The 53,292-nt window shown below is 68.7% G+C and carries 47 protein-coding genes and 1 pseudogene (1 of these 48 only partly in view); 24 read left to right on the forward strand and 24 right to left on the reverse strand.

The features are described from left to right. A protein-coding gene (locus SALPAC4_RS0118095) for a hypothetical protein (protein ID WP_019871521.1) crosses the window boundary here: on the reverse strand, nucleotides 1–500 show its start. The gene continues 1,108 nt to the left of window position 1, outside the view; 500 of the gene's 1,608 nt are visible here — the first part of the coding sequence; the start codon lies at nucleotides 498–500; the stop codon falls past the left edge of the window. 218 nt (nucleotides 501–718) lie between these two features. Here SALPAC4_RS0118095 and SALPAC4_RS0118100 point away from each other — a divergent pair, with 218 nt between their 5' ends. Together SALPAC4_RS0118100 and pgm are read left to right on the forward strand one after the other, a co-directional pair. Beyond that, entirely contained in the window at nucleotides 719–1,705 is a 987-nt protein-coding gene (locus tag SALPAC4_RS0118100; RefSeq protein WP_019871522.1) for an App1 family protein, read from the forward strand. A 69-nt stretch (nucleotides 1,706–1,774) separates the two neighbouring features. Then, nucleotides 1,775–3,427, forward strand: coding sequence for a phosphoglucomutase (alpha-D-glucose-1,6-bisphosphate-dependent) (gene pgm, locus SALPAC4_RS0118105; RefSeq protein ID WP_019871523.1), 1,653 nt, complete (start codon nucleotides 1,775–1,777; stop codon nucleotides 3,425–3,427). A 1-nt stretch (nucleotide 3,428) separates the two neighbouring features. On the opposite strand, the gene SALPAC4_RS0118110 is transcribed toward pgm, so the two are convergent. The 3 genes from SALPAC4_RS0118110 to SALPAC4_RS0118120 all read right to left on the reverse strand — a co-directional run bounded on the left by SALPAC4_RS0118110 (nucleotide 3,429) and on the right by SALPAC4_RS0118120 (nucleotide 8,170). Continuing rightward, the gene (locus tag SALPAC4_RS0118110) at nucleotides 3,429–4,358 is read right to left on the reverse strand and encodes an NAD(+)/NADH kinase (protein ID WP_019871524.1); all 930 of its coding nucleotides are present in this window, start codon (nucleotides 4,356–4,358) and stop codon (nucleotides 3,429–3,431) included. Between the two features lie 129 nt (nucleotides 4,359–4,487). Continuing rightward, a complete protein-coding gene (locus SALPAC4_RS0118115) occupies nucleotides 4,488–7,592 on the reverse strand; it encodes a M14 family metallopeptidase (protein WP_027644274.1) in 3,105 nt (1,034 codons plus the stop codon). A gap of 152 nt (nucleotides 7,593–7,744) precedes the next feature. Further along, nucleotides 7,745–8,170, reverse strand: coding sequence for a hypothetical protein (locus SALPAC4_RS0118120; RefSeq protein ID WP_019871526.1), 426 nt, complete (start codon nucleotides 8,168–8,170; stop codon nucleotides 7,745–7,747). An 81-nt stretch (nucleotides 8,171–8,251) separates the two neighbouring features. Here SALPAC4_RS0118120 and SALPAC4_RS0118125 point away from each other — a divergent pair, with 81 nt between their 5' ends. Then, complete coding sequence (locus tag SALPAC4_RS0118125; RefSeq protein ID WP_019871527.1) at nucleotides 8,252–8,809, forward strand: dihydrofolate reductase family protein; 558 nt, start codon at nucleotides 8,252–8,254, stop codon at nucleotides 8,807–8,809. 253 nt (nucleotides 8,810–9,062) lie between these two features. On the opposite strand, the gene SALPAC4_RS0118130 is transcribed toward SALPAC4_RS0118125, so the two are convergent. The 5 genes from SALPAC4_RS0118130 to SALPAC4_RS0118150 form a co-directional block, all read right to left on the reverse strand. Continuing rightward, complete coding sequence (locus SALPAC4_RS0118130) at nucleotides 9,063–11,513, reverse strand: Tex family protein (protein ID WP_019871528.1); 2,451 nt, start codon at nucleotides 11,511–11,513, stop codon at nucleotides 9,063–9,065. 105 nt (nucleotides 11,514–11,618) lie between these two features. Then, the gene (locus SALPAC4_RS0118135) at nucleotides 11,619–12,794 is read right to left on the reverse strand and encodes an MBL fold metallo-hydrolase (RefSeq protein WP_033664730.1); all 1,176 of its coding nucleotides are present in this window, start codon (nucleotides 12,792–12,794) and stop codon (nucleotides 11,619–11,621) included. A gap of 129 nt (nucleotides 12,795–12,923) precedes the next feature. Then, nucleotides 12,924–13,679, reverse strand: a complete 756-nt coding sequence (locus SALPAC4_RS0118140; RefSeq protein ID WP_018730144.1) for a succinate dehydrogenase/fumarate reductase iron-sulfur subunit — start codon at nucleotides 13,677–13,679, stop codon at nucleotides 12,924–12,926. After that, entirely contained in the window at nucleotides 13,676–15,607 is a 1,932-nt protein-coding gene (locus tag SALPAC4_RS0118145) for a fumarate reductase/succinate dehydrogenase flavoprotein subunit (protein ID WP_019871530.1), read from the reverse strand. Before SALPAC4_RS0118145 ends, SALPAC4_RS0118140 begins: the two co-directional genes overlap by 4 nt. Nucleotides 15,608–15,609: 2 nt before the next feature. Next, nucleotides 15,610–16,293, reverse strand: a complete 684-nt coding sequence (locus tag SALPAC4_RS0118150) for a succinate dehydrogenase cytochrome b subunit (protein WP_080640922.1) — start codon at nucleotides 16,291–16,293, stop codon at nucleotides 15,610–15,612. An 80-nt stretch (nucleotides 16,294–16,373) separates the two neighbouring features. Here SALPAC4_RS0118150 and SALPAC4_RS0118155 point away from each other — a divergent pair, with 80 nt between their 5' ends. Further along, entirely contained in the window at nucleotides 16,374–17,309 is a 936-nt protein-coding gene (locus SALPAC4_RS0118155; RefSeq protein WP_019871532.1) for a LysR family transcriptional regulator, read from the forward strand. Here SALPAC4_RS0118155 and hrpA read toward each other — a convergent pair. Beyond that, nucleotides 17,306–21,325 carry an ATP-dependent RNA helicase HrpA gene (gene hrpA, locus SALPAC4_RS0118160; protein WP_019871533.1) on the reverse strand — a complete coding sequence of 1,340 codons (4,020 nt, stop codon included), beginning with the start codon at nucleotides 21,323–21,325 and terminating at the stop codon, nucleotides 17,306–17,308. The genes SALPAC4_RS0118155 and hrpA overlap by 4 nt on opposite strands. A gap of 181 nt (nucleotides 21,326–21,506) precedes the next feature. Between hrpA and SALPAC4_RS0118165 the strand changes: the two genes are divergently transcribed. Both SALPAC4_RS0118165 and SALPAC4_RS0118170 read left to right on the forward strand, forming a co-directional pair. After that, nucleotides 21,507–22,202 (forward strand): type 1 glutamine amidotransferase domain-containing protein, encoded by a 696-nt coding sequence (locus SALPAC4_RS0118165; RefSeq protein ID WP_019871534.1) that lies wholly within the window; start codon nucleotides 21,507–21,509, stop codon nucleotides 22,200–22,202. Between the two features lies 1 nt (nucleotide 22,203). After that, nucleotides 22,204–22,776, forward strand: a complete 573-nt coding sequence (locus tag SALPAC4_RS0118170; RefSeq protein WP_027644277.1) for a TetR/AcrR family transcriptional regulator — start codon at nucleotides 22,204–22,206, stop codon at nucleotides 22,774–22,776. A 38-nt stretch (nucleotides 22,777–22,814) separates the two neighbouring features. Here the strand turns inward: SALPAC4_RS0118170 and SALPAC4_RS0118175 are convergent, their stop codons facing one another. Then, entirely contained in the window at nucleotides 22,815–23,462 is a 648-nt protein-coding gene (locus tag SALPAC4_RS0118175; protein ID WP_027644278.1) for a hypothetical protein, read from the reverse strand. Nucleotides 23,463–23,670: 208 nt separating this feature from the next. On the opposite strand from SALPAC4_RS0118175, the gene SALPAC4_RS0118180 reads away from it, so the two are divergent. From SALPAC4_RS0118180 to SALPAC4_RS0118225, 10 genes are all read left to right on the forward strand, one after another. Then, nucleotides 23,671–24,087, forward strand: coding sequence for a hypothetical protein (locus tag SALPAC4_RS0118180; protein WP_223874781.1), 417 nt, complete (start codon nucleotides 23,671–23,673; stop codon nucleotides 24,085–24,087). A gap of 38 nt (nucleotides 24,088–24,125) precedes the next feature. Beyond that, a complete protein-coding gene (locus SALPAC4_RS0118185; protein ID WP_223874782.1) occupies nucleotides 24,126–24,635 on the forward strand; it encodes a relaxase/mobilization nuclease domain-containing protein in 510 nt (169 codons plus the stop codon). Then, the gene (locus tag SALPAC4_RS25745) at nucleotides 24,628–25,392 is read left to right on the forward strand and encodes a TnsA-like heteromeric transposase endonuclease subunit (protein WP_019871538.1); all 765 of its coding nucleotides are present in this window, start codon (nucleotides 24,628–24,630) and stop codon (nucleotides 25,390–25,392) included. The genes SALPAC4_RS0118185 and SALPAC4_RS25745 overlap by 8 nt, the downstream gene beginning before the upstream one ends. Then, a complete protein-coding gene (locus SALPAC4_RS0118195; RefSeq protein WP_019871539.1) occupies nucleotides 25,389–27,392 on the forward strand; it encodes a Mu transposase C-terminal domain-containing protein in 2,004 nt (667 codons plus the stop codon). The genes SALPAC4_RS25745 and SALPAC4_RS0118195 overlap by 4 nt, the downstream gene beginning before the upstream one ends. Further along, nucleotides 27,389–28,459: a TniB family NTP-binding protein gene (locus SALPAC4_RS0118200; protein WP_019871540.1), complete on the forward strand. Its 1,071-nt coding sequence runs from the start codon at nucleotides 27,389–27,391 to the stop codon at nucleotides 28,457–28,459. Before SALPAC4_RS0118195 ends, SALPAC4_RS0118200 begins: the two co-directional genes overlap by 4 nt. Next, on the forward strand, nucleotides 28,459–30,450 hold the full coding sequence (locus SALPAC4_RS25750) for an HAD-IA family hydrolase (RefSeq protein WP_019871541.1): 1,992 nt from the start codon (nucleotides 28,459–28,461) through the stop codon (nucleotides 30,448–30,450). Before SALPAC4_RS0118200 ends, SALPAC4_RS25750 begins: the two co-directional genes overlap by 1 nt. A 68-nt stretch (nucleotides 30,451–30,518) precedes the next feature. Next, nucleotides 30,519–31,061 carry a GNAT family N-acetyltransferase gene (locus tag SALPAC4_RS25450; RefSeq protein WP_050564991.1) on the forward strand — a complete coding sequence of 181 codons (543 nt, stop codon included), beginning with the start codon at nucleotides 30,519–30,521 and terminating at the stop codon, nucleotides 31,059–31,061. 241 nt (nucleotides 31,062–31,302) lie between these two features. Next, on the forward strand, nucleotides 31,303–31,704 hold the full coding sequence (locus SALPAC4_RS0118215) for a hypothetical protein (protein ID WP_223874783.1): 402 nt from the start codon (nucleotides 31,303–31,305) through the stop codon (nucleotides 31,702–31,704). Nucleotides 31,705–31,824: 120 nt separating this feature from the next. Next, nucleotides 31,825–32,199 carry a hypothetical protein gene (locus tag SALPAC4_RS0118220; protein ID WP_019871544.1) on the forward strand — a complete coding sequence of 125 codons (375 nt, stop codon included), beginning with the start codon at nucleotides 31,825–31,827 and terminating at the stop codon, nucleotides 32,197–32,199. 51 nt (nucleotides 32,200–32,250) lie between these two features. Then, a complete protein-coding gene (locus SALPAC4_RS0118225; protein ID WP_019871545.1) occupies nucleotides 32,251–32,763 on the forward strand; it encodes a hypothetical protein in 513 nt (170 codons plus the stop codon). Nucleotides 32,764–33,075: 312 nt separating this feature from the next. Here the strand turns inward: SALPAC4_RS0118225 and SALPAC4_RS0118230 are convergent, their stop codons facing one another. Then, the gene (locus tag SALPAC4_RS0118230; protein WP_019871546.1) at nucleotides 33,076–33,318 is read right to left on the reverse strand and encodes a hypothetical protein; all 243 of its coding nucleotides are present in this window, start codon (nucleotides 33,316–33,318) and stop codon (nucleotides 33,076–33,078) included. 138 nt (nucleotides 33,319–33,456) lie between these two features. On the opposite strand from SALPAC4_RS0118230, the gene SALPAC4_RS0118235 reads away from it, so the two are divergent. Next, nucleotides 33,457–33,870 (forward strand): hypothetical protein, encoded by a 414-nt coding sequence (locus SALPAC4_RS0118235; RefSeq protein WP_018253270.1) that lies wholly within the window; start codon nucleotides 33,457–33,459, stop codon nucleotides 33,868–33,870. On the opposite strand, the gene SALPAC4_RS0118240 is transcribed toward SALPAC4_RS0118235, so the two are convergent. Further along, entirely contained in the window at nucleotides 33,847–34,332 is a 486-nt protein-coding gene (locus SALPAC4_RS0118240; RefSeq protein ID WP_019871547.1) for a hypothetical protein, read from the reverse strand. The two genes, SALPAC4_RS0118235 and SALPAC4_RS0118240, sit on opposite strands and share 24 nt — an antisense overlap. A gap of 352 nt (nucleotides 34,333–34,684) precedes the next feature. On the opposite strand from SALPAC4_RS0118240, the gene SALPAC4_RS0118245 reads away from it, so the two are divergent. Then, nucleotides 34,685–35,077, forward strand: coding sequence for a hypothetical protein (locus SALPAC4_RS0118245; RefSeq protein ID WP_019871548.1), 393 nt, complete (start codon nucleotides 34,685–34,687; stop codon nucleotides 35,075–35,077). On the opposite strand, the gene SALPAC4_RS0118250 is transcribed toward SALPAC4_RS0118245, so the two are convergent. After that, nucleotides 35,058–36,086, reverse strand: a complete 1,029-nt coding sequence (locus SALPAC4_RS0118250; protein ID WP_223874784.1) for a CehA/McbA family metallohydrolase — start codon at nucleotides 36,084–36,086, stop codon at nucleotides 35,058–35,060. The genes SALPAC4_RS0118245 and SALPAC4_RS0118250 overlap by 20 nt on opposite strands. A gap of 642 nt (nucleotides 36,087–36,728) precedes the next feature. Between SALPAC4_RS0118250 and SALPAC4_RS0118255 the strand changes: the two genes are divergently transcribed. Together SALPAC4_RS0118255 and SALPAC4_RS0118260 are read left to right on the forward strand one after the other, a co-directional pair. Next, complete coding sequence (locus SALPAC4_RS0118255) at nucleotides 36,729–37,718, forward strand: phosphotransferase (RefSeq protein WP_019871550.1); 990 nt, start codon at nucleotides 36,729–36,731, stop codon at nucleotides 37,716–37,718. Between the two features lie 356 nt (nucleotides 37,719–38,074). Further along, nucleotides 38,075–38,308, forward strand: coding sequence for a hypothetical protein (locus SALPAC4_RS0118260; RefSeq protein ID WP_019871551.1), 234 nt, complete (start codon nucleotides 38,075–38,077; stop codon nucleotides 38,306–38,308). A gap of 63 nt (nucleotides 38,309–38,371) precedes the next feature. On the opposite strand, the gene SALPAC4_RS25455 is transcribed toward SALPAC4_RS0118260, so the two are convergent. From SALPAC4_RS25455 to SALPAC4_RS0118280, 5 genes and pseudogenes are all read right to left on the reverse strand, one after another. Continuing rightward, nucleotides 38,372–39,988: a discoidin domain-containing protein gene (locus tag SALPAC4_RS25455; protein ID WP_050565034.1), complete on the reverse strand. Its 1,617-nt coding sequence runs from the start codon at nucleotides 39,986–39,988 to the stop codon at nucleotides 38,372–38,374. Between the two features lie 517 nt (nucleotides 39,989–40,505). Beyond that, nucleotides 40,506–40,804: pseudogene (locus SALPAC4_RS29000) on the reverse strand (hypothetical protein); the annotation flags it as partial. Next, nucleotides 40,804–41,022: a hypothetical protein gene (locus SALPAC4_RS0118270; RefSeq protein WP_019871553.1), complete on the reverse strand. Its 219-nt coding sequence runs from the start codon at nucleotides 41,020–41,022 to the stop codon at nucleotides 40,804–40,806. The gene SALPAC4_RS0118270 and the pseudogene SALPAC4_RS29000, both read right to left, overlap by 1 nt. Further along, complete coding sequence (locus tag SALPAC4_RS0118275) at nucleotides 41,019–41,588, reverse strand: NADAR family protein (RefSeq protein WP_019871554.1); 570 nt, start codon at nucleotides 41,586–41,588, stop codon at nucleotides 41,019–41,021. The genes SALPAC4_RS0118270 and SALPAC4_RS0118275 overlap by 4 nt, the downstream gene beginning before the upstream one ends. Before the next feature lie 396 nt (nucleotides 41,589–41,984). Continuing rightward, the gene (locus SALPAC4_RS0118280; protein ID WP_018739685.1) at nucleotides 41,985–42,875 is read right to left on the reverse strand and encodes a polysaccharide deacetylase family protein; all 891 of its coding nucleotides are present in this window, start codon (nucleotides 42,873–42,875) and stop codon (nucleotides 41,985–41,987) included. Between the two features lie 254 nt (nucleotides 42,876–43,129). On the opposite strand from SALPAC4_RS0118280, the gene SALPAC4_RS0118285 reads away from it, so the two are divergent. Continuing rightward, a complete protein-coding gene (locus SALPAC4_RS0118285; protein WP_019871556.1) occupies nucleotides 43,130–43,705 on the forward strand; it encodes a hypothetical protein in 576 nt (191 codons plus the stop codon). A 63-nt stretch (nucleotides 43,706–43,768) separates the two neighbouring features. Here SALPAC4_RS0118285 and SALPAC4_RS28620 read toward each other — a convergent pair whose 3' ends face one another. The 3 genes from SALPAC4_RS28620 to SALPAC4_RS28625 all read right to left on the reverse strand — a co-directional run bounded on the left by SALPAC4_RS28620 (nucleotide 43,769) and on the right by SALPAC4_RS28625 (nucleotide 46,166). Continuing rightward, on the reverse strand, nucleotides 43,769–44,104 hold the full coding sequence (locus SALPAC4_RS28620; protein ID WP_027644280.1) for a tyrosine-type recombinase/integrase: 336 nt from the start codon (nucleotides 44,102–44,104) through the stop codon (nucleotides 43,769–43,771). Continuing rightward, a complete protein-coding gene (locus tag SALPAC4_RS0118300) occupies nucleotides 44,101–45,318 on the reverse strand; it encodes a hypothetical protein (protein WP_223874787.1) in 1,218 nt (405 codons plus the stop codon). Before SALPAC4_RS0118300 ends, SALPAC4_RS28620 begins: the two co-directional genes overlap by 4 nt. Before the next feature lie 248 nt (nucleotides 45,319–45,566). After that, on the reverse strand, nucleotides 45,567–46,166 hold the full coding sequence (locus SALPAC4_RS28625; RefSeq protein WP_223874788.1) for a hypothetical protein: 600 nt from the start codon (nucleotides 46,164–46,166) through the stop codon (nucleotides 45,567–45,569). A 474-nt stretch (nucleotides 46,167–46,640) separates the two neighbouring features. Between SALPAC4_RS28625 and SALPAC4_RS0118310 the strand changes: the two genes are divergently transcribed. Further along, entirely contained in the window at nucleotides 46,641–47,546 is a 906-nt protein-coding gene (locus tag SALPAC4_RS0118310) for an aminoglycoside phosphotransferase family protein (RefSeq protein ID WP_019871559.1), read from the forward strand. 68 nt (nucleotides 47,547–47,614) lie between these two features. Then, a complete protein-coding gene (locus tag SALPAC4_RS0118315; RefSeq protein WP_027644282.1) occupies nucleotides 47,615–48,592 on the forward strand; it encodes a phosphotransferase in 978 nt (325 codons plus the stop codon). 69 nt (nucleotides 48,593–48,661) lie between these two features. Here SALPAC4_RS0118315 and SALPAC4_RS0118320 read toward each other — a convergent pair whose 3' ends face one another. Together SALPAC4_RS0118320 and SALPAC4_RS0118325 are read right to left on the reverse strand one after the other, a co-directional pair. Continuing rightward, nucleotides 48,662–50,206: an aminotransferase class I/II-fold pyridoxal phosphate-dependent enzyme gene (locus tag SALPAC4_RS0118320; RefSeq protein WP_019871561.1), complete on the reverse strand. Its 1,545-nt coding sequence runs from the start codon at nucleotides 50,204–50,206 to the stop codon at nucleotides 48,662–48,664. Nucleotides 50,207–50,231: 25 nt separating this feature from the next. Continuing rightward, nucleotides 50,232–51,560: an NAD(P)/FAD-dependent oxidoreductase gene (locus SALPAC4_RS0118325; protein ID WP_019871562.1), complete on the reverse strand. Its 1,329-nt coding sequence runs from the start codon at nucleotides 51,558–51,560 to the stop codon at nucleotides 50,232–50,234. 332 nt (nucleotides 51,561–51,892) lie between these two features. Between SALPAC4_RS0118325 and SALPAC4_RS25465 the strand changes: the two genes are divergently transcribed. Then, a partial coding sequence (locus SALPAC4_RS25465) for an RCC1 domain-containing protein (protein WP_188116854.1) occupies nucleotides 51,893–53,292 on the forward strand: 1,400 nt, incomplete at its 3' end.

Raw genomic sequence — 53,292 nt, forward strand, 5'->3', positions numbered from 1 at the left:
GCCAGCCCCACCACGACCAGCAGCATCAGCAGCACCGCCACCTTCCCCTCCGGGCGCCCGCCCACCGCGGTCAGCTGGTCCCGGATCACCCGCTCTGAACCGAGCGCGAGTAGGCCGACGATCAGGGTGGCGAACCAGGGGGAGCCGATCCGGCGGGTCAGCCGATGGATCAGCCAGAGGAAGAGCGCGTAGAGGGCCAGCAGCGGCAGCCGGAGCGCCGGCCAGCTCGGCCCGAAGAGCGCGAGCAGGGGCGCGGCGAGGTACGACTCCAGCACCCCCATGTAGTGCTGCCCGTACAGGAACACAGGCCGCTCCTGGCCCGCGGCGATGTGTAGGGCGGCGAGTCCGAACGTCGCCTCGTCGCTGTTTGACGGTGGGACCGTGGAGAGCGTGAGGAGGAGCCGGTACCCGATACCAGCCACCCCGAGCACCAGCGCGACGAGCGCCGGCGGGTCCAGCCGGCGGTGCCACCGCCCACGGCGCGGTAGAGGTTGCGACACGACCAAGCCCCCGTCATCCCCTCACCGGAGTCTGTCACAGGCGCCCGGCGGGGCGGAGCGGTTTCGCTGCCGGCCCGTTCGCCCGACGGGGTCGCGGTAGGGCGGTGCCGGCCCGTTCGCCTGGCGTGGTCGGGGCAGGTCGGTTGTGGCAGGGTGGCCGTGTGTCACGGACTTCCGCCGGCCAACTGGCCGTACCTCAACTACACCGGGCCGCGCGGATGGAGGACGCCGTACACCGTCTGGTCGAGCGGCGGCTCCGGCGCACCGGCTGGCGGATCCACACCGTGGCCTACCCGGGCTACGGAGCCCCGGGCTGGGTTCGGGTGATGTGTCGGGTGCTGTTGCGGCGGCCGGACAACCGACAGCGAGGCCGGCCGGAGAAGGTTCGGGGCTGGCGTAGCTTCGCCACCCTACCGGCGAAGCACGTCCAGGTGGACATCGAGTCGGGGGGCGAGCGGCATGAGACGCGAACCGACCGCAGTGGCTTCGTGGACACGATTGTGCCGGTGGACCTGCCCCCGGGCTGGGGATCGGTGCGGATCCGAGTCCCGGAGGCGGAGCCGGTCCAGGCGCCGGTGCGGATACTTGACCCCCGGGTGCGCTTCGGGGTGATCTCCGATATTGATGACACAGTCATGGTCACCACGCTGCCCCGGCCCCTGCTGGCGGCCTGGAACACGTTCGTCCTTGACGAGCATGCCCGGGCCGCGGTGCCCGGGATGGCCGTGCTGTACGAGCGGCTGGTTACCGCCCACCCCGGTGCTCCGGTGTTCTACCTGTCCACCGGCGCCTGGAACGTGGCGCCGACTCTCACCCGGTTCCTGTCTCGGCACCTCTACCCGGCCGGGCCGCTGCTGCTCACCGACTGGGGCCCGACGGCGGACCGCTGGTTCCGCAGCGGCCGGGAGCATAAGCGGGCCACCCTGACCCGGCTCGCTCGGGAGTTCCCGGACGTGCGGTGGTTGCTGGTCGGCGACGATGGTCAGCACGACCAGGAGATCTACCGGGAGTTCGCGGTGTCCCATCCGGACAACGTCGCCGGGATCGCGATTCGCCGTCTCTCCCCGACCCAGGCGATGCTCGCCGGGGCGCTGCCCCACTCGACCAGCGACAGCGCGTCGGCTCCCCCGGTGGGGCAGGAATGGCTCTCCGCGCCGGACGGAGCCGGGTTGTGGCAACTGCTGCGGGACGCGGGCCTGGTCTGAGTTCCGGGCCGGCCGGATCTTGATAGCGTCGGGACTGGCGGACAGGGGCCGGGACGAGGAGGTCAGCTGATGAGCACGCACCCCCGCGCGGGTCAGCCCGCCGAGCCAGCCGACCTGGTGGACGTGGCGATGCTGGTCACCGCGTACTACGCCGAGCATCCCGACCCGGCGGACCCGGGGCAGCAGGTTTCCTTCGGCACCTCCGGGCACCGCGGGTCCCCGCTGCGGAACGCGTTCAACTCCGATCACATCGTCGCGATCACCCAGGCGCTCTGTGACTACCGGCGGAAGTGCGGTCTGGACGGCCCGCTCTTCCTCGGTCGGGACACCCACGCGCTCTCCGCCCCGGCGGCGGTGGACGCGCTGGAGGTGCTCGCCGCCAACGAGGTTCCGGTCCTGCTGGACAGCCGGGATGGGTACGTTCCGACGCCAGCCGTCTCCCATGCCATCCTGGCCCATAATCGGGGGCGGAGCAGTGGGCTCGCCGACGGCATCGTGATCACCCCATCGCACAATCCGCCGGAGGACGGTGGGTTCAAGTACAACCCGACTCACGGCGGCCCGGCGGACAGCAATGTCACGACGTGGATTCAGGAGCGTGCGAACGCGATCCTCGCCGCCGGGCTCAAGGAGGTGCGCCGCATCCCGTACGCGCGGGCGCGTACCGCCGACACCACCAGCCGGTACGACTTCCTCGGCCGCTACGTGGCCGACCTGCCGTCCGCGCTCGACCTTGACGTGGTCCGGGCAGCCGGCGTCCGGATCGGAGCCGATCCGCTCGGTGGGGCCAGTGTCGCCTACTGGGGCGAGATCGCCGACCGTCATCGGCTGGACCTCACCGTGATCAACCCGACTGTCGATCCGACGTGGCGGTTCATGACCCTGGACGGGGACGGACGGATCCGAATGGACTGCTCGTCTCCGAACGCGATGGCGTCGCTGATCGCCGCGCGGGATCGGTTCGCGGTCTCCACCGGTAACGACGCCGACGCCGACCGGCACGGCATCGTCACCCCGGACGGCGGTCTGCTGAACCCGAACCACTACCTGACGGTGGCCATCGCCCACCTGTTCCGTACCCGGACGCGGTGGGCCTCCGACGCCGCCGTCGGCAAGACCCTGGTCTCCTCGTCGATGATCGACCGGGTGGCCGCCGACCTGGGGCGCCCGCTGTTGGAGGTGCCGGTCGGCTTCAAGTGGTTCGTGCCGGGCCTGCTCGACGGCGCGGTCGGCTTCGGTGGCGAGGAGAGCGCCGGCGCCTCCTTCCTGCGTCGCGACGGCAGCACCTGGACCACCGACAAGGACGGCATCCTGCTCTGCCTGCTGGCGTCCGAGATCATCGCCACCACCGGCCGTACCCCGAGCGAGCACTGGGCGGAGCTGGCTGGGCGGTTCGGCGCACCCGCGTACGCCCGGATCGACGCTCCCGCCAGCCGGGCGGAGAAGGCGGTGCTCGGTCGACTCTCGCCGGAACAGGTGCCGGCCACCGAGTTGGCCGGTGAACCGATCACGGCCACGCTCACCTGCGCACCCGGTAACGGGGCTCCGATCGGTGGCCTGAAGGTAACCACCGAGAGCGGCTGGTTCGCCGCCCGCCCTTCCGGCACAGAGGACGTCTACAAGATCTACGCCGAGTCGTTTCAGGGCCCCGAGCAGCTGGCGCGAATTCAGGCGGAGGCGAAGGAACTGGTCTCGTCAGTGCTGGCAGCCGCGGGCGGGTGAGTCAACGGTGCGGAGGGAGCCGCCGTCGGCTCAGTTCCTGGCGGAGGCCTTCGGGGAGGAGCTCGCGGAGCTGCTCGGGCAGGAGCGGCAGGTCCAGCAGGCTCAACTTGAGTTGGTTGCGCTCTCGATGGCGGCGGGGGTCGAGGCGGACCACCAGGCCGGCGTCCCGGTGGTATCTCACCTCCACCGCGCCCTCGGTCACCGCGTCCTGGATCACCTGCCCGTCCATCTCCACCGCGATCGGTGCGGAGCCGGGGGCAAGCTCCAGCCGGATCCGTTCGTCGGGGGAGAGGACCACCGAGCGGGCGATCCCCGCCATCGACGCGGAGGGGGTCACCACCACCACATCGCTCGCCGGAGAGACGAGCGGTCCGCCGGCAGCATAGCCGTACGCCGTTGACCCGGTCGGCGTGCTCACCACCAGCGCGTCGCACCGGTAGTAGCCGTACCGCTGCCCGTCCACGGCGAGGGTGGCGGTGACGAAGCCCGCGCCGGGCTGCCGAACCAACGCGACATCGTTGAACGCGACCGCGTCATCCCCGCAGACCGTACAGGCCAGGCAGCTGTGCCGCTCCACGGTGAAGTCCTGGCTGGCCAGTCGGGACAACGCGGTCGGCAGCTCCGGCGGCTCGACCTCAACCAGGAAGCCGAGCTGGCCCAGGTGCACCCCGAGCACCGGTTTCGGGTCGCCGACCGCCGAGCGTAACGCGCCGAGCATGGTGCCGTCCCCGCCGATGCTGATCAGTGCGTCGCTGGTCGGGGCCACCCGCGCGGTGGGAAGCGGCTCGACCGTCGCCGGTACCCGGTGCCGGTCCGGTTCCCGAACCGCCAGCGTTATCCGGTGCCTCGTCGCCCAGTCGACGATGAGGTCGACCACCTCGGATACGTCCCGGGTTGGGTGCAGCACCAGTCCGAGCCGGATCTGATCCATCTGCCCAGCTCACCACATTCGGGCTGGCCCGGCGGGACTTCGCTGGGGCCGACGGTGCGGATCCGCCCGCGCCCCACCGGCGTCACGCGGGCGCCGGCGGCCTTCGTAGACCGCCGGCGCCGCGAGCCGTTAGCGGCGATCCGCCGCGAACAGATGGTCAATCGACCGCTGGACCAGGTCAGCCCGGACGTCCGGGGCCAACCCCTCCAGGCCGAAGCCAAGGTAGACGGTGTCCGCGGTGACCACCGCCGACCCCTCCGCGAAGGCCTGCTGGCTGCGCCCCCAGTTCTCCGTGGTCTCGGCCGAGCCGGGCGGCGGGCCGGCCAGCGCCCAGTCACCCAGGTCCGTCTCGAACGAGGTGTCGCTGACCGTGGCGCCGTCCACGATCACCCGGGCGTCGTCAAGGAAGACCCCCAGACCTTGGGTGCTCCAGTCCGAGATGTATGAGATCGACAGCTCGACCTCCTTACCGGCGTACCCGGAGAGGTCGACCACGAGCTCCTGCCAGCCGCTGGAGGCGCCGGTGACGGCGTTCCAACTGCCGGTGGTACCCGTCGGCGAGCAGTCCTCGCTCTGGTACCGGGCGAGCCATGGGTGCAGCGCCTCGACCCAGCCCGACTCGCAGCTAGCCCCGGTGTCGGTGCTGGTCCGGCCATTGGCGTCCGGCAGGGTCGTCCAGCTGTCGCTGCCCACCTCGTGCGCCTCGACGATCAGGTAGTCCCAGTTCGTCTCAATGTCGTAAGAGGTGAAGAAGCGCAGCTCAGCGGCGGTGGCGCCGGTGAGGTCAACGGTCTGGGTGAGCCGCTTGTACGAATCGTTGGTCTGGCCGCTCCACAGGTACCAGTCACCGGTACGCGGGTCGAACGGCGCACCCCCCGGCCGCTCCCAGCCGAGCGGCGCCGCGCTTTCGAACTGCGGGAACTGCTCCGGTGGCAGGAAGCCGGACGTGGTCAGGAACGATGCCGTGTGCTCCTGGTTCTCCGCCGACCCCGGTGCGTTGAGCGCACCGGCGAAGCCGGTGAACCGGTCGTCGGTGCCGGTCACCGGGAACGGCCCGGTCTCGCCGGTGCCACCGTCACTGACGTAGGTGAAGGCCCCCAGCCAGTACTGCTGGAAGTCGTTGAGTACCGGCAGACACGTCTCGTCGTTGGCGTCGGTGCACTCCGCCGGCCCGTTCGGCTGGTAGCCGTACAGGCCGTTGGCGGCTTGGGCGTAGAGCGCGTACTCACCGCTGAGCAGCAGCTTGCCGCCCTCGTTCAGGTAGTCCCGGACAGCCAACTCGGTCTCCACCGCTGCTCGGGCGATGGTGCCCGGTACCTGCCCCGGAGAACGCGGGATGATGTCGTCACCGGTCTCCCAGAGCACCATCTGGTAGTGCGACAAGACACCCAGATGGTGTGGGGCCTGGCGGCCCATGGTGTCAAAGTCGTAGACGTCGCTGGTGCGCCCGGCCGCGGTCAGCGCGTCGGCCATCTCATCGGCATACTTCGCGCTGGTGCCGTCCTGATCCGGACTCGGCCCGGTGACGTCCTCCATCGCCAGCACCAGGACGTCGCCGCCGACGTCGTCGTGCACCTGGTAGGTGAAGCGCTCGCTGGTCACCTTCCCCACTTTGGGCTTCTTGCCGCTGAACCAGACCTCGACCTGGTCGCCGGGTCTGGCGCCCTGCACCGTGCCCCGCAGCTCAGCGTAGTAGTCGTCGTGGGTGTCGCCGTAGCGCTCACCGCCCTGCCACTCCCGGACGCTGACCGTCTTGGTTCGGCCGTCGTTGATCGTGTAGTGCATCCGGACGCTGCGCAGCGCCCGTCGGGTGAGCGAGGCGACCTGCTGGTCGCGACCGTACGACGTGTCGAAGGCGTCTACCACGAAGTCCGGGGTGCTGCGGCCGACGACCGACACCGGCTCGTCCGGGTCGTGTGCCGACTGCGCCACAGCCAGGGCGAACGGCAGGTTCTTCGCCACCTCCGCGGAGATCAGTTTCTCGTCGTCGGGGAAGATGAACCCGCTGACACAGTCCTCCGGTAGCCATTCGTCGTCCGGGTCGGAGGCCGCCGCGGCCTGACAGGTCGACATCTCCGGGGTGAAGCCGAGGGTCCCATAGCGGACCGTGGCGTGGGTGTCGGTGTCGCCGTTGGTGGTGTACAGCTCGGCGGAGATGTCCGGGTCGTAACCGGGCACGGCCGGGTTCTCGTCGTCACCGACCATCGCCTCGTAGATGATGTCGTCCGGGGTGGGGGTGGCGACCTGCCAGCCCACGCCGTAGAGCAGCAGTTGGGCGGCGGAGTGGTAGTTCACGAAGAACTCGAAGCCGACCCGTCGGAATAGTTGGTCCAGCGCCCGGGTCTCGGGCTCCGAGTGCGGGCTGGGCCCCCGGTAGGTGTTGCTGTTCGGGTCGGGGGAGGAGCCCTCGTTGTCGTACCCCCACTTGTAGCCCCAGTTGCGGTTCAGGTCGACGCCGTCGGCGGTGGTGACCTGCCCGTCGCCGTCGTTGTCCCGTAGGTTCTTGCGCCAGAGCCGGTTTCCGGGCGTGAAGGTGTGGTCGTAGCCGTCCGGGTTGGCGACGGGCAGGAACCACAGCTCGGTGGTGTCCACCAGCCGGGTGATCTCCTGGTCCGTGCCGTAGCTGTCCAGGACGTGGTGCATCAGCCGCCGGGTCATCTCCGGCGTGATCCACTCTCGGGCGTGCTGCGCGCTGGCGTACAGCACCGCCGGCCGTTTGCCGTCCCGGGTCCGGTCCGCGTTCTTGGTTACCTTGACGGCGAGGATCGGTTGGCCCTGGTGGCTGTGGCCGATCGTCATCACCTTCGTCAGGTCCGGGTAGCGGGCGGCGGTGGCGGTGATCTCGTCTCGGATGCCACCCGGCTCGCTGTAGGACCGGAATGCGGACCAACCGCTGGCGGCCTGCTCCCGCAGCGCCTCGCTGGCCGGCTTGCCCCGTACCTTCTTGACCTCCAGCTGCACGCCCTGGCTGGCCAACCGGGCGGCCTGGCGCTTGCTGAGAACCGTCTCGACGCGGATGTCGCCGGACCGGTCGGTCTCGGTGTGCTCGTGGCCGAGGTCGGCCCCGGCCTGCCGCAGCTTCTCCAGCTGCTCCGGGTCAACCGTGCCGACGTACACCTCCAGACTGTCCCGGCTGCCCGGTTCGGACGCCGGTTGTGCGGTTGCCGGTGCGGTCAGCGCCAATGCGCCGACCAGGGTAAACACGCCGGCAATCGCCAGCCGTGTGCGCCTCATCGCGCCTCCTGGGATGGAAGGGCCTGTGCCGCGAGCTTTCGCCATCCGTCAACGACTGTCAATCAAACGTCCGGGTGGCTCTCCGCGATGGAGGGGGGACACTGAGGAATGTCGTCGCCGCTACGGCGCCTTGCCGCTCGGCTCGTCCGAGGTCAGTCGGCGTCCTCCAGCCGCCGGCGCAGCAGCGTCCGCAGTGGCACCGACTCGCCGTCGCGCCCACCCGCGCCGACGACCAGCGGCGCTGGACTGGGTTGGGGATTCGCGCCGAAGAGCCGGGCGCGAAGACCGCCGGGTACGACCAGGAGGTGGAAGCGGCCGGTCACGTCCACCGCCCGGCTGCGGGCCCGGTCCACGTACCAGCCCCGCAGCCGGGTCCGGTAACGGCCCCGGCCCCCGTATCCGGTCGCCGTGAGCCGCTCGGGTGGCAGGCCGCGACGGCGGGCCTCGGCCACGAACTCGGCAACCAACTCGGCGGCCTCCGCCTGCTCGGCGAGTCGTCGGTGCTCCTCGGCCGCGGCGTGCGCCGCTACCGCCCGTCGTCGCTGCTCCCGCCAGTCCTGGCTCTCTTCCACGCCCACAACTGTGACGCTACGCGAGCTCGCCACACGCGACGCTCGCCTGGGGCGGCGCGGCGGTGGTGGCGGTTAGGGTGGCTGGCTATGGGAGTGCTCACCTTCACCCTCAACCTCACCCTGGATGGTTGCGTCGACCACCAGGAGGGGATCGCGGACGACGAGACGCACGCCTTCTTCACCCGTCTCATGGACGCAGCCGGGGCGATGCTGTGGGGTCGCGTCACCTACGAGATGTTGGAGAGCTACTGGCCGGCCGTGGCCCGCGGCGAGCGGGAGGCGCCGTCGGCCATGCGCGAGTGGGCGGTCAAGCTGGAGGCCAAACCCAAGTACGTGGTGTCGTCAACGCGCACGGACTTCCCGTGGACCAACAGTCACCATGTCGCCGGCGATCTGCGCGAGGGCGTGCAGCAGCTCAAGGACGCGACCGCTGCCGGGGTTCTCCTCGGAAGCGGCAAGCTCGCGACCGAGCTCGACCGGCTGGACCTGATCGACGAGCACCAGTTGCTTGTCCATCCCCGGATCGCCGGCCACGGCCCGACGCTTTACCAGGGCGGGCTGCCCGACACGCGCCAGCTCGAGCTGCTCTCGGCGGAGCCGCTCCGCAACGGCGTGCTGGCCCTGCACTACCGCCGCGCGCACTAACCCTCGGAGTCTCGGCGCGGTCCGAAGGCGTAAGCCGTCCTGAGCATCGCCGGGTCGCGCAACGCCGCCAGGCCGCCGCTGCGTCGATGTCTGCGGGTCCGCTCGACCCGGCCATCGACCCGGTGATGGGCCGCGGACCAGCCGGCCGTGGGTGAGCGAAGAACGCTCGACCCCGGCCGGCTCCCACGCTCACCGAACCGTTGTATCAGATGCGAATCGGCCTATTTTCGGGCCCGGCGTCGCGCAGGTGCGCTCAGGCGAGACCGGCGCGGCGTAGGGCGTCCGCCATTGCATCGTTGGCCGGGGCCCCGCCCCCACGTCCCGATCGTGGCTGCCCGCCGCGACCGCCCTGCCCACCTTGGGCGCGACCGCCCGCCCCGCCGCGACCGCCCTGCCCGCCTTGGGAACGGCCGCCCTGCCCGCCTTGGGAACGGCCGCCCGGCCCGCCGCGGCCCTGGGAACGGCCGCCGGCTTCCCGGTCGCCGCCGCGGCCCCCCTGCTGTTCCCGCCCGCCGCGGCCAGCCTCGGTGTCGTCCAGGCGCAGGGTCAGCGAGATGCGCTTGCGCGGTACGTCCACGTCGAGGACCTTGACCTTCACCACGTCACCGGACTTCACCACCTCGTGCGGGTCCCGGACGAAGGCGCGGGACATCGCCGAGACGTGCACCAGGCCGTCCTGGTGCACGCCGATGTCCACAAACGCGCCGAAGGCGGCCACGTTGGTGACCACTCCCTCCAGGATCAGGCCGGGCACCAGATCGGCGATCGTCTCCACACCCTCGGCGAAGGTGGCGGTGCGGAACTCCGGCCGCGGGTCCCGGCCGGGCTTCTCCAATTCGGTGAGGATGTCGGTGACCGTTGGCAGCCCGAAGGTGTCATCGACGAAATCGGGGGCCCGCAGCCCACGCAGGATCGCACTCCGGCCGATCACCTCCGGTAGCTCCTGCTTGACGGCGGCGAGGATCCGCCGCACCACCGGGTACGCCTCCGGATGCACGCTGGAGGAGTCCAGCGGGTCGTCACCGCCGGGGATGCGCAGGAAGCCGGCGCACTGCTCGAACGCCTTCGGGCCGAGCCGGGGGACCTGTCGCAGGTCGCCGCGGTTCCGGAACGGCCCGTTGGCGTCTCGGTGCAGCACGATGTTCTCCGCCAGCCCGGCACCGATTCCGGAGACTCGGGTCAGTAGCGGTGCGGAGGCGGTGTTGACATCGACCCCGACCGCGTTGACGCAGTCCTCAACCACCGCGTCGAGGGACCGGGACAGGGCCACCTCGGACAGGTCGTGCTGGTACTGCCCAACTCCGATCGAGCGTGGGTCGATCTTGACCAGCTCGGCGAGCGGGTCCTGGAGGCGGCGGGCGATCGAGACTGCTCCCCGCAGTGACACGTCCAGCCCCGGCAGCTCCTGCGCCGCGTAGGCGGACGCCGAGTAGACCGAGGCCCCGGCCTCGGAGACGACGAGCTTGGTGAGGTTCAGCTGGGGGTGGCGCCGGATCAGCTCTCCGGCGAGCCGGTCGGTCTCCCGACTCGCGGTGCCGTTACCGATCGCCACCAACTCCACCTGGTGCGCGGCGGCCAGCCGGGCGAGGGTCTCGATCGAGGCATCCCACTGCCGGCGCGGTTCGTGCGGGTAGATGGTGTCGGTGGCGACCACCTTGCCGGTGGCGTCAACGACGGCGACCTTCACCCCGGTGCGCAGGCCGGGATCCAGCCCCATCGTCGCCCGGGTGCCGGCCGGGGCGGCCAGCAGCAGGTCCCGCAGGTTCGTGGCGAAGACTCGTACCGCCTCCGCCTCGGCCGCCTGCCACAACCGCAGGCGCAGGTCCGCGCCGAGGTGGATGAGGATTCGGGTACGCCAGGCCCAGCGCACCGTGTCGCAGAGCCAGCGGTCGGCCGGCCGTCCCTGGTCGGTGACCCCGAATCGGGCGGCGATGGCTGTCTCATAGCGGGTCGGGCCCGTGGTCGTCGAGTCCGGGGCCTCCTCCGGCTCCAGCGTCAGGTCGAGCACGCCCTCCTTCTCCCCGCGGAACATGGCGAGTACCCGGTGTGCGGGCAGCTTCGGGTACGGCTCAGCGAAGTCGAAGTAGTCGGCGAACTTGGCGCCGGCCGTCGCCTCGCCGTCACGGACCCGGGACACCAGCCGGCCCCGTGACCACATCTGCTCGCGCAGCGTACCGATCAGGTCGGCGTCCTCGGCGAACCGTTCGACGAGGATGGCTCGGGCGCCGTCGAGCGCGGCGGCGGCGTCGGCGATGCCCCGGTCCGGGTCAACGAACCCGACGGCCGTCGCCCGTGGCTCCTGCGTCGGCGCGTCGAGCAGGGCGTCGGCGAGGGGTTCCAGGCCGGCCTCGCGGGCGATCTGCGCGCGGGTTCGTCGCTTGGGTTTGTACGGCAGGTAGATGTCCTCCAGCCGAGACTTCGAGTCGGCGGCCATGATCTGTGCCGTCAGGGCTTCGTCGAGCTTGCCCTGGCTGCGGATCGACTCCAGGATGGCGTCCCGCCGCTGGGCCAACTCGCGCAGGTAGCGCAGTCGCTCCTCAAGGGTGCGCAGTTGGGTGTCGTCGAGCAGGCCGGTGGCCTCCTTGCGGTACCGGGCGATGAACGGCACGGTCGCGCCGCCGTCGAGTAGTTCCACGGCTGCGTGTACCTGGCGCTCGGCGACGCCGAGCTCCTCGGCGATCCGCTGAGAAACAGAGAGGGTCACGATCTCGATCCGCCTTCGGGAGTGGTTTCCCGTGTATTCTGCCGGGCCACCGAAGCGGTGGTGGAGTCACCGTCCTGGTGCGGCGGTTCGGCTTGTCCTCTTCGATCAGGTGACCGCCTGCCACCAGCCGTCCACCGGCGGTGGGTTGTCAACCATCACCCGCTGGCCTGGCCGGGGCACCGCCAGCCGCACGTCCCGGGCCTTCGTCTCGGCCCAGAGCCGGTCCACCGGCTCCGACCAGTCGTGCACGGCGAGGTTGAAGGTCGCCCAGTGCACCGGGACAAGCAGTCCGCCGCGGAGGTCGAGGTGGGCGGTGACCGCCTCCTCGGGGAACATGTGAATATCCCGCCAGGCCTGGTCATAAGCGCCGATCTGCATCAACGTCACATCAAAGGGCCCATATCCGGCGCCAATGGCAGCATATCCCGCGAAGTACCCGGAATCGCCGGTGTAAAAGACGCTGCGGTGCGCCCCGGCGATCACCCAGGAGCTCCAGAGGGTGGCGTCCCGGCGCAGGCCGCGTCCGGAGAAGTGCTGGGCTGGGGTGGCGGTGAGCCGTAATCCGGCGATGTCGTAACTCTCCGACCAGTCCAGCTCCACGATCCGGTGCTCCGGAACCCCCCACCGCTGGAGGTGGGCACCGATCCCGAGCGGCACCACGAACGGTGCGTCCTGTCCTGCTGTCAGCCCCTGTACGGTCGCGAGGTCGAGGTGGTCGTAGTGGTCGTGGGAGATCAGGATCGCGTCGACCGCGGGCAACTCGTCGAGGCCGACCGGTGGCGGGTGGAGCCGCTTGGGCCCGACCCGGGTCGACGGGGAACAACGCCGACTCCACACCGGATCGATCAGCACCCGGCGCGCCTCGATCTCGACCAGCGTGGAGGCATGGCCGTACCAGACCACGTTCAGCTCGGGCGAGTGCGGGGATGACTCCGGCGTAGCCGCTGGGCGCACCAACGGTACTGGCAGCCGCGGGTGGCGCTGCTGCTTGCCGAAGAGGAGCTCGCGGAGCAGGTTCCGATCCGTGGAACCCGTCGTGGGGCTGGCCGCGGGACGGCTGCTTGCCGGGTTCCGGAAGGCGCCGGCCCGAAACTGCGGCGAGCGGCGGGCACGCTCGGCCCGCGCACCGGCCAGCCGGCCACCGAGGGCCAGCGGGACATCCCGTACCGCCCAGGCGAGGCCGGCCAGCGCGGCCATCCCGACCACCCCGCCCAGTCGCCGCCCACCTCTCCGGTGCGGACGGCCCCGCAGCTGACGGCCCCGCTCCGTTGGTGCCCCCATCGCCGCCCCTCCGACTGGATTCCGCCGTACCCGCCGGCCCTACCGCATCAGCGCCGTCGGCTCCGCCCCCCTCTCGCTTCCGAGAAGGGGGCTACCCGCAACGGAGGGGTTGAACCGACGGTGTCGCGGTCAGGAGCGCCCGGTGTGCTTGGCGGTGGCCGCCAGGTAGTCGCGGTTGAGCCGACCGATGGTGTGCAGCGGGATGCCCTTGGGGCAGACCACGGTGCACTCCCCGGCGTTGGTGCAGCCGCCGAAGCCGGCGTCGTCGTGCGAATCCACCATGCCGATCACCCGGGTGTACCGCTCCGGCTGGCCCTGCGGCAGCAGCGAGAGCTGGGTGACCTTGGCGGCGGTGAAGAGCATGCCAGAGCCGTTCGGGCAGGCCGCGACGCAGGCGCCGCAGCCGATGCAGGCGGCCGACTCGAAGGCGGCGTCCGCGTCGGCCTTCGCCACCGGCGCCGCGTGCGCCTCGGGCGCACTGCCGGTCGGAGCGGTGACGAAGCCACCCCCCGCGATGATCTCGTCGAAGGCGTTGCGGTTGACCACCAGGTCCTTGACGACCGGGAACGCCCGGGCCCGCCACGGCTCGATGTCGATCGTCTCGCCGTCGGTGAACTGCCGCATGTGCAGCTGGCAGGCGGTGGTGCCGCGCTGCGGTCCGTGCGCGTTGCCGTTGATCATCATGCCGCACATGCCGCAGATGCCCTCACGGCAGTCGTGGTCGAACGCCACCGGCTCCTCACCGGCGAGGGTCAGGCGCTCGTTGAGCACGTCGAGCATCTCCAGGAACGACATGTCCGGGGAAATGTCCTCGACCGGGTAGGTCACCATCCGACCCTTGTCCTCGGGGCCCGTTTGGCGCCAGATGCGTAGGGTCAGGTTCACTTGTAACTCCGCTGCGTGGGGTGGACGTACTCGAACTTGAGGTCTTCCTTGTGTAGCACCGGCTGCTCGGTGCCGTACTCCCAGGCCGCCACGTACGCGAACCGCTCGTCGTCGCGCTGGGCCTCGCCGTCCGGGCTCTGGTGCTCGGCCCGGAAGTGGCCGCCGCAGGACTCCTCGCGGTGCAGGGCGTCGATGCACATCAGCTCGGCCAGCTCGAAGAAGTCGGCCACCCGGCCGGCCTTCTCCAGCGACTGGTTGAGCCCGTCGGCGTCGCCGACGATCCGGACCCGCTGCCAGAACTCCTCCCGCAGCGCGCGGATCTCGTCGACCGCCTTGCGCAGACCGGCGGCGGAACGCTCCATGCCGCAGTGTTCCCACATGATCTGGCCCAGCTCCCGGTGGAACGAGTCCACCGTCCGGTCGCCGTCCACGGAGAGGAGCCGGTGGATCCGGTCCTCAACGGTGCGCCGGGCCTCGACCGCCGCCGGGTGACTCGGTTCGACCGTTTCGAACGGGCCGGCCGCGAGGTAGTTGGCGATGGTGTTCGGCAGCACGAAGTAGCCGTCGGCGAGTCCCTGCATGAGCGCGGAGGCGCCCAGCCGGTTCGCGCCGTGGTCGGAGAAGTTCGCCTCGCCGATCACGAAGAGGCCGGGGATGGTCGCCTGCAGGTCGTAGTCGACCCAGAGCCCACCCATCGTGTAGTGCACGGCCGGGTAGATCCGCATCGGAACCTCGTACGGGTCCTCGCCGGTGATCCGCTCGTACATCTCGAAGAGGTTGCCGTACTTGGCCTCGATGGACTTGCGGCCCAGCCGCTGGATCGCGTCGGCGAAGTCCAGGTAGACGCCGAGCCGGGTCGGGCCCACGCCGCGCCCCTCGTCGCAGACGTTCTTCGCGGCGCGGGAGGCGATGTCCCGGGGCACCAGGTTGCCGAACGAGGGGTAGATCCGCTCCAGGTAGTAGTCCCGCTCGTCCTCGGGGATCTCACGGGGATCGCGGTCGTCGCCCTCGGCCTTGGGCACCCACACCCGGCCGTCGTTGCGCAGCGACTCGCTCATCAGCGTCAGCTTCGACTGGTGATCGCCGGAGACCGGAATGCAGGTCGGGTGGATCTGCGTGTAGCAGGGGTTGGCGAAGTACGCGCCCTGGCGGTGCGCCCGCCAGGTGGCGGTGACGTTGCAGCCCTTGGCGTTGGTGGAGAGGTAGAAGACGTTGCCGTAACCGCCGGAGGCGAGCACGACCGCGTCGGCGAACTCGGTGGTGATCTCGCCGGTTACCAGGTCCCGGACGACGATCCCCCGGGCCCGGCCGTCAATGACGATCAGCTCCAGCATCTCGTGCCGGGTGTTCATCTCCACGTTGCCGAGGCCGACCTGACGTTCCAGCGCCTGGTACGCCCCGAGTAGCAGCTGCTGACCCGTCTGGCCCCGGGCGTAGAAGGTGCGCTGTACCTGCGCGCCGCCGAAGGAGCGGGTGTCGAGTAGGCCGCCGTACTCGCGGGCGAACGGAACGCCCTGGGCGACGCACTGGTCAATGATGTTGACCGACACCTCGGCCAGCCGGTGCACGTTCGACTCACGGGAGCGGAAGTCGCCGCCCTTGACGGTGTCGTAGAAGAGGCGGTGCACCGAGTCGCCGTCGTTGCGGTAGTTCTTCGCCGCGTTGATGCCGCCCTGTGCGGCGATCGAGTGGGCCCGGCGCGGGCTGTCCTGGTAGCAGTAGGACCGGACCCGGTAACCCTGCTCGGCGAGGGTGGCGGCGGCTGAACCACCGGCCAGGCCGGTGCCGACGACGATCACCGTCAGCTTGCGACGGTTGGCCGGGTTGACCAGCTTGGCGTTGAACCGGCGACTGTCCCAGCGGCCCTCGATCGGTCCGTCCGGGGCCCGGGTGTCGGTGACCGGGTTGCCTTCGGTGTAGAGATCCATGATCAACTCACCAATCCGAGGAGTACGGCGAACGGGACCACCAGGTAGCCGACGCTGAGCGCGACGGCGAAGAGCAGGGCGAGGCCCCGGGCGCGGCGTTCGCCCTGCGACGTCTGCTGACCGAGGCTGCGGAGCGCGCTGTAGGCGCCGTGCCGCAGGTGGAAGCCGAGAGCGACGACCGCGAGCGTGTAGAACAGCGTCACGTACCAGCGTTCCGGGGCGAAGTCGGCGACCACGTTGGCCTGCGGCCGGCTCGGGTCGCCGACCGGGTTCAGGTGCCCGGTGGTCAGGTCCAGGATGTGGTAGATCACGAAGAGGGCGATGATCACGCCACCCCAGCGCATGGTGCGGGCGGCGTAGCTGCCCTGGACCTTCTTGCGGTGGGCGTACCTGACCGGGCGGGCCGAGCGGGCGCGCAGCGCCAGCATGGTCGCGGCCCAGATGTGGCCGGCCAGCGCGATCAGGAGCGCGCCCCGCTGCAACCACAGGTACCAGCCGTAGGGGAGCAGCGGCGTACCAAGATCGCGCAGCCAGTGCGCGTAGTGGTCGAAATCCTCGGCACCGGTGAAGATCTTCAGGTTGCCGAGCATGTGTGCGACGAGGAACAGCACCAAGACAAGGCCCGTCACCGCCATGACGGCTTTGAGGCCGACAGTGGAGCGGATGGGCGACCGAGTTCGTGACATGACTACCACATGGCTGACGCTAAAAGCAGTCAGATCAGTCGTCCAATGCATCGACTCCGCAGTCTTCATAGCCATAGGCTATGAAGATGCAACTCCATCAGCTTCGCTACTTCGCAGCGGTCGCAGAAGTACGACATTTCACCCAAGCTGCCGATCATGTCGGCATAACGCAGCCCTCGTTGAGTAAGCAAATTCACGCTCTGGAGACGGAACTCGGCACCCCGCTCTTCGAACGGGTAAGGGGAAAGATCGCGCTCACCGCCGCGGGTGAGGTGCTGCTGCCGTTCGCCAAACGGATCCTCACCGACGTGGAGATCGCCACCCGGGAGGTGCAGGAGCTGGTCGGCCTGCGGCGGGGTCGGGTCCGCCTCGGCGCGACCCCCAGCCTGGCCACCGCACTGGCCCCGCCCGTGCTGCGCCGCTTCCGCGACGCTCACCCGACCGTCGACCTGTGGGTGGAGGAGGGCGGCTCCCAGGATCTGGTCCGGCACCTGCTCCGCGGCGACCTGGACCTGGCATTGATCATCGCGCCGGCCCAGGGCACCGACCCCGGGCTGCGCACCGACCCGATCCTCACCGAGAGCCTGGTGGTCGCCAGCGTCGGGCCCCTGCCGGACTCCCCGCCGACGTACCCGATGCGCGTCGCCGACCTGCGCGGCCACCCGCTGGTGATGTTTCGGGAGGGGTACGACCTGCGGGACGCCACCCTGCAGGCGTGCCGCGAGGCCGGCTTCGAGCCCTGGATCTCGGTGGACGGCGGGGAGATGGACTCCGTGCTCAGCTTCGTCGCTGCCGGGCTGGGGGTCGCCCTGGTGCCCGGCAGCGTCGTCGCCAGCCGGCCCGGAATCCACGTCACCCGACTCGCCGCGCCCGGCGTCCGCCGAACCATCGCGGTCGCCCGCCGCCGCGATGTCGTCCCCACCCATGCGGGCCGGGAGCTGCGTCGCATCCTGCTCGAGTACGTTGACGACGCGATCGCCGCCGCCGCCCTGCCATCCGGCCTCGAGCCCCGCTAGGCCACCTCGGCGGCGTCCATGGCCTTGTAGATGCGCTGTTCGCTGACCGGGTACGGGGTCCCCAGCGCCTGGGCGAAGACGTTCACCCGCAGCTCCTCGATCATCCACCGAATCTGCCGGGCGGCCGCCGTCCGCCGCTTCGCGGGCGGCAGCGCGGCGAGCAGGTCCGCGTACTCCCGCTGCACGACGGCGATCCGGTCCTGCTGCTGCTTGTCCCGGGCCGGGTTGCCGGGGAGGCGGTCCAACCGGCGTTCGATCGCGGTCAGGTAGCGCCGCAGGTCCGGTAGCCGTGCGTAGCCGGCCTCGGTGATGAAGCCCGGGTGGATCAGGCCGGTGAGCTGGCTGCGGACGTCGGCGAGCGCGGCCACCACCGCCAGGTTTCGGGTCGCGCCGAGGCGTTGCTCGATCGCGTAGCCGGCGGCGAGTACCCCGCGGACCCGCTCCATCACCTCAACGACGGTCTCCACCAGACCGGCGCGGACCGTACCGCGTAGCGCGGCGAAACCGTCGGCGTCCCAGGCCGGGCCGCCCGCGTCGGCGATCAGCTTGTCGAGCGCCGCGCCGGCCGCATCCTCGATCAGCGCCGGTACGCCCCCGTGTGGATTGCGGCTGAGCGCCAATTTCGCCTCGTTGGAGAGCCGCCCCTGGAGAAACTTCGCCGGGGACGGCGCGGCCAGCCGGAGCAGGCGTCGGGTTCCCGCCCAGTGCGCGGCCTCCTGCTCGGCGGGGGAGTCGAAGACCCGTACCCCGACCGTGGCGCCCTCGTCCACCAGCGCCGGGTAGGCGGTGACGGCGTACCCGGCCCGGACCTGCTCGACGGTGCGGGGCAGGGTGCCGATCTCCCAGTCGGTCAGCCCGGTGCGGGCCACGTCCGGCGCGGCGGCGGCCACCACCTGACGTACCTCCGCGGTGAGCTGGCGTTGCAGCGCCGGCAGGTCCTTGCTCTCGGCGACCGGGCGGTCGTCCTCGCCGAGTACCCGGAAGGTGACCCGCAGGTGCGGCGGAAGCTTCGCCGGATCCCAGGCGTCCCGGGGGACGGTGACCCCGGTCATCCGGCGCAACTGTCGGGTGAGGGCGTCCAGCAGGTCCTCCTCGCCGGCCGGAAGCTCGGCGAGCACGGCCCGGGCGTAGTCGGGCACCGGGACGAAGTTGCGCCGGACCGCCTTGGGCAGCGAGCGGATCAGCGCGACGACCAGCTCCTCGCGGAGCCCCGGCACCTGCCACTGGAAGCTCTCCGCCGGCACCTGGTTGAGCAGCGGCAGCGGGATGTCCACCGTGACCCCGTCGGTGGAGGTGCCGGGGTCGAAACGGTAGGTCAGTGGCAGGAGCACCCCGTCGGTTCGCCACTCGTCGGGGAAACCGTCCTCGTCCACGCCACCGCGGCCGGCATTGACCAGCAGCTCCCGGGTGAAGGTCAGCAGCTCCGGTCGTTGCCGGCGCTCCCGCTTCCACCAGGAGTCGAAGTGCCGACCGGAGACCACCTCGGCCGGGATCCGCTCGTCGTAGAACTGGAAGATCGTCTCGTCGTCGACCAGGATGTCCCGCCGTCGGACCCGGTTCTCCAGCTCGGTCACCTCGTCGAGCAGGCGCTGGTTGTCCCGCCAGAACTGGTGGTGGGTCTGCCAGTCCCCCTCGACCAGCGCATGCCGGATGAACAGCTCGCGGCTGGTCACCGGGTCGATCCGGCCAAAGTTGACCTTGCGGGAGGTGACGATCGGAACGCCGTAGAGCGTCACCTTCTCGACGGCCATGACCGCCGCCTGCCGCTTCTCCCAGTGCGGTTCGCTGTAGCTGCGTTTCACCAGGTGCTGGGCGAGCGGCTCGACCCACTCCGGTTCGATCCGACCGTTCACCCGGCCCCAGAGCCGGCTGGTCTCCACCAGCTCGGCGACCATCACCCAGCGCGGCGGCTTCTTCGCCAGGGCGGAGCCGGGGAAGAGGGCGAACTTCGCCCCCCGCGCACCCAGGTACTCGTACCGCTGGGTGTCCTTCAGGCCGACGTGGGAGAGGAGGCCGGCGAGCAGCGACTGGTGCACCTTCGGGGTGTCGATCTCCTCCGGCAGGTCCGCCCCGCCGCCGCGTCGCCCGCCGCCGCCGTCGGCCGGCCCACCGCGTCGCCGGCTCTGCTCCGGAGTCCGCAGCGCCTGCCGGAGCTGGCTGACGATGTCCTGCCACTCCCGCACCCGCAGGTAGTTCAGGTACTCCGACCGGCACATCCGCCGGAATCCACTGGACGACCGGGCCCGCTGTTGCTCGCGCAGGTAGCGCCACAGGTTGAGGTACGCCACGAAGTCCGACTCCTGGTCGGCGAAGCGGGCGTGCGCCTGGTCGGCCTGGGCCTGCTTGTCCACCGGCCGTTCGCGGGGGTCCTGGATCGACAGCGCCGCCGCGATCACGACCACCTCGGTGGCGGTGCCGTTGCGCTCCCCCTCGAGCACCATCCGGGCGAGCCGGGGGTCGACCGGCAGCTGAGCGAGCCGTCGGCCGAGCGGGGTGAGCCGTTTCGCCGGGTTGGTCTCGGCCGGGTTCAACGCGCCCAGCTCGTGCAGCAGGTTGACGCCGTCGGTGACGGTGCGCCGGTCCGGTGGGTCGATGAAGGGGAACGCGGCGATGTCGCCGAGCCCGATCGCGGTCATCTGGAGGATGACCGAGGCGAGGTTGGTCCGCAGGATCTCCGGGTCGGTGAACTCGGGCCGGGACTGGAAGTCCGGCTCGTCGTAGAGGCGGATGCAGATGCCGTCCGAGGTACGCCCGCACCGGCCCTTGCGCTGGTTGGCCGAGGCCTGCGAGACCGGCTCGATGGGCAGCCGCTGCACCTTGAGCCGGTTCGAGTAGCGGGAGATACGCGCTGTGCCGGGGTCCACCACGTACCGGATGCCGGGCACGGTGAGCGACGTCTCCGCGACGTTGGTGGCCAGCACCACCCGCCGGCCGGTTTGCGGGGCGAAGACGCGGTGCTGCTCGGCGGTGCTCAGCCGCGCGTACAGCGGCAGGATCTCGGTGTTGCGTAACGCTGGCCGGTGCGTGACGAGCTTGCCGAGCGCGTCGGCGGTGTCCCGGATCTCCCGCTCGCCGGAGAGGAAGACCAGGATGTCGCCGGGGCCTTCGGCGGCGAGTTCCTGCACCGCGTCCCCGATCGCCTGGACCTGGTCGCGAACCTGTTCCTCGTCGGTGTCGTCCTCGTCCTCGCTCACCTCGACCAGCGGTCGGTACCGCACCTCGACCGGGTAGGTCCGCCCCGACACCTCGACGACCGGTGCCGGGTTGCCGTCGGCGTCGGCGAAGTGCCGTGCGAACCGGTCGGTCTCGATGGTGGCTGAGGTGATGATCACCTTGAGGTCCCGGCGGCGGGGGAGGAGCTGCCGTAGGTAACCGAGGATGAAGTCGATGTTGAGGCTGCGCTCGTGCGCCTCGTCAACGATGATCGTGTCGTACTGGCGAAGCATCCGGTCGTGCTGTAGCTCGGCGAGCAGAATGCCGTCCGTCATCAACTTGACCAGGCTGCGGTCGCTGACCTGGTCGGCGAAGCGCACCTGGTAACCGACCGCCTCGCCCAGTTCGGTGCCGAGCTCTTCGGCGATGCGGTCGGCGACCGTGCGGGCGGCGAGCCGACGGGGCTGGGTGTGCCCGATCAGCCCGTGGACGCCGCGGCCCAGCTCGAGGCAGATCTTGGGTAGCTGGGTGGTCTTGCCGGAGCCGGTCTCGCCGGCGACGATCACGACCTGGTGGTCGCGGATCGCCGCGGCGATCTCGTCCCGGCGCTCGCTGACCGGCAACATCGCCGGGTAGGTGATTCTGGGTACGGCGGCTTGCCGGCCCGCCAGCCGGGTCTCGGCCCGGATTACATCCGTCGTGATTTCGGCAAGGGCTGTTTCCCGGCGTTGGGGGTCGGGTATTCGTTGTGCGCCGTCCAGCCGCCGTCGGAGACGGTGCTGGTCACGGAGCATCAGCGGGCGTAGCCGGCGGTGCAGCTCGCGGGTGACGTCGGGCGGGGTGGAGGCGACTTCGTTCGGCATGTCGTCGCCAAGGATAGGCAGCCGGGTGATTGTCCGCCCGGAGTTACCTCCGCTGGGGCCCCGGCATCGCCGCGGAGCTGGCACGAGAAATCGAACTGTCATTTTGCATGCAGAACGTCAGTCTGTATGGTGGGTCTCGAGGCGGACTGCTTTGGCCCGCCAGCTACGGAGGGTTTGATCAATGTCAAAGATCCTGTTCGTGGTAACCGGCGCTCACCACTGGGAGCTCGCCGACGGCACCAAGCACCCCACCGGTCTCTGGGCCGAGGAGCTCGTGGTGCCCCACGAGATGTTGACCAGCGCCGGCCACGAGGTCAGCATCGCCACCCCGGGGGGAGTGGTGCCGCGGGTGGACCGGAGCAGCCTGCAGCCGGAGGCCACCGGCGGTCCCGAGGGGGCCGCCCGGATGACCAAGGCCGTGGAGAGCATCGAAGATCTACGCAAGCCGCTCACCCTGTCGGAGGTCGACCTCGACGACTATCAGGCTGTCTTCTACCCGGGTGGTCACGGGCCGATGGAGGACCTGGCGGTCGACCAGGACTCCGGCCAGTTGCTGGTGGCCGCCATGCGGGAGCAGAAGCCGGTCGGCATCGTCTGCCACGGGCCAGCCGCGATGCTCGCCGCGGTGGATGCCGACGGCAGCAACCCCTTCACCGGACGCCGGGCGGCTGCCTTCACCAACGCGGAGGAGGCCCAGGCCGGCTTGGCCGACAAGGCCAAGTGGCTGCTTCAGGACCGCCTGGTCGACATCGGCGTGCAGGTCCAGGAAGGTGAGCCGTGGGCACCGAACGTGGTCGTTGACGGCAACTTGGTCACCGGGCAGAACCCGGCGTCCTCCGCGCAGGTCGCCACGGAGCTGCTGGGTAAACTGAGCTAACATGGACAATAGTCGGCTTTCCGACGTCCTCGACGCCACCTACACCTGCTTGACCAGGTATGGCGTACGGCGGACGACGATGGATGACATCGCCGCCGCGATGGGGGTCTCTCGGTCCGCCGTCTACCAGTACGTTCGTGGCAAGGACGACGCGTTCCGGCAACTCGCCGGACGCCTGCACACCCAGGCGCTGGCCCGCGCCCGGCAGGCCGCCAGCCAGGACGCCCCCTATGCCCAGCGCATTCGGGGCGTCCTGGCCGCCAAGCTCGACCTGTCCCTGCACCTGATCGGGGACTCGCCGCACACCGCCGAGCTCATGGACAGCAAGGCCCGGCTCTTCGGTGAGATCTGCACCGAGTTCACCGTGGAGCTGCGGAAGCTGCTGGCGGATCTCTTCACCGAGGCGGGTGCGGCGGACGCGGACGCGGCCGCCGAGATCTGTGTCGCCCTGGTCTCCGGCCTGGAGACGGCTCCGGACAGCCGGCGTCTGCTGGGGCGCGCCGTTGACGCGCTCGTCCCCGGGTTACTGCACCCGGCGAAGGAGGCCGGTCGGGCCGGCGGCGTCGCGGGTTAGCGGCCCGCTGCCACCGCCGGCCCCACCCGTCCGCGTGGTCAGGCCGCCGTGCTCCACAGTGCTTGGAAGGCAACGGCCTCGCCGGCCAGCCAGCGCTCGACCTCCGCCGGCTTCGCCGACGTTGGCGTACGGTGCGCCCGCCCCCGCCGGACATCGACCAGGACGGGTGTGGCGTGCGGCAGAATCACCTCCATCTGCCGGCCCATCAGGTGCAGCATGGCCAGGGCTGCCTCGTCGCTCGGCGGAGCCTCGTCGAAGTGCAGGCGAACGGCCTCGGCGTGCCCGTCCGCGTACCGGATTCCGAAGTGTGGATTGATCTTTACGGGTAGGTCGCCCAGTAGGGCGAGTGCGTCGCGGGTCTGGGCCAGGTCGACCGACCGGGGCGCGCCGAGGGACCGCAGCCAGGCCATCGCCCCTGGCACCAACGCCTGGTAGAGCGGACGCCACCGGGGTTTGACGGCGGTGACCACCCGATCGAGGTGGGTGCCACTGGTGTGGAAGGCGATGTCGGCCTTGAGGGCCTTGACGAACTGGCCATGTGGGTTGAAGCCGGAGCGGCTGGCCCGCTGCCGGCGCAGGCCACCGACGAAGGTGGCCTTGGTCGGACCGGTGCGGTCGACGTAACGGGTGAAGCCAAGGAGCGTGGTGTAGGGGGCGAGGGGAGTGGCGGGGGTGGGCGCGGTCACGGGCATCCTCCCAGCTCAACAGCGCGATTAGTACATACATTCTAATCGACCGAGCTGATCTCGACCAGGACAATTCACCCACGCATGTGTCGCGTCCGCTCGAACTTTGTGGAGTCCGGACCTACCTTGTGGATGATCTTGCGGAGTCCGGGCTTACCTTGTGGGGCGAACAAGAGCAGGCATCGACGATGGTGCAGAATTCCTCGTCGTGACTGTCGATGTTCCGGGTGGGCCGGTAGCGGTGCCAGCTCGTAACCGGGTACGGGCGCCGGCTGGACGGTCGTACAGCGTGAACGTTCGGCTGACGGCTGAGGAGTTGCGTGACGTGGCGGCGGCTGCGGCGCGGGCGGGGCTTACGCCGACTGGGTATACCGGAGAGGTCACGGTCGCGGCTGCCCGCGCCGGCGTCGAAACGGCGGGTACCGCTGCGAGTCGGGCTGAGCTGGCGCGGGTGCAGCGGGATCTGTTCGCCGCCCGCACGGCGCTGGTCTGCGCTGCCGATGCGCTCGGCGCCGCGCAGGGTCGGCCGGCCGGGTATGACGTCGCGGCCTGTGCTGCGGCAGTGGCTCGGCTGGATGCGGTGGCCGATCGGCTGCATGGCCTGCTGCGGCGGGTCGAGGCGTGATCCCGCGGGTCCGGCCGCGTAGCGCGGACGTGCGTGAGGTGCTGCGGTACTTGCTGGGGCCGGGTGAGTACGGCGAGCACCGGGATCAACGTTTGGTTGCTGCGTGGGCGGCGGCTGCGGTTGGCGGGGTCGCCGGTTTGCCGTCGGCGTCGTCCCCCGGCGCGGTGGGCCGGCTGGCCGGGCTGCTGGAACAGCCGGTGGCCGCCGGGGTCAACCCGCCGGGCAAGCCGGTGTGGCACTGCTCGGTGCACAACCACCCGGAGGATCCGGTGCTGTCCGACGGGCAGTGGGCGCAAGTCGCTGCGGCGTTTCTCGACGGGGTTGGGTCGGCCCCGGCCGGGGATCTGGCTGCGGTGCGGTGGGTGGCGGTGCGTCACGGCGACGACCACGTTCACCTGGTCGCCACGCTGGTACGCCAGGACGGGCGCACCGTCTGGCCGCGCAACGATTACCGCCGTTGCCAGAGCGTGGCCCGGGAATTCGAGGAACGCCTCGGGCTGCGTCCGGGTATCCGGACGCCGGCAGCGGCTGGGGGCGGGCATGGCTGAGGCGACGCTACGGCCGGTGCCGGGTGGTGTGAGGGGTGTTCCGCTGGGCGGGTTCGAGGTTGGCTACGTCGGCCTCGACGGCGTCGACCACCGTATCCAGTTGGCCGACGCCTGGTCGGTACGGTTCGAGCGGTGCCGCCCGGCTCGGCGGTTTCCCCAGTACAAGGGGCAGAAGCACTTCCCTGGCCGGTGGTGGACGGCGACGATGGGCCATCACGTCGGCTACGAGTCGTGGCTGGAACGCGATCACCTGATGCTGCTGGACTTCGACCCGGCCGTGGTCGCCGTGGCCTCCCAGCCGTTCTGGCTGTTCTGGGCCAACGAGCAGGGCACGGTCCGCTCGCACGCCCCGGACTACTTCGCGCGGCTGGCCGACGGCGGTGCCCGCGTGGTCGACTGCCGCCCGGTCGAGCGGATCAAACCGAAGGACGCCGTGAAGTTCGTCCGGACTCGGACGGCCTGCGAGCAACTCGGCTGGGACTACCGGGTGGTCGGCGCCCCGGATGCGATCCTCGTCCGCAACGTGCGCTGGCTGGCCGGCTACCGGCATCCGCGTCACGACCTGCCGGCGGTGGCGGCCGCGCTGCGGCAGGTGTTCGCCGAGCCTGGTGCGTTGCTGGCCGGCGCCGAGGCGGCCGGTGATCCGATCGCGGTGCTGCCGGTGCTGTTCCACCTGCTCTGGCGCTATGAGCTGCACACAGACCTGTCCACGCCGCTGCATCCGGACGCCGTCGTCACTGCGGCGGTGGCCGGGTGACGCCGCGGCCGGTGCTGCGCCCGGGTGACTGGGTGCACTTCGACGGCGGTGAGCACCAGGTGGTGGGACTGGCCGGAGCGTCGGTGCGGCTGCGCTCGGAGGCCGGCGGCGCCGACCAGGTGGTGCTGGCCGGGCACCTGATGACGTCGCCCGACTTCGCGGTCGTCGACGGGCTCCCGGCACCGCAGGTGGAGCCAGTCGGGCTGCTCGACGCGTTGCCCGAGGACGTGCTCGCCGCGGCCAAGCAGTGGGAGCGCCACATCGTGGAGGTCGAGACCGGGCTACCGCCGCACGCGCTGGTCGATGCGACGCCGAGAGCCGAGTACGACCCGGCGAAGCACAGCCTGGCCGAACGGCAGCGGGCCAAGGGCGCGGAGCTGGGCGTCAGCTGGCGCACGGTCGAAAACCGGCGGTTGCGCTACGCCGCCCAAGGGCTGTGGGGGCTGGTCGACCAGCGGGCGGTGCGGACCTGGGAGGTCACCGGCCGGGCCGACGCGCGGCTGGTCGAAGTTGTCCGGGAGGTCATCGCGGCGCAGGCCGACGCCTCGACCGGCACCCGATCCCGTCTGATCCGCCAGGTGGTCAAGCGGGTCGAGGAGATCCACGGGCCTGGGGTGGTGCCGCTGCCCGGTCGCAGTGCCTTCTACGAGCTGGTCGACCGGCTCGCCGCCGGCAAGCACACCTTTGGCTCAGCGGTCACCCGCCGGCAGATGGCCAACCGGCCCACCGGCTTGTTCACTCCGACGTTCGCCTCCCGCCCCGGTGAGCAGGTGCAGATCGACTCCACCCCGATCGACGTCATGGTGGTTCTCGACGACGGCCTGCCGGTCCGGGCCGACCTGACCATCGCCGTTGACGTCGCCACCCGCACGATCTGCGCCGCGGTGTTGCGCCCGGTCGGCACCAAGGCCATCGACGCGGCGCTGCTGCTGGCCAAGATGCTGGTCCCGGAGCCGATGCGGCCCGGCTGGGCAAACGCGCTGCGACTGTCGGCGTCGCGGATGCCGCATGCCCGGCTGGTCGACATCGACACCCGCATGCGGGAGGCGGCGGCCAGGCCGGTCATCGTTCCGGACCAGATCGTCATCGACCACGGCCGGGTGTTCGTCTCGGAGACCTTCGAGCGGGCCTGCGACCGGCTCGGCATCTCCGTCCAACCTGCCCGCAAGGGCACCCCGACCGACAAGGGCGTGGTCGAGGCCACGAACGCCGCTGTCAAGACCCTGTTCGCGCAGCACGTCGCCGGCTACACCGGCGGCAACCCGATGATGCGCGGCCGTGACGTCACCGGGGAGTGGACCATCGGCGAGTTGCAGGATCTGCTCGACGAATGGCTCATCGTCGGCTGGCAGCACCGTCCCCACGAGGCGCTGCGTGACCCGCATCAGCCTCGGCGGGTGCTCACCCCGAACGAGAAGTACACCGTGCTGGTCGCCGTCGCCGGTTACCTCCCGCTGACCCTGACCGGCGAGAACTACCTGGAGTTGCTGCCGGTCAAATGGCGGCGGATCACCGACGAGGGCATCCAGATCGACAACCGCACCTACAACATCGCCGCTCTCGGCCCCTACCGGCACCAGCGGTCCGGAATGGTTGCCCAGCGGGACCGGTGGGAGGTGCACTACGACCCCTACGACGTCTCCCAGGTCCACCTGCGCACCCCGGACGGCTGGATCACTGTCCCCTGGACGCACCTGCCGATGGTGTCCGTGCCGTTCGCCGACTTCACCTGGCGGCATGCCCGTCGCCTGGCCGGACGGGGAGCCACCGAGGCCGAGATCGCCCGGGTTCTCGACGACCTGCTCACCCGCGCCGAGCACGGACCCGACAGGGCCGGTGCTCGTGTTACTGCCCGCACCCGCGCCGGACAAGCCACCCACCGCCCTGCGCTGCCTGCGCCTGTCCCGCCTCCCGCCGTCGACGAGGTCACCGCGCCGGATGCCGAGGTCATCCCGTTCGGGATCTTCGATGCCGACGCCGAAGCGGAAAGGTGGATATGAACGCCGCCGACGACGATGCGATCACGCCGGAGGAACCGCCGACCACCAAGGAAGGCTGGCGCCGCTTCGTGGACTACCAGCCCGAACCGCCGGCCGCGCTCAGCGCCGAGCAACTCCTCGCGCTGACCCGGTCGCAGCGGGCCGTGCACGACGAAGCCCGCCGCGAATACCACGCCGAACTGCCGCTGGTGAACACTCCGACCATCCGGCAGATGCTCAGCACCGGCCGTCTGCTGGTCCAGCTCAACCGGCGGCAAGTCTCCGCCCGGCGCGGCCTGATCCTGTCCGGCGCCTCCGGCACCGGCAAGACCACCGCGCTCACCCAACTCGGCCGCACCCACGAACGCGCCGTACGCCGCCGGCACCCCGACAGCCGGCACCGACTCCCGGTCGCCTACGTCACCGTCCCGCCGGCCGCCACCGCCAAAATGCTCGCCGTCGAGTTCGCTCGCTTCTACGGCCTCGAGTTCTCCGCCCGGGCCAACATGCCCGACATCGTCAACGCGGTCTGCGCCACCGCCGCCAACACCGGCATCGAACTGGTCCTGGTCGACGAGATCCACAACCTCAACCTGGCTACCCGCGCCGGCGCGGAGGTGTCTGACCAGCTCAAGTACTTCGCCGAAAGGCTGCCGGCCACGTTCGTCTACGCCGGCATCGACGTCGAAGCCGAAGGACTGTTCGCCGGCGTCCGCGGACGTCAGATCGCCGGCCGGTTCACTCTCATCGCGTCCGCCCCGTTCGCCTACGGCGCCACCGAGCAGCGCACCGCCTGGCGGTCACTGATCGCCACTCTCGAAGCCATGCTGCGGCTGCACCACCACACCCCCGGAACACTCGTCGGCCTCGATGAATACCTCTACCGCCGCACCTCCGGGATGATCGGCAGCCTCTCCCAACTCATCCGCGGCGCCGCGATCCTGGCCGTCGAGGACGGCAGCGAACAGATCACCCGCGACCTGCTCGACCTCGTCCCGGTCGACTTCGCCGCCGAGAAAGCCACCCGAACATCCCCGCCACGCCCACGCACCCGCAGGTCCGCCGAGACCGCCGCCGCGAGCGCCTGATGACCTCACGCCTGCCCATCGCGGTCGCGCCCGCCCACCACGAAACGGCCGCCTCCTACGTCACCAGGCTCGCCCACCTGCACGGCATCCCGTTTCCCGAACTCTGGCAACAGGTCAGCCGGCCCCGCGCCGCAAGCGGCGCCGCGCGGTTCATCGCCGCTGACCGGCTCGCCGCCGTCACCGGCATCCCCGAAACTCGCCTGGCCCGCGCCGTCATCGAGATCCGCCAACCCGAACCCGACTGGCAAGCCTTCCGCCACGAACCTCAAGCCGGATGCCCCCGCTGCACCGCCCGGCACCCCGGCGGCCCAGTCCGGCAACTGTTCCCACACCACCGCTACGTCTGCACCCGGCACCGCATCTGGATCGGCCCGCCGGACATCATCGACCAGCCCTATCCCGCCCTCGACGAACTTCCCGAGGTCGTCGCCGCGCAACGCGTGCACCTGCGACTCCTGCGCCGCCTCGGACCGGCCGCCACCTACGACGCCGTCCTCACCAGCTTCCTCATCTGCGGCCACCGCTGGGACCAAGACGCCCACCACCCCGACGACGCCCGCCTCGACTGGGACGAACGCGCCGCCGAGCTCATCCCGCACGGCACCGAGGACACCACCTTCAGCACCTCCCGACTGTTCGCCGCGACCTACCCCGAAGCCGTCAAGATCGCCGCGCTCGTCGGCTCTCTGCACTGGCGCCGCCTCGCCGCGAGCGACCCGCTCGGGCAACACCGCTTCGCCGCCGAGATCGGCCGCCGACTCGGCCAACCCGACTACCGGCCAAAAGTCGCCAAGGACCCGATCGCCCACTGGATCGACGACGACTGCTGGCGACCACCCAGCCTGCCCCGAACCACCTACCGCACCCAACGCGGCTTCGGCGGCCACACCATCCCCAAGGCCAACCAGCACAGCATCGACCGGCACCGACGCAGCGCCCGCTGGTTCGCCCGCAACCGCCGCGGCGGACGCGGCATCCTCTACCACCGCCACGTCGGGCCCGTCCTCGCCCGCGACTGGTCACGCCGCATGGAACTGTTCATCGGCACCGTCGCAGCCAGCGCCGAAGCAACCACCTTCCCCGACCCCGACACCCCGGCCACCAACGGCGGTGACACCACCGCGCCCGTCATCGCCGACTACAAGAGACCAACCGCAGTGCAGTCCGACTACCTCGATACCGCTGTCAACCCCGCACCCTGGCCGACCCGCGACTCGCCACCAGAACCACGCGGAGGACGACCGCTGCTTGGACACGAACGCAAGGTCTTCCTCATCGCACTGGGGCGCTCACCGCGGCGTCCAACCGCCGCATACGATCGCGACATGCAGCGGCTGGCGCTCTTCGATCTGGACAACACGCTCGTCAACCGCAGCGCGGCCTTCCGCGCATGGGCTCAGGAGTTCGTCACCACCCACTGCCTCGACGCCGCCGCGTTGACCTGGCTCCTGGAGACCGATGCCCGAACCTCCGGCACGAAAGGCCCCTTTTTCCACGCCGTCCGCGAGGCTTTTCGCCTCGATCAAACCGCCGACGAGCTCTGGCAGCAATACCGCCAGCGCATGCCCGAACTGGTCACCTGCCGGCCGCAAGATCTTGAAGCGCTACGCCTGCTGCGGGCGGCCGGCTGGCGGATCGGGATCGTCACCAACGGCATGACCGACAACCAACACGGCAAGATCCACCGCGCTGGCCTCCACACGCTGGTCGACGGCTGGTGCATCTCCGACGAAGTAGGCATCCGCAAACCCGAACCGGCGATCTTCAGCATCATCGCGCAGCGCTGCGGCACATCCATAACACGCGGCGGATGGATGATCGGCGACGACCCGATCCTCGACGTCGCCGGCGGACGCCGCGCCGGATTGGGCACCATCTGGCTGCAACGCGAGTCGACGTTGTGGCCGCAGGACCAACCAGCACCCGACAACACCATCGCGACTGTTGTGGATGCCGTCGAAATCCTCCTTCACGCATCGCAACCGGCATGACCGGCCAACCCCTTTCCGATCACGACACATGCGGCGGACATCCGCCCCGCGGCAGCGAATATGCCCCGATGTCACGGCCAACCATCAGGATCCGGCGAGTCACCGATTTGGACCAGTGCGTCCAAGTTCTTCAAGCGGTACACGAAACCGATGCATACCCCCTGAACTGGCCAACAGACCCGCGCAACTGGCTCAACCCACCACGGCTGCTCCAAGCATGGATCGCCGAAGAGGCTCAGGGCCGCGTCAACGGTCACGTCGCGGTCCAACGCCCACACAGCGAAACGCCTGCCCGCCACGTCGAACTTTCCCGGCTCTTCGTCGCCCCGGCCGCCCGCCGCCGTTCGCTCGCCAGCGCACTCATCGACCACGTCCGGACCTGGGCCGCCGAGCATGGATACGACCTCACCCTGAACGTCACGGACGAACACCGCTCGGCGGCTGTCGCCTTCTACGAAGCCACCGGCTGGCGGCACACCCACACCACGGACGCCGACTGGACCACCCCCGACGGCAAGCCCGTCAAGCTGCGCCACTACATCCTCACCAGCAGAATGTCCGACACAGACGGAGCCCCACAAAGATTGCCGAGCACCAAAACCACAAAGTAGCCCCGGACACTCTCGCCCGACACCGTCCAGACCTACTTTGCGGGTCGCTGGTCGGCGCTTTGATCATCCACAGCCTGGAACTGGACGCGACAGCATGGTTGTCGTGTCCGCGTGAACCCTGCGAGTGTCCGGGAAAGTCTGCGAGTGATCTTGCGAGCCGTTCGGAACAGTTGCGAGTCACCCGTACGCGCCGAGTTTGGTCGCCGGGAAACGGCGTCGATGGAGAGCAGGATGCCGTGGTGTGAGCGTCGATACTTCGATGGGCTCCAGGACGGTGGTGCCGGTGGCCCGGAACCGGGCGCGGATGGCGTCCGGGAGGCTGAACTGCCTTAACGTCCGGCTGGCGGACGAGGAGATGCGTGAAGTCTCTGCGGCGGCTCGCCGGGCGGGTTTGACTCCGACCGGGTACGCGGGGGAGGTAGCGGTCGCGGCGGCGCGGGCGGATGCCGAGGGCAGCGCCGTCGGAGCAACGCGGGCCGAGTTGGCACGGGTGCAGCGGGAGGTGTTCGCCGCTCGCGCTGCTCTGGTCAGCGCGGCGCGGCCGATCGCAGGCGGCTCCGAGGGGTCGCTGCGGGAGGCGGTCGAGCGTCTTGACGGGGTCGCTGAGCGGCTGCATGGCCTGCTGAAACAGGTCTCGGCGTGATTCCGCGGGTGCGACCGCGCAGCGCGAGTGTCCGCGAGGTGTTGCGCTACTTGTTCGGATCCGGCGCCGACTGCTGACCGAGCATCGGCGCCGGACGACCGGATCGCTACCTTCGTCGGCATGCCGCTTCGTGATCAGCCAGCCCAAGAGCCCTTCGAGAGCAGAGACCTCGAACTCGGCGCAGCCCTTGGCGCATGGAGCGAGGCCCAGACGCTCTTTCAGCTTGAACTTCTCGGGCCGCTGGACGCTCCAGGCATGGATCCGACCTGGCTACTTCGTGTCGTGGGGCATGTCCTCCAAGCCGAGCTGGTTCTCTTTTACGGGCCGCACGTCGATGTCTCGGCGTTCCGATCCACCCGGCCCGAGGATGGTCTTTATGTCGGCGGTGAGACTGACATCACGCCCAGCAGGCTCACCGAGATGCTCGACGAGCTTGCCGTAGTGGAGGAAGGCGACGCGATGCCGAACTGGCTACGTCCCGCGCCGGACTACTGACTCGCCTGGCGCCAGGCGGCACCCGGCGGGTCGCGATGGCAGAATGATCATGTGTTTGACTTCGGCATCGCCGGCTACCGACCGTACTGGCTGCATGGCCTGAAGACGGTCAGTGCCGCCCACGGTCGTCGCCTTGCTGGTCTTGCCGGCCGAACCTTGCGCCACGTCTGGCTGGTCTGGGACCTCGGCGCCGACGAATGGTTCGCCGACTGCCCTGTCCTGCTTGACTTTGGAAGTGAGCAGGTCGAGATTAACCATCAGAAGACCGACGACCTGTCGATCACCTTCAACAACATCGGCCCGCATCAGCCCCTCACCTGGCCGACCTCCGACGACTTCCAACTTGCCTGGCGGCCGGAACCGATCGCGCAGCTCGAAGAACTCCGCGGACAAGAGCTGCGCCACGCCAGCCTTCTCGAATGGGCCGGCGGCACCATGGCCGACGGCAGCGTCGCCCTCGGTTTCGCTTTCCCAGCAGGACACCTGACGATCTACAACGCGCTCGACGAGAACGGCTTCCTCTTCAGCGCACCAGGCCGGGACTGGCGCGAGCACGTCCTCTGAACGGCGAGAAGGCCGAGTCAGGGGACCTACCTTCGCGGTGCATGGTCGCCTCAGGTCAGATTTTCGCAAGATGGGCCCGGACGCTTCGGCACGATGTCGTCTGGACCTACCTTGCGAGTTGCTGGTCAGCGCCTCGGTCACCCGCAATCTTCCGGCGGACCCGACACATGGTGTCCAAGCAAACGTTGCGGAGTCCAGACCTACTTTGCGGAGGTCGTTGCGGTGTCCAGAGACAGGCTGCGGGGGTCGTTTCGGCATCCGAGGCGCAGCCCGCTCAGGCGTCGCCCATTACGGGCTGCCCTGGCATCGACCTCACTGACGGGTATCGAACGCCTCAACCGCCCGCTGAATAGCTCGACCAAGGTCAGCACCATCGAGCCGAATCGGTCCGGCCTCGTCACCAACGCCCGAGATCACCACAGTGAATATCGTCGGGTTGACGCCGTCGGTCCGCTCTCCGTCAACCTTGATCAGCATCGACGCGCCGATCGCCGCCACTGCGCTCAGCAACGAGTCCAGCTCCTCCAGCGCCAACTGAACTCCATCGAGATCCACGCCTGCTCGTCAGGCCGGCACAGACCCATGCCACTCATTCACCTGATCATCCAAGCACGCGATCACGACGCCTGGACCGATCACGAGCTCCGCCGGACAGCTTGATCAGCTTTTGCTGGCCCATGGAAGACTCGTCGGATGTCCTCAACCGTTCCGCGCACCGTCAAGGCGATCGAAACCACCGAGCTACTACGCCTGGACGACGAGGCGCGGGCACGCGGTTTCAACCGTCACCACGAAGCCGGATGGTTGGCCACGAACGCGGCACCGTCAGCGATCCACTATCTGCACCCGGTGGTCGTTCACAAGGCCGGACGGCGGCCTGAGTTCACGCCTCACTGGCGTTGCGCCCTGCTCTTGAAACTTCATGGTGATCAAGAAGTCTTTTCCCTGCTGGATGTCTGGCCACCGTCGTTCGAGCAGTTGCCGGAAACCCTGGACGCAGAAGCGAAGTCGGCTATCTCGCACCGGCTGCTGGAGGGGAACCTGCCAACCCAGGCGCAGTGGGTCGCCTCCCACCCGCCTCCGTCAGATCCGCTTGGGGTCCGCTAGCAGAACCACCCGGTCGAGATCCGGTTTGAAGCCGAGCACCGGATGGTTTCGGTCACCCTCAGCGTCCAGGAATACCGCCTTGCCGAGCGCACGACCGATGGCGCACATGACCTCGCACAGCACGTCCACGCCCTGCTGGCCTTGAAGCTCGCGGAGGTCAACATCGAAGTCGATCTCCTCGGAGGACATTGGCCAGAAGATCACCAGAACGGAAGGGATGGGCCAGACACGGAGATCAACGGTCTCCGCGTCAGCCGGCCGTGACAGCACCTCGGCCGCTGACGGCAGCGGCCCCGGAACGCCGCCTTCCAAGTACTCCCATCGCCATCCGGTCGACCGGACCAGGTCGAACAAGATCTGCCAGTCCGCCACGGAGGCGCCCGGCACGGACAGGTCCGGCAGCGCACCCATCAGTTGGGGATCGAAGAAGTTCTTGACCTCGTCCCAAACAAGATCCGACATCCCATCAGGCTGCCTTCCAGCCCCCTCAAGCGCAGCCGGATTACCGGGCAGACCGTCCGGCACCGACTTCAACAGAGCAGCCGATCAAGCGCCTCCTTGCCGAAATCCGCAACTTATGTCTGGACAGAAGACGCCGGGCATGTCCAGACACAAGTTGCGTGCTGCTGCTCAGCGCCCCTGTGGTCCGCAGTCTTGAGTTGGACCGGACACATGTGTCCGGTCCGCTCGAAGTTGGCCAGTCCGCTTGAGCATGGCCAACGACGTGGCCACGTCCGGCTGAAGGTGGCCAGCCGGTACGGTGCTGGGGTGCTGCGCGCGGTGCAGGGCCTGGGTGGTCCGCTGACGGCTGAGTTTGAGGTCGGCTTCGTCGGCGCCGAGGGAGCGGAGGCCCGCGCAAGGGCTGTGGGGACTGGTCGACCAGCGGGCCACCAAGACCAACGACATCGCCGGGCGGGCGGACCCGCGCCTGGTTGCGGCGATCCGCGCGGAGCTGGACGCGCAGACGCATGCCTCGACCGGCACCCGAGAGCGGTTGATGCGCCGGGTCGTCGCCGCACTGACCGCCGAACACGGTGAGGGCGCGGTGCCGGTTCCCGGTCGCAGCGCCTTCTACGAGCTGATCGCTGCGCTGTCGGTTGGTCGGCATTCGTTCGGCTCGGCGACCACGCGCCGGTCGCTGGCGAACCGGCCGGGCGCTCCGTTGGACTGTCGGAGAACGCAGCGCCTCAGAGACCGGCCAAAATGACGGGGTTGGTGAGCGCCGCCATGTGCCCTCCGAGGTGGCGTAGCTCGACGCGGACGAACGCCGATTCTGCCTCGCTGGTGCGCCATTCCACGGCACCGGATCCGTCGCTCGGCAAGGATTCGCGGTGCACCGTGCCTCGATCGGTGTGGAAGCTGACGATGCCGGATGGCACGCCGCTTACGTCCACCCGTACTACAACCGGCTCGTCGCAGGTCTTCAGCCGCTGACCGATCCCGGCGCTACGATCACCAGCAGCGGCGGTGAGCGACAGCTCAATGGCGGCTGATTCGGCGATCCAGCTCCGGCCGGCCCGGATGCCGGCGAGGACCGCCTCAGTGCTCAGCTCCTCGGCCAACACGACTGTGTGCGGTACACCGATCTGGCCCTCCAGATGCGCGTCGCTGTTGCCCAACGCTGGCCGCCATCGCCCACCTCGGATGTCGTCAGCCAGGCTGCGACCCCATTCGGCCAGTGCCGCCTCATTGTTAGCGTTCCAGGGCAGGTCCGAACTCCACAGCCCGTTCCACACCTCTACCACGTCAAACCCGTGGAACGGGTACATGAAAACGCCAGAGGGATACGGCGCGTGCGGGTGGGCCGCTACGCACAGCCCACCGGCTTGATGCACCTGGTCCACATGTCGGTCGATCGCATCGTCGCGAATGCCGTACCGCCAGTCGACCACCTGTCCCGGGTCGATGCCAAGCGCCAGCCAGTGCCCGGTCCAGGTGGTGACCTCCTGGCCGAGCATCACCAGCAGATCGTCACCGGCGAGTGGACCCCAGACGCCATGCGTGTCGGACGTGTTGTGCTCGGTGATGGCGATGAAGTCCAGTCTGGCCTTACGGGCACCGGCCGCGAGTTGCTCCGGCGTCAGCTCTCCACCATTCGAGCGCGCCGAATGCACATGGCAGTCACCTCGGTACCAGCCGCGCCCCCGACCGGTCACCCGCCCCGGTGGGAACCGCGACTGCGGAACCCGCTCCGCCATGTCGTCATCTGTAGTCATGCCCGGCAGGGTACTCACCACCCGCAGACAACGAGTCACAAAATCCGGCTGGATCGGCATCGCGGGGTCCAGCAATCGGCCAGCTAGCACCGGACGATCACAGTCCGCCTGTCCACGCCAACCTGTCCTGGCGCTGGCCACCACCTTGGCGGCTGGCCAGGTTTACGTGGACCGGACACATGGTGTTGCGTCCGCACCCCCGACGGCAGGCCCGTCAAGCTGCGTCATTACCTCCTCACCAGCAGAATGTCCGACCCAGACGGAACCCCACAAAGATCGCTGAGCACCAAACCACAAAGTAGCCCCGGACACTCTCGCCCGACACCGTCCAGACCTACTTCGCGGGTCGCTGGTCAGCGCTTTGATCAACCACGGTCTGGAACTGGACGTGACACATGATGTCCGGTCCGCGCGAACCTTGCGAGTGTCCGGAAAGCCTGTGCGTGATCTGGCGAGTCGTCCGGAGCTGGTTGCGAGTCAGCCGAACGCGCCGAGTTGGTCGCCGAGAACAAGCGGCCTCAGTGGAGAGCGAGTACCGACTACATGAGACTTACTGTGGTGCGGTCGACTACCTCGACGCCGGCTTCGCGGAACTGGCGTGGGGCGAGCGACATCCGCCGGTCCTGTGCTTGGATGCGGCGCATGATCGAATCGCAGGCGCCGATGTTGGAGATGCTGTGGGAGCGGTACGACCCTCGCCGCGCTCTCGACGAACGGTTCGGCCTCAGCGATCCAGAGTCGGCCAGCCGCTGGATTGCCGCGATGCTGGACAAGCACTGGGGTGTTCGCATCGACTCCTGCGAGCGGATCGTCATGAGCGGCGGCAACGCGCTAGCTTGGGTCGGCACGCCGTCTGGCCGCCTGCTCGCGAAATGGTCGGTAGCCCCCGACCGTTTTCCGCATCTGATGGAGACGGCGCGCCTCACGAACTGGCTCCATGGCCGAGGGCTGCCGGTCTCAGTGCCGGTCCCCGCACGAGACGGCTGCCTTCAGGTCGAGGTCGACCGTGTCTCGATGGGCTTGCAACGCGAGATCGTGGGCGACCTCCTCGACACCGCCGATCTCCACCAGGTGCGGGCGGCCGGAGTCACACTCGCCCGATTGCAGGACGCGCTGGCCGTATACCCGAACGCCGATCAGTTTCTCGCCCCCGCTGTCTCGTCCAAGCCGTTGACGGTCCGGGTCACCGACTGGCTCGACTCCCGCGCCGACCATCTGCCGATGGCTGCTCGTGACACGCTGCGTGGGCTGGTTGCCAGCGCGCCGCCCGACCGACTTCCCCGCCAGCTCCTCCATTTCGATATCCGGTCCGCCAACATCTTGTGGGCTCGTGGCGAGGTCGCCGCGATCCTCGACTTCGAGGAGGCCCAGCATGATCACCGAATCGTCGAACTGGCCCGCACGGCGGTCCTGCTCGGCACCCGCTACCACAGCTGGGGGCCGGTCTCAGCCGAAGCTCGCACCGGGTTCCTCGCCGGCTACCAGTCCGAGCGACCGCTGACCCCAGCCGAGGTCGACTGGTTGAATATCGTTCTGCTCTGGCAGGCCCTGGCGGTGGTGCCGCCCGGCGACGACCCAACCGGGTGGGGGCCATCGGCGCTGAGCCAGCTGAGCAAGGAAGCCGCAAGGTAGGTCCGGAAGATCGCACTTCGCACCGTCCGGACCTACCTTGCGATCCGCTGATCAGCGCCCTGATCATCCGTAACCTTGGAACGGACGCGACACTTGCGCCTTACGGCTCTGGCTGACGAATCACCGGGGTGGCAGGCGAGCAGTTGGCGAAGTTCGGTTCCAGTTGGCGAGTCGCGCTGGGCGATCGGCTGTCGGTGACCAAGAAAGACCGCCGCCAGCGCCGCCGCCAGCGCTCGTACTCGTCACCATCGAGATACGATTGATGCTCGTCACCGTCCCTCAGGCAGGCCCTGGCGGTCGCGCGGGGACTGCGCCTGCAGCACAGCAGGTTGATGGGCTTTCGTACCGTCGTCGACATGGAGATTTTCTTCGGGCTGTTCGCCGCCGCGGTCGTCCTCACCTTCCTCGTGCGTCGGCGTACTTCGACGGGCCGGCGCGGCTCGTCGGCGTACGCGTCGTCGGTGCCCAGCGCCACGGCAGGCGGCGACGGTGGCGCTTCCTGCGACAGCGGTTCGAGTGGGGGCGGATGGTTCTCCGGCGGGGACAGCGGTGGAGGTTCCTCCGGCGGGGACAGCGGCGGCAGTTGCTGACGGCGGACGGTGTGGCGCGGCCCATCTTCAGCAACGGCCAGATCAACGGTTCGGAGGTCCGGTTCACCGCACCTCAATCTCCCACAGGGAGTATCCGTAGCTGGTAGCACGTTGGACACCCACGACCCGAACGTGGCGAGCGAGTGCGGTGGCCGCACTGATCCGTACGGTTCCACCGGTCCCGTTGGTGGCATGGTGAAGGAGTGTCCAATATGTCCCATCAGTTGAGGTCTCGACCCGATAGCTGGTCGCATAGGCCGTCTCCCAGACCAGCTGAACCTCGGTGAGAGTCCAGACAGACCCAAGATCGACTGCTATCCATTGGGGGTCGCTGCCCGAGGCACTGGACCAGCGGGTCGTCCGATCACCATCGATCGCCGCCTGGGCCGCCCAGTGGCTCCCCTCCGTGCTGGAAGCGGTCACCGAACCACTGAGCGCGAGATTACGTCCGGTGGGATTCGGCTGACCTGTAGTGGTGGGACTCGGCTGACCTGTGATGGTGGGACTCGGTTGACCTGTAATGTCCGGCATCGCCGTCGGGAGGTTCGTCGCTGCAGGTGTTGGTGTTGACGCGGTGGGCCTCGGTGTTTGGCTGGGATCCCTGGACGCGGTCGCGGTCGCGCTTTGGGCTGGCGCGCCCTGTGCCGTCGGGGTCCCGGCGACGGGTGGCCGGCTCCCGAGGGTGACCGCCGGCTCCTGTGACACCACCGCAGCAGCGGTGGAAATCGTTGCCCAAGAGGTATCGCCACCCGCGCCCATGTCGCCGTTCAGCGCGAAGGCAATGCCGCCGCTGGCCGCGAGTGCGGCGACGGCCAGAGTCGTTCCCAGCGGCATTCGCCCACCACGACGGGCGGAGGTTGCAACGTCCAGCGAGTTCGCCCGCCTAAGTCGCGGCCCTTTCGTCGCCGCGCTGTCATGATCCCTGCTCCGGGGTCCACCGGGCCTGCCCGTGGTCGGAGCCGGCAGTCCCGTCGCAGTGGCGACGGTGCGTGCCCACCGGTGGCTCAGCCGGTCGGAGATCTGCGAGCACACCGTGGATCCCGGCCCGTAGGGCACGATGACCAGATTCCTCCGTACCGCACGTGGCAGCCTGTCCGCCACCGCCACCACCGCCTCCGGATCTGGTGCAGGGACCCGAGGCCGCCCCACCAGCAACATGGGACGGTCGACATCCACAGGAATAGTGAACGCAAGATCATTACAATCCGGAGCGGCCTGATCAGGCAGAGCGGGATACACCCACACGCCAGCCGGGATCACCGCCCGAACCAAGCCAGCTGACGGCCCCGCATCAGCTACCGCATCCAGCCCGGCCTCCCAACCAGGTGTCGGAAACCGACGACCCGCCGCCACATCCAGGCCACCGCCATCTGCCGTCGCCCGCACCCCGAAACGCCGCCAACCCGCTTCAGCGAACAACGTGCCACCACGGACCGCCACCACCCGCCCCACTGGCGCGACAACCTCTACCCGCAACCGCTGCGCCAACACCGTCGCCGGTATGAGACCCGACCCGTCCTCAACACCAGCCCCCGACACTGCAAGCCGTACCAACCCCACCGACGGCACAACCGTCGACAACGCTTCCGCCACCACCACCAACCAGTCAGCCAGGCCGCCGGCTCGCCCCAATACCGTCACCTCACCCGCCGCTACCGGCAGCGACCGAGCCACCGCCATCGCCTCATCCGCCAACTCACCAACCACCACCACGCTGTGAGAAAGCCACGACAGGGTCGTTGGCCCAGCAGTTGCCGACCGAGTCAGTTCGTCACCGAGGTCCACCATCCACCCTCCCTACGCGTCCGCCGACCGCACTCCGCGGCTACTAATTTGATCGTCGACGATTTCTACCGGTCCCGGTCAAGGGCTGGGACAAAGTCCTGCCCAATTCACCATTCGATCGTGATCGAGGGCGCCTGAGCAGGTTCGCCCAGAGGCCTGGTCGACTGGCAGGGTCGCGTAATCTAAGTGCCTTGTATTCGTGTTCTTGGCTCGTCCAGCAATCACGGTGAGTCACGCCGAGCATGGTGCTGGCAGCGAGATCTGCATCCACGATCATCGTCTGATGACGCGAGTTGTTCCAGTGCGGCGGGGCCTGATTCGTGTCACGCGTCGGCGGGCCAGGCGCGGCGTACGGCGTCGAGGGCGGTTTCCCGGTCAGTGCCAGCAGCCGTGCCTGCCGCAGGTAGGCGGGGCCGCGTGGAGTTAGCCGGCGGATCAGGTCGTCGAGGCAGGTGGTGAGGTCGTTGAGCGCGGAGAATTCGTAGTGGGTGCTGTCGACTGACCCTGTGGTCAGGTCGGCTGTTTCGAGTTCGGCCTCACCGCTGGTCCAGACGATCAACCAGCCGACGAGATCGCCGTTGGTGCAGTCGATCCAGGCTGCGGACTTGTTGTAGGTGGAGCCTCGGTGTAGCTGCCATTGGAGCCAATGTTGTGCAGTTGCGGGGCGCGGGCCTCCACGGTGGCGGCGAAGTCGTCAAGGTCCAGTTCCATCACGCTGGCGATGTTGGGGCGGTTACGGGTCTGTGCTGGTAGGGGACCTTGTCGCGGAGCATGGCGAACAGGACGTTAACGCGGTGTCGGCGTTGAGTTCCCAGGACGAACCATGGGTTGTAGCCCAGCACCGCGGCGGTCACCGGGTTGGCTGGGCGGGCGACGCGGTACTGTTCGGTGCCGAGACGTCCCTGATGTACCCGGACCTTGAGATTCATCCGGTGGCGAGCTGCATGCGTGCGTGCATCAGCGCGAACCCGAGAAGGTTGCGCCCGCGCCATCGGGCAGGATCGTGTGCGCGGGGGTCCGTGGCGGACAGGCCGATGCCCCAGACACGATCCACCGGGCTGGCTTCCACCAGTACCCGGTTGCCCGTGCGAGACAAGTACCGCCCGAGGTCAGGGTGCTGGCTGAACTTGGCCACATTGCCGGCGACGACCAGGTCGAAGCAGTGCGCATCCCAGGTGGCCTGGTCGAAGCCGCGGACCTGCCGGCCCAGAGCCTTGACCGCCCCCGGGTGCGGCGTCGTGAGTATCCGCGCGGCAATCGCTTCGTCGCTGAACAGGCGGGCCTTGCCGACCATCATGTAGTGCTCGGCCGTGACGTACCGAATCCCGTCGACGACGAATGGAGCCAGCCACCACTGGCTCAGGCACCCCGGTCCGATGCTGCCGTCCGATTGGGGCTGGTTCCCCCAAAACAACAGGTACTTGACCCGACCGCCCGCAGCGGCGCGCGCCCGCAACTCAGGCAGGCTCCGCGGCGGGGAGGCGGTCTCGGGCATGCCCGCAGGGTGCCAGATTCATGCGGTCACGCGCCATCAGGTTTGCCTGCCATGCGTGTCTCCAGGCTGCGTACCCGTTCCCGCAGTAGGAGCTACTGAGCCTCTTCCAAGCTGATCTTGCAGCTCAGGACGGGTGCGGTGGGCCCGGTGACCTCCCGCATATCGCATCAGATGCGAGATGCGAGATGCGAGATCATCACATCTGATGCGACCCGCTTGTCCGACATGCAGGTCAGGATGGTGGCTTTGCATCCCTCGCGGCAGGGGGTCTTCCAGCCCGGAACCAACGGCAACGCTGGTCAAGCAGCGGCACAAGCGACACCCGTTGCCCTGCGGTAACGGGCTCGGGGGTGTGCGCCGCGAGGAAGGAGGGTTCCAGGGCGCGGGCCGTCGCGCTCAGTTCTGATCACCGGGGCGTGGGTTACGGGCCGCGTATTCGGTGGCGATCTCGTCGAAGGTGGCCCACCGCGCACCCTCATGCTGGTTGATGTGTTCGATCAGCCGCTCGAGCATCAGCAGTACCTGCGGACGCCCCGACACGTCGGGGTGGATGGTGAAGGTGACGACGCCGTGGTCCAGCTCCCGGTGGACCCAGTCGAACTGGTCACGCCACAACTCCTCCAGGTGTCGTGGGTTGACCCAGCCATGACTGTTGGGGCTGGCCTTGATGAACATCATCGGTGGCAGGTCATCGAGGTACCAGTTCGCCGGAATCTCGATCAGATCGGTCTCCTCGCCGCGGACCAACGGCTTCATCCAGTCGCGCGCGCTCCCGGCGTAGTCGACCTTGGTCCAGGTGTCCCCCGCCCGAACCCGGTAGACGGTGAAGTCGTCGTGCATCAACGAGTGGTCGTACCGGATCCCCCGCTCGAGCAGCAGCTTGTGCGTGACGGGCGAGAACTCCCACCAAGGAGCGGCGTACCCGGTGGGGCGTCGCCTGGCTGCCGCCTCGATCAACTCGATACACCGGTCCAGGACCGCGGCCTCCTGGGTCGGACTCATGGCGAGCGGGTTCTCGTGGCTGTAGCCGTGGAGAGCCACCTCATGGCCGGCGTCCACGATCTGCTGAACCTGGTCGGGGAACGTCTCGATGGAGTGTCCAGGTATGAACCAGGTGCTCGGAAGGTCATACCTCCGGAACAGTTTGAGCAGACGCGGCACGCCGACCTCACCGGCAAACATGCCTCGGGAAATGTCGCCGGGCGAGTTCCCGCCACCGTACGACCCCAACCAGCCTGCAACCGCGTCCACATCCACGCCGAACGCGCACAGAGTTTCCTTCGACATCGCGGTCTTCCTCCACCGTGCGCCTCGAAGAACCGGCAGCCGAGGATATCGTCCTCGACTATTCGCCGCTTTGTATACCGAGCGGCGATTCTACTCAATATAACGATCAGCGCGGCATAACCGCTAGTGGCCTAGTCGACTGGCCGAGTCGTGTAATCCAACCGTCTGGTATTCCGATCAACGAGCCAAGGCTTGGTGACTCTTCGTGCTGGGCGGCGGGTGGCGAGGAGCCGGGGAGCTCGTCGAGGTTAGATGTGCCGGTGACGGTTCATGACGTGGCGCGTGCCCTGCCGGACATCCTGACGCTTCGCGAGCGGTGTCGAGCGCTCGCGAAGCTGAACCCGATCATGAGCCCTGAGTGGGAGTCGCGGTACTACTCGTTCAATACGCGCTGGGCGCCGGATGAGCAGATGGCCTCCATGAGGAACGGATCCGGCGACGAGTGGTCGATCGTCTTCGCGTCGGCTGGTGCGTTCGTCCGGGGTTTCGACCACGAGTCGCCGATGAGCCCGGCCAACAACGATGAGGAGCTGTGGCCCGGACTGGTTGATACCGTGGCGCGGATCTTCTCAAGCTATCTCGACGAGCCGGCGTTCAGTTACGAAGGCACGTTGGAAGCAACGGTGTGCCTGTGGCGTCAGCACGGCGACGACCGGTGGCACGCCGGAGAACTCGATCTTCCTGGCGGTGATGATCCGGATGGTGCTGACAAGCTGTTCCGCGTGCTCGTTGACGGCACTCCGGTGGCGTACCAGCGTTTCGCCGAGGACTACTACGGAAGAGCCGTGAACCTTGAGGCTGTCAGCGAGGGACCAGTTCGGTGGCGGTGAACACGCCGCGGGCGGCCATCATCTCCCGCAGCCGCCACCGGTAACTGACCTGCCGTTTCATGCTCATCGGGCCCTCCGTGCCGGTCGTAGTGCCGCGTCCATGGTCGCGTCGAGAGCCTGCCGCAGCGTGCGGGTGCGAAAGGACGACGACACGCAGGTGTAGATCGCCGTGGTGGAAGCGTGCTCGTGGCCGACCTGCTGCTGCACGAACAGCGGATCCCAACCGGCCTCGATCAGGTGGGTGACATACGAGCGGCTTGTGTCCGCACTGACCGTGTGCGAACGCCATCGTGTGGTGATTCGACTGCGGTGACTCCGGACGGTCAGAACGGCATTCAGATGGCCGCTCGTGTCGCGATTCGGGGCCGCAGCGGTGATCGAGGTCACGGCCTGATTCATGCGCGGACGGGGTTGCCGTGGAGGTTGCCGTCACCGCAGGGCCAGGGGCTGTTGTCGAGTTGCGTTAGGCCGGTGCTGCGGAAGAGGAGCAGTTCGTCGTGCAGGCTGAAGACGACGCGGCCGCGTTCGAGTAGCAGGATTCTGCTCATCACGGCTCGGTCGTCGTTTTGGGTGAACAGGGTCCGGGTTTGGAGATCGGGGTTGACGGCCAGGAGCTTGCTGTCGCGCCAGAGCACGGCCGTGCCATCGGCGTCCAACGCTGGATAGGTGGTGTAGTAGCCGCTCAGCGGCGGGCCGTCGGTCAGGGAGCCGTCTGGGTTGAGGACACGGAACCGGGACCGCGACGGGGTGACGTTCTCCGATTCGGCGCCGCTGATGGCGCCGTGGTGGTTGACGAGCATCATGCCGTGGCTAGGCCAGGTCTGTTGCGTGTGCCCTTCGGAGTTGTAATGCGTTGTCGTGAACGCGCCGTAGCCTTGCTGCCCGATGAGGAAGGACCCGGGTCCGGTGATGGCCTTGTGCATGTAAGGGCCGGGCGGGGTGGTGGTGACGATCGCACCGGTGGTGGCGTCGAGGATGGTGCAGACGCCGATGCCGCTGCTGATATCGGTGATGTCGGCCAGTACTCGGTTGGCGGAGACCAGCAGCGGCTCCCGGTAGCCGACCGAGATCGTTCGTGGTCGCCACGGCTTCTTCGGACGCAGTTCCCAGCCGGTGTCCACGCCCGCTTCAACAACGCCGGGGAAGGACAGTTCAGCGGGCGGCAGCGGTGTGGACCAGGTGACGGCGCCGGTCTGGGTGTGCCGGGCGACGCGGGGAGCCTGACCGGGTGGCGCTTGGCCTCGAGGGCTGGCTGGCAGCCAGATCACGCAGAAGCCGTCGGGGAGCAAGACGAACGCGCCGAGGTGTTCGTGGGCTTGATGTTCCGGGACGACCGAGCGGAGGGCCTGGCCGTCGGGGCCAACTTCGGTGAAGGTGTGACCGGCGGGGCCACGGTGCGACAGCCAGACCGTGCCGGCTGGGGTGACCCGCGGCGGGCGGGGATGCCCTTTGAAAGTCCGTTGCCAGATGATCCCGCCTGCGGGGTCGAGTGCGGTGAGCACCGTGGCGTCGAGGTTGCGTCCGGCGTAGCTGGTCACGAAGATCGGGCCAGTCGAGTCATGGGTTGCGAGGCCCCAGACCTGCCCTGGCATGACCGTTCGGTCTGGGCTCATTCGCGGTCGATCCTTTCGATGCGTTGCCGTCAGCACGATAGTCTCGGTGCGCGCTCAGCACGGGCCGATCTGGGTGCTGCGCGTCGGTAGGCGCCTCACGTTGGCTGCCGGGCTGGCAGTTCGGAGGCGGGTGATCTCGTCGTGTTGGGCGGCGAGCCGGGACAGCGCCTCGGTCCTGAACGCGGCGAGTTCGGCGATCGTTTCATCGCGTTCGGTCAGCCGTTGGCGCAGGGCGGTGTTCTCGGCTTTCAGCCGGGTGATCTGTGCCAGGCGCGGGTCAGGAACGGTTCCTTCCTGCTGGAGGGTGTGGAGTCGGGCTTCGAACTCTTCACGCAGATGGGCATAGGGTCGATCGCCGTAGAACGCGGTGCGGTCGACGCCGGCCTCGGTGGCCAGGGTCTTGACGTCGCAGCGGCCGCCGGGCGGAATCTACGCCCCGTAGGACCAAAGCGCTTCTCGCACTCGCCCACCCAGCCGTAGGCCGGGTCGGTCAGGTACGCGCAGAACAGCCGCACCGCCTCCTGGTAGCCGCGCAACGTCGAGCGGCGCACCCGGCGCACGGCCCGCAGATCGGTGCACCACTCGTCAACCAGTTGCGGAGTCCACCGCCAGGGCAGCACCTGCGCGTGCTCAGCGAACGCTCGCACCGATCGCTGCCGGCTCTCCACAGTGCCGAAGGAGGAATTCCGCGCGAGTTGCCGGTTACGCCAACCGTCGAGCATCGCGGTGAACACCTGTTCGTCCGGCCGCAAAAGCCGGACACCGTCAGCCAGTTGCAGGTCCGCCGAGCCCGGCGTGGCGCGTTCCATGTCCACCGAAGGTGACCTCCCGACCCGCTTGTCAAACATGCAGGGTCAGGATGGTGGGATCGCATCCCTCGCGGCAGCGAGTCAACCTGTCAGGAGGTCTACAGTCGTCGAAACCGCTACTCGCGCGACCAGCAGCGCCAACCTCGGCCCCAGGTCGCACGCAGACTGTCTTCTATTCGCATCAGATCGAATACGGGGCGGTTGGAGCTTTCAACCCGGAACCAACGACAAGGCTGGCCATGCGGCTCGGGCGGTACTCCTTCAAGCTTCCTGGGCTCGCCGTATTTGGCGGCGTTGGCCGTGTAGTTCTCCGTGCGCGAACGGCCCGGCCGGGAGGCATCGACTTACGCAGGCAGCGACCACAGGGCAAACTGGCGTACGCGTGGTCGTCCCCTTGTCGGGCCTGCCGGGCCCGCCTCGCGCCACACCTAACTGGTCTGGGAGAGGTCATGGTCACCGCTGCCGCCGAGAATTGGCTGGTCTGGATCTTCCCGCTACGGCAGCATCTCCGCCATGCTGCACAAGGACGAGATCTCGGTGGACGAGGCAGTCGTCACATCACTTCTGCGGATGCAACGCCCGGACTGGGCATCGCTGCCCTTGTCACCAGCAGGCGCCGGCACTGACAACGTCATGTACCGGCTCGGAGAGGACCTCCTGGTCCGGCTGCCGCGAACAGCCGACAAGGCGCTGTCGCTGAACAAGGAGCGGACGTGGCTCCCCCGGCTGGGACCGCTCCTGAGCTACCGGACGCCGGAACCGGTCTACGCCGGCACGCCAACCCCCGAGTTCCCGCTGCCTTGGTCGATCTACCGCTGGATCGACGGAGCCGAGGTCGACGCGAATACCGTCGGGGACTGGGCCGCCTTCGGAACAGAGCTGGCAACATTCGTTCATGAGCTGCACGGCATCGATCTCATGGGTGCCTCTCGCGCCGGTGAACTGAGCTGGTACCGCGGAGGCAGCCTGAAGGACTGCGCAGAGGCCATCAGTACCTGTTTCGCGGACTGTTTGACCACGATGGATGACGACCTCGATGTCGCCACCCTGGCAGGACTTTGGCGCGCCGCCATCCGGCTGCCCGAGCCCTTCAGCCCACACGTGTGGCTCCACGGTGACCTTCGCCCCGCCAACCTTCTGGCAGCGAGGGGCCGACTGCACGCCGTCATCGACTTCGGGGGACTGTCGATCGGCTTTCCTGCCGCCGAGCACGCCCCGGTCTGGGACCTGCCGGCTCCAGCGCGACAGGCCTACTGGAACGCCATGAACCTTGACGACGTGAGCTGGGCGAAGGCTCGGGCATGGGCCATCGCCGTGGGCATCGCCGGAATCTCCTACTACCGGAATACCTGGCCGGCCTTCGCGAGCGAGTGCCGGACACGACTCGAAGCGATCCTCACCGACGCCGCAACACGCTAACTCCGGACTCTTGGTAGACCGTTGTGCCCATCGCGAACCACCGCCGAGCAACAGGAGAAAGGCGACCTGTGACACGGGCAGTCCTACAATCTGCCGACCTGCACGACCTGGTGGTGGACCAGTTCGGCGCAGATCGTAGACCTGCCGCCCTGGACCGGCTGACCGGTGGCAGCAAGAAGGGCGTCTACCGGCTGAGGTTGGACGACCAGTCGACAGCGATCCTCTATGTCTGGGCAGCAGGCGAGAACTACTGGCCGCCGGCACCAGCCGTCCCCGACGATCCCTTCACCGACGCGTCGGGCGTCGAGTTGTTCGCCACCAACTACGCCGCCCTCAGCGCCGTGGACGTGCGGACGCCACGGCTGTTGATGCTCGACTGCGCCGGCCGCTACCATCCGGCCGACCTTGCGCTGGTCGAGGATGTCGGTGCGGTGACGCTCGAGGCGCTCATGGAACATGACCCGGCCGCAGCCGTGACCCCGCTGTCCACACTTGGTGATGCCCTGTGCCGCATGCACACCACCCGCGGCACCCACTACGGCAAGCTTGCCGCCATCGCCCGCGGAGAGGCCCTACAGACCCGCAGCACCGAGGACATCATTCAGGACCGGGCGCGTGGTCACCTCGACGCGGCAGCCGCCCGCGACGCCCGGCTCGCCGATGCCCACGACCGAATCACCGACCATCTCCGGCGCCTGCGCGGCGCGGTCACCGTTCGCCACGACTACCGGCTGATACACGGCGAACTCGGACCGGACCACGTGCTCGTCCCGCCTTCCGGTGCACCCGCCATGGTCGACATCGAGGGGCTGGCGTTCTTCGACGTGGAGTGGGAGCACGCCTGGCTGCAGTTGCGCTTCGGTGACGCGTACCCCGCGCTCCAGTCCGTCGAACTCGACCCCAACCGGCTGGAGTTCTACCGATTCGCCCAGGTCCTGTCCCTGATCGAGGGCCCCCTTCGGATCGCCGACACCGACTTCCCAGACCGCCGGTGGATGCTGGCTCTGGCCGAGCGGAACATCACCAAGGCCCTGGCCGTGATCTGACTCCTCCCGCAGCGCCGTCCGACGGGACGACCCGGCCAGCCGGGATCGCCCGATGAGGCGTGGCGATGGCTACCGCTCCGTACTCCCGAAGGCGCTGGACAGGTAGGTGCGGGCGTCCGTGATCGCGTCCGCGATGATCCTCGCTGCGGCGCGTGCCTCCTCCGGCTCATGGTTTGCCTGCACCTGAAGCCGGAACCGCGACGAGCCGGTGGGAGTCACCGGGAACTCCACCATGAACGCGAGCACCCCACGGTCGAAGAGCAGGCGGTTCGCGATCCGCGCCAGCTTCTCGTTTCCGATCAGGAGCGGCACGATCGGCGACGGCTCACCCATACAGGTCAGCCCGTGCCCGGTCAGCTCATCGCGAAGCGCGGTGACGGCGCTGTGCAGCCGGGAACGGAGGAGGTCGCCCTCCGCGGAGCGGATGATCTTCGATGCTTCCAGGACCACGGCGGTCTGCACGGGCGACAGCGCGTTGGAGAAGAAGTGCGACCCACCGAACATTTTGAGGTACTGCTTGAGCGCCGGGGAGGCCGAGGCGACGAAGCCGCCGTTGGAGCAGAACGTCTTGGAGAAGGCCCCCATCACGATGTCGATGTCGCCGAGCACCTCCTGCAACCCGAGGACACCGGTGCCACCCGGGCCCATCGAACCCAGGTCGTGTGCCACGTCGACGAGCAGCGTCGCGTCGTGCTCCCGGCACACCCGCTGCAGGGTCACCAGGTCCGGCCAGTCAGCGTCCACCGAGAAGAGGCCGTCCGTGACGACGAGGATGCCGTTGCGGCTGTCGCGCCGACGGATGTCGACCAGGTGGCGACGGACCGCCTCCACGTTGAGGTGTTCGTAGCGCACCACGTTGCGGGTGGTCGCCCGGGCCCCCTGCTGGAGGCAGGAGTGCGCCAGCCGGTCGATCAGAACGTGGTCCTCCTGGCGGACCAGGCCCGCCATCGCCCCGAAGCCGGCGGCCCACCCGGTCGGGAAGAGCGTCACCTGCTCGGCCCGGACCAACTCGCCGAGCGACGCCTCCAGTTCGTCGGAGATGCGAGTGTTCCCCAGCACCATCGGTGACCCGGCGCTGTGCGGACCGTAGTCCCGCATCGCCCTGGTCGCCGCCTCCCGGATCGCCGGGTGCGTGTTGAACGACAGATAGTCCTGCGAGTTGAAGTTGATCCCGCGGGTACGCCGGCCGATGTCGTTGGTGATCTGGGCGATGCTGTTCGGTGCGGCTTCCAGCGTCCTGGAGTACTGCCACGTCTCGGTCCGCCGCCGCGCCTCGACCCACCCGTGGAATTCCTCGGTACGGGTCATCAGGTTACGGCCGGCCGGCCGGTAGAAGTCATAGGCGTTCTTGTCGAGCGCGTACTCCTCGTCGGCGTCAACCTGCAGGTCGACGGGTTCCCACATCTGGGTCAGGTCGGCGACCACCTCATTGAGGGCGGTCTCGTCCAACGAGTCGAACTCGTCCCACGGGATGTGGGTGGCCCAGTTGCGGGTCATCTCGGAGACCTCGGCCGCGGCTGCCGCCATCGCCTCCAGATCCTGCCGGCCGGCGGCCGCAAGGATGGTCCCGATCAGTTCGTCGTCGTCGCGTTGGTCAAGCTCAGGCAGGGACATAGTCGATCTCCGGGCGGGGTGCGGGTCAGGCGAACAGGTTCTGCTGGTACATCCGAGCGGTCCCGGGGTAGTCCTCGAACACCGGGTACCCGGCCGAGGTCTCCTTCGCGGCGTCGTTGAGCAGGAGGAGGTTCGACGCCTGGAAGAACTCCGAGACCGGCGCGACGTCGGCGTGGGTGGCGACGAACCGGTCGATCTCCTGCTGGTTTCCCCGCAACGCCACGAACAACTGCAGTTCGTCGTGGCGGTACGGGCGCATCTCCGCGAGGGTGCAGACGTAGTCGTAGTAGGCGGCGGCGTTCTGGCTGCGGCGGCGGCCCTCATAGCTGGCCATCGCCGCCTCCAGCGACACGTCCCCGGAGAACCACCGGCCCAGCGCATCGGCGACCAGCTCCGCGCCCCGGAACGCGTGGGTCATCCCGATCGCGGTGCACTGGTCCTTGGCCGACTCGGCATCCCCGACCAGCACCCAACCCGGTCCGGCCAGGGGCCGGAGGAACGCGGACTGATCCAACGTCCCGTAGACGCGCTCCGCCCGCACGCCCTGCGTCCGGACCACCTCGCCCAGCTCCGGGCTGACGAAATCCAGCGCCCGCTGGAAGTTGCCGGACACGTCGCGACGGAACTCGCGGGACCACTCGCTCGGTCCCCAGACCAGCACCATGTTCTGGTCGTGGTTGGTGGGTGCCACGGCGCAGGCCAGCCGACCACGTCGGTGCAGCTGCGCCGGACCCAGGTCGAAGCCGGAGTAGTAGCTCCAGTAGGCGAAGGTGCACCGGGGCCGCTCGTCGAACTTCGGCAGGCCGAGGGTGCGGGCGACGAACGAGTTGCGCCCGTCGGCACCGATCACGATCCGGGCGCGCTCCTCGACCAACTGCCCGTCGGAGTCGCGTCCCCGTACCCCGACGACCTGGTCGCCCTCGGTGATGAGCTCCCGCACCGTGAAGTTCGTCCGCACCTCGGCGCCGGCCTTACTCGCCGCCTCGACCAACATCTGGTCGAGCACGTGGCGGCGCACCGAGGCGTACGTGCGCACCACGCCCGAGTCGTCGCCATGCCAGTCGCGGAAGTACGCGCGCAGAAGCTCGTCCGGCACCGAGCCGGTGAGCGGAATGCCGTCGTTGACGAATGTGACCTCGGTGTGCGACGGGGTGACCGCCAGTACCTGGTCCAGCAGGCCCCACCGGTTCAGGTAGGAGGTCCCGTGCGGCCAGAGAAAGTGGGTCGAGATGACGTCGCTGGGAAAGCTCGATCGGTCTAATACCAGCACCCGGTGCCCCTGTCGGGCCAGAAGCATGCCGGTGGACGCGCCCGCGCAGCGGGCTCCGATGACAATCGCGTCGTACCTGGGCATGCGGATTCCCTTCCGAGGAGTGGACAGCTCGACGATCTCGGCGGCTTCAGTGTGCTCGTTACAACTGTGTCTGTCTAACTAGGCCAGTGCTACCACCAAAAGGCACTGACCAGACGGTGGCCACCAGCGCCGCCGGATGCTAGCACTATCGCAAAGCGGCTACGCAGAGTGAGTTTTCTACCAAGAGTCTGAGGTTGGGGCCGTGCTCGGGGAGCGACCGACGGCGGAGTTGGATGTCCCCTTGAGGGCGTTTCTCCGCATATCTCAGTGATAGTTAGTAGAAAATTTGCTCTGTTCTATTAGCGGCATTTGCCGGCGTGGAGGTAGGAACAATGGGGAGACCGTGTCGATGGGCAGGCGGTGGCGCGGGCCGGGCCATCACCGGCTGGCTTCTTCCGGTGTTGGCGGTGATGGTCACCCAGGCGGTCGCAGTGTGGCCCGCGGCCGCGCAGGACACGCCATCACCATCCGTCGCGTCGGGCACCGTCCTTGCCTGGGGCCAAAACAACCAGGGTGAGTTGGGCGACGGGACCACCACCGACCGCACCACGCCGGTGGCCGTCAACCTGCCTGCGGGAACCACCATCACGGCCATCTCCGCCGTCGGTGACTTTAGTCTGGCGTTGACGTCCACCGGCGGCGTTCTTGCGTGGGGCGACAATTCGAGTGGTCAGCTGGGCGACGGGACCACCACCGACCGCGCCACGCCGGTTGAGGTCAGCCTGCCGGTGGGCGCCGAGGTCGCTGCCGCCGTCGCCGGCGACGATCACAGTTTGGCGTTGACGTCCACCGGCGCTGTCCTTGCCTGGGGCCAGAACGACCAGGGTGAGTTGGGCGACGGGACCATGACCGACCGCAGCACACCGGTTGAGGTCGGCCTACCGGTGGGTGCCGAGGTCACTGCCATCGCCGGCGGCAACAACCACAGTCTGGCGTTGACGTCCACCGGCACCATCCTCGCGTGGGGCTCTAATTTCGGGGGCCAGCTCGGCGACGGGACCATCATCGACCGCAGCACACCCGTCGACGTCAACCTGCCCGTAGGCGTCACCATCACGGCCATCGCCGCCCATGGCGACCACAGTTTGGCGTTGACGTCCACCGGCACCGTCCTTGCTTGGGGCGACAATTCGGGTGGTCAGCTGGGCGACGGGACCACCACCAACCGCACCACGCCGGTTGAGGTCAGCCTGCCGGTGGGCGCCGAGGTCACTGCCATCGCCGGCGGCGGCGATCACAGTTTGGCGTTGACGTCCACCGGTGCTGTCTTCGCCTGGGGCCAGAACGACCAGGGTGAGTTGGGCGACGGGACCATGACCGACCGCACCACGCCGGTTGAGGTCAGCCTGCCCGTAGGCGTCACCATCACGGCCATCACCGGCGGCAACAATCACAGTCTGGCGATCGCCTCCACCGGCACCACCCTGGCCTGGGGCGAAAACGTGGCCGGCCAGTTGGGCGACGGAACCACCACCAACCGCAGCACACCCGTCAACGTCAACCTGCCGCCGGGAACCATCATCACCGCTGTCGCCACCGGCGATGCCCACAGCCTGGCGCTGACCGCACCACCGACATCCACCACCACCCTGCAGGTCACCCCAGCCAACCCGGCGGCGGATCAGGACATCACCCTCACCGCCACCGTCACCTGCAACGTCGACACCCCCACCGGAACCATCACCTTCCGCACCAACACCACCACCCTCACCACCACACCCCTGACCGCCGA

This window comes from Salinispora oceanensis (genome assembly GCF_000383575.1).
In the GTDB taxonomy this organism is placed as follows: Bacteria; Actinomycetota; Actinomycetes; order Mycobacteriales; family Micromonosporaceae; genus Micromonospora; species Micromonospora oceanensis.

Bases quoted from the DNA above. Each gene is read 5' to 3' on its own strand.
- SALPAC4_RS0118100 (WP_019871522.1), top strand. From the start codon at position 719: ATGGAGGACGCCGTACACCGTCTGGTCGAGCGGCGGCTCCGGCGCACC.
- pgm (WP_019871523.1), top strand. From the start codon at position 1,775: ATGAGCACGCACCCCCGCGCGGGTCAGCCCGCCGAGCCAGCCGACCTG.
- SALPAC4_RS0118110 (WP_019871524.1), bottom strand. From the start codon at position 4,358: ATGGATCAGATCCGGCTCGGACTGGTGCTGCACCCAACCCGGGACGTA.
- SALPAC4_RS0118115 (WP_027644274.1), bottom strand. From the start codon at position 7,592: ATGAGGCGCACACGGCTGGCGATTGCCGGCGTGTTTACCCTGGTCGGC.
- SALPAC4_RS0118125 (WP_019871527.1), top strand. From the start codon at position 8,252: ATGGGAGTGCTCACCTTCACCCTCAACCTCACCCTGGATGGTTGCGTC.
- SALPAC4_RS0118135 (WP_033664730.1), bottom strand. From the start codon at position 12,794: ATGGGGGCACCAACGGAGCGGGGCCGTCAGCTGCGGGGCCGTCCGCAC.
- SALPAC4_RS0118145 (WP_019871530.1), bottom strand. From the start codon at position 15,607: ATGGATCTCTACACCGAAGGCAACCCGGTCACCGACACCCGGGCCCCG.
- SALPAC4_RS0118150 (WP_080640922.1), bottom strand. From the start codon at position 16,293: ATGTCACGAACTCGGTCGCCCATCCGCTCCACTGTCGGCCTCAAAGCC.
- SALPAC4_RS0118155 (WP_019871532.1), top strand. From the start codon at position 16,374: ATGAAGATGCAACTCCATCAGCTTCGCTACTTCGCAGCGGTCGCAGAA.
- hrpA (WP_019871533.1), bottom strand. From the start codon at position 21,325: ATGCCGAACGAAGTCGCCTCCACCCCGCCCGACGTCACCCGCGAGCTG.
- SALPAC4_RS0118165 (WP_019871534.1), top strand. From the start codon at position 21,507: ATGTCAAAGATCCTGTTCGTGGTAACCGGCGCTCACCACTGGGAGCTC.
- SALPAC4_RS0118170 (WP_027644277.1), top strand. From the start codon at position 22,204: ATGGACAATAGTCGGCTTTCCGACGTCCTCGACGCCACCTACACCTGC.
- SALPAC4_RS25745 (WP_019871538.1), top strand. From the start codon at position 24,628: ATGGCTGAGGCGACGCTACGGCCGGTGCCGGGTGGTGTGAGGGGTGTT.
- SALPAC4_RS0118200 (WP_019871540.1), top strand. From the start codon at position 27,389: ATGAACGCCGCCGACGACGATGCGATCACGCCGGAGGAACCGCCGACC.
- SALPAC4_RS25750 (WP_019871541.1), top strand. From the start codon at position 28,459: ATGACCTCACGCCTGCCCATCGCGGTCGCGCCCGCCCACCACGAAACG.
- SALPAC4_RS25450 (WP_050564991.1), top strand. From the start codon at position 30,519: ATGTCACGGCCAACCATCAGGATCCGGCGAGTCACCGATTTGGACCAG.
- SALPAC4_RS0118220 (WP_019871544.1), top strand. From the start codon at position 31,825: ATGCCGCTTCGTGATCAGCCAGCCCAAGAGCCCTTCGAGAGCAGAGAC.
- SALPAC4_RS0118235 (WP_018253270.1), top strand. From the start codon at position 33,457: ATGTCCTCAACCGTTCCGCGCACCGTCAAGGCGATCGAAACCACCGAG.
- SALPAC4_RS0118240 (WP_019871547.1), bottom strand. From the start codon at position 34,332: ATGTCGGATCTTGTTTGGGACGAGGTCAAGAACTTCTTCGATCCCCAA.
- SALPAC4_RS0118250 (WP_223874784.1), bottom strand. From the start codon at position 36,086: ATGACTACAGATGACGACATGGCGGAGCGGGTTCCGCAGTCGCGGTTC.
- SALPAC4_RS0118255 (WP_019871550.1), top strand. From the start codon at position 36,729: ATGATCGAATCGCAGGCGCCGATGTTGGAGATGCTGTGGGAGCGGTAC.
- SALPAC4_RS0118260 (WP_019871551.1), top strand. From the start codon at position 38,075: ATGGAGATTTTCTTCGGGCTGTTCGCCGCCGCGGTCGTCCTCACCTTC.
- SALPAC4_RS25455 (WP_050565034.1), bottom strand. From the start codon at position 39,988: ATGGCGGTGGCTCGGTCGCTGCCGGTAGCGGCGGGTGAGGTGACGGTA.
- SALPAC4_RS0118270 (WP_019871553.1), bottom strand. From the start codon at position 41,022: ATGAATCTCAAGGTCCGGGTACATCAGGGACGTCTCGGCACCGAACAG.
- SALPAC4_RS0118275 (WP_019871554.1), bottom strand. From the start codon at position 41,588: ATGCCCGAGACCGCCTCCCCGCCGCGGAGCCTGCCTGAGTTGCGGGCG.
- SALPAC4_RS0118280 (WP_018739685.1), bottom strand. From the start codon at position 42,875: ATGTCGAAGGAAACTCTGTGCGCGTTCGGCGTGGATGTGGACGCGGTT.
- SALPAC4_RS28620 (WP_027644280.1), bottom strand. From the start codon at position 44,104: ATGAATCAGGCCGTGACCTCGATCACCGCTGCGGCCCCGAATCGCGAC.
- SALPAC4_RS0118300 (WP_223874787.1), bottom strand. From the start codon at position 45,318: ATGAGCCCAGACCGAACGGTCATGCCAGGGCAGGTCTGGGGCCTCGCA.
- SALPAC4_RS28625 (WP_223874788.1), bottom strand. From the start codon at position 46,166: ATGTTTGACAAGCGGGTCGGGAGGTCACCTTCGGTGGACATGGAACGC.
- SALPAC4_RS0118310 (WP_019871559.1), top strand. From the start codon at position 46,641: ATGCTGCACAAGGACGAGATCTCGGTGGACGAGGCAGTCGTCACATCA.
- SALPAC4_RS0118320 (WP_019871561.1), bottom strand. From the start codon at position 50,206: ATGTCCCTGCCTGAGCTTGACCAACGCGACGACGACGAACTGATCGGG.
- SALPAC4_RS0118325 (WP_019871562.1), bottom strand. From the start codon at position 51,560: ATGCCCAGGTACGACGCGATTGTCATCGGAGCCCGCTGCGCGGGCGCG.